This window comes from Halomicrobium sp. HArcht3-1 (genome assembly GCF_058933345.1).
This window is the reverse complement of sequence record NZ_JBZYDM010000004.1, coordinates 1-54524: the sequence shown is the minus strand read 5'-3', so window position 1 is coordinate 54524 and position 54524 is coordinate 1. Positions and strand designations below refer to the sequence as shown.

Genomic DNA, 54524 nt, shown 5'->3' with positions numbered 1-54524 from the left:
GGAGCGCTATCCCCGGATACTGGCGTGGGTTCTTTCGGCCGGTGTTCTTTCGATCCTGTTTAATCTCGTGTTGATGGCCGTGATCGGCGTCGGCTCGCTCGGTCTCTTCGTCGGCTGGATCCGCTGGGCACTCGCTGTCGGTCTCGGGCTGGGTCTCGCTGTCGGACTCTCCGAGGCGCGTGCTATCCAGCGCTCGCTCGAAGCGGAGCGAGCGAAGGTCCGCGCGACATCGCTGGCGGAGCAACGCGACCTCCTCAATTATCTCAACGCGTTCCTCCGCCACAAGATCCTCAACACGAACCAGGTGATCTTCGGTCAGTCGGCCCTGTTGATGGACGAACAGGACCCCGACAGCGACCGCTACGACTACAGCCAGACGATCCACCGCCGGAGCGAGGAGATAACTGCTGTGATCGAGGAGATCACGCTGTTGATACGGGCGGTTCGCAGGGACCCTCCCCTCCACGCAGTGAATGTCACGTCGGTACTCACGAGCAACATCGAGAACGCCGACCAGCGGTACGACGAGGCGGAGATCGTGGCTGATCTCCCCGAGCGGACGTACGTGATGGCGAATTCGATGCTCGGTCAGGTGTTCGAAAACTTGCTCCAGAACGGGATCGAACACAACCCCAGTGCGGCACCGACAGTCGAGATATCGACGACGGTGACCGACGACGCGGTCGTCGTCGAGATCAGTGACAACGGTGACGGGATGCCTGACAGGCTTCGGTCCGACCCGTTCACACGACCGGACTCGTTCGAAGCCAAGCCCGGTCTGGGTCTGTTTCTCGTCGACGAACTGGTGACCCAGTACGGTGGCACGGTCGAACTGGTCGACAGCGGGGACGATGGGTGTACGTTCCGTGTCGAACTCCAGCGAACCACTCCGTCGTCGACCGGTTCTTCGGGTGTCGATACGCCGGACCAGTTAGTGACATCTCCGTCGGGCGTCGCCGACAGACAGGAGTGATAAATCGGTTCGAGGACGCGTCTGTCAGTACCGGCTGGACCGTCACGTCGGAGTGTGGGCCGAGAAGCGACACTTTCATGCGCGCCAGTGCGATATGAGCGTGTATGGATCTGCGCGTCATCGAGAAGGAGGATACGATGCTCTCCATCGAGGTTGCCGGCGAGGACCACACGTTCATGAACGTCCTGAAAGGGGCACTGCTCGAAACCGACGGCGTCACGGCGGCGACCTACGACGTGAACCCCGAACAGTCCGGTGGCCAGACCGACCCGGTGTTGACGATCAAGACCGAGGTCGACGTGGACGCACTCGACGCCATGGAAGCCGGTGCCGAGCGCGTCATCGAGAAGGCCGACGACTTCGAAGCCGCCTTCGACGCCGCCGCGTAAACGCGTTTTTGCGGTCGCTTTCCTAACAGACAGCGACAGTGACGAAGATGCGGCCGTTGGGCGCGATGTGAACGTCGACGCCGACCTGCGTCTGCGCTTGTACGAGGGCGTCGTCTCGTCCGTCCCAGCTTTCGAGCAGCGTCGCCGCCAGCGCCGTCTCGTTTTCGAACCCCTCGACCGGACCGGTCGAGAAGACGGTGTAGCGCGCCACTGTCGGCCGGCGCTGGCAGTACTCGGTCACCCGAGAGAACTCCTCGCGTGAGAGGGCGGCCCCGTCGCCGGTCACGTTCGCTGCGGTGCGCTTGTTGACGTAGGCGGTGTACCACGCCAGATCCGTGTCGTTGTCCAGCGGGGCGACGCCAGCCTCGTCGCGCTGGTCGTTCAACTGCTCGATGTAGGCCGACTCGACTTCCGCGAGCGAGAGGTCGCCGACCTGTTCGGCCTCGCCCGGTGCATCGGGAATCGGCGGTCGCCCCGTTCCCGGGAGCGTAATGACGCCGGTGTAGGCGAGTATCAGGGTGAGTCCGAGGACGGCCGCAAGCAGGTAGCCGGCGACGTAGCGCGGTTCGAGCACGTCTCGGTAGGTGGTGCCGCCGATGTCCTCGAACTCCTCCCAGTCGGGCTGGCGCTGTTCCAGATGGACGTTGCCACAGCGCTTGCACGGCGGCGAGTTCTTGGTGTGCTGGCGGCCACACTCCGGACAGACCCAGACGGGTTCGGTCGGCCCGTCGGTCGTCTCGGGAGCCATCTGTTCGACGGCCCGCTCGAAGGTACTGTGGCCGCAGTTGTCACACGGTGGATCGTTCTCTTCGTGGGGCTTGCCACACCACGCACACCGCCACTCCATTACGTGAAATTCAGTGCGTCGCCCGCAAAAGGGTAGCGGTCAGCGCCTTCCGAACGTTCTCAGAGCCGCACCGGGACGCCGAGTTCGTCGAGTCGTTCCTTGGTCTCGGCGATGGAATACTCGTCGAAGTGGAAGATCGAGGCCGCCAGCGCGGCGTCGGCACCGGCGTCGTCGAACACCTCGGCCATGTCTTCGGGACTCCCACACCCGGAGGAGGCGATGACGGGCGTCGAGACGGTGTCACAGACCGCCGCCGTCAGCGGGATGTCGTAGCCGTCCTTGGTACCGTCGGCGTCGATGGAGTTGACGAACAGTTCGCCTGCACCCCGCTCCTCGGCTTCTCTGGCCCATGCAACCACGTCGAGGTCGGTCCCCTCGCGGCCGCCCTTGACGGTACACTCGAACCAGCAGGACTCGCCATCGACCTCGGCGTAGTACTCGCCCTGCTCGTCGAACCGGCGGCGCGCATCGACGGAGATGACGATACACTGACTGCCAAAGGCCGCTGCACCCTCCTCGATCAGTTCCGGCCGGGCGATGGCCCCGGAGTTGATCGATACCTTGTCTGCGCCCGCCCGCAGCGTCTCTTTGATGTCCTCGCGAGTGCGGATCCCCCCGCCGACCGTGAGGGGAATGAAGACTTCGTCGGCCACGGCGGAGACGGTGTCGAGCATCGTCTCGCGGCCCTCGGCGCTGGCGGTGATGTCGAGAAAGACGAACTCGTCTGCGCCCGATTCGTTGTACTTTTTCGCCATCTCGACCGGGTCGCCGGTGTAGGCCAGGTCCTCGAAGTTGACGCCGGTGTAGACTGCAGCGTTGCCGTCCTCGTCCAGATCCACGTCGATACAGGGGATGATCCGCTTCGTGAGGGTCATTTACTAGTTCCTGCTTGGGTACGGGACTATCTAAAGGCATCCGACTCCGGCGAGTGTCGCGCCACCGCCGGTTCGTCGACCGCTCGTCACTGATCAGTTCCGAGCGAGCGCGTAGAGACCGTGGCTCGTCGGGGCGTAGACGCGCTGGTCGTCGAAGACGGGGGCGGTGTTGCTGTAGCCGACCGGGACCGACCAGCGGACGCTGCCGTCGGTCGTGTCGACGGCGTAGAGTCGGTCGTCGTTGCTACCAGAGTAGCACGTCTCGGCGTCGGCGTCGACTGCGGGCTGGGTGACGAGCCAGTCCTCGGCGTCGAAGCCCCAGCGCCGTGTCCCGTCGCTGCGGGCGTGGGCGGCCAGCGTCCCGCTAGCGCTACCCAGATAGATCGAATCCTCGGTGACGACTGGGGCCGACTCGGCGAGGGTCTGTGTGGTCTCGACGCGCCACGTTCTGGTGCCGTCGGTGTCGAGCGCCAGTAGCGCACCGCTGTCGGTCTCGGGATCGCTCGTGCCGACGTAGACCGTCCCGTCTACCACGGTCGGGACGTGTGCGCGGTCTGATTCCGTGTCGTGTGTCCAGCGGACTCGCCCGCTGCCGTCACCGGCGTCGACGGCACGGACGCTGCCGCCGTTCGAGCCGATGTACGCGACCCCGTCTGCAACGGCCGGGCGCGTCGGCTCCGCTTCGCTCGGTAGGGTGACCGACCACTGTTCGCTCCCGTCGCTGGTCGCGAGTGCCGTCACGCCATCGTAGGCACTGCAGTAGAGTCGCTCCGCCGAGACGGCCGGCGACTTCATGGTCGAGACGGCGCTGGTCGACCACTGCTCGTCCCCACTCTCGACGGCGAGTGCCTGCACGCCGTCACACCCGGTAGCGTAAACGAGTCCGCCCCCGACGGCCAGTCCACCGTCGTGACAGATCGCGTCGCTGGGTTCCGCCAGCGTGTGAGTCCAGTCGGCACTGCCGTCGTCGGGTGCCCGGCGGCGCACGTTCCAGTAGCCGCCGGTGTAGAGACGCCCATCGCGAAGGACGAGACCGGCGACCCTGTCGCCGGTGGTGGCCCACTGAATCCGTTCGTGTTCGAACTCGGTGCGTGTCCCATCGTCGGTCGCTGACGGCTCCTGTCCTGTCGCCGGGCGCTCGCTCCGGGTGTCGGTCGCGGGTCCGGCCGTGGTCGAGTCGACCGGTTCCTGCTCGGTCGGCAAGTCTCCATCGTCGCTCGTGCACCCGGCCAGTCCGCCCAGCGTGAGCGCACTCGCACGGAGCCAATCGCGGCGCGAGAGCTGTCTGTCCATACCACTTGCTCCGATCGCCCCGGAAAAGTGTCTTCAGGTCGGTGAAACGCCGTTTTGAACGTCCGACCGACTGCGACGATTCCGACAGGGATACGTACCATCGCACAGAACGCGCAGCTATGAGCGACGACCACGACGATCACGGTCACGGCGACTCGGACCGTCCCGACTACGATCCACACAGCGTCGAACTGCCCGAACGCGAACCGCCGCTTCGCGAGACCGCACCCCAGAGCGACTTCACCATGGGGCAGGTCGGACAGGGGGCACTCGTCGCTGCCGTTGGCCTGCTGGTGACCTTCGGACTGGCGCTGGTGCTGGTCCCGTTCTGATACGGACGGTTGTAACGATGTTCCGGTGAGCGTCTCCCCCGTGGCGATGCTCACCGGTACGCAACGACAACGTTCCGTATGAAACCGTCGAAGCACCGCGAAAAACGCCCTCTTACTCCAGTTCGTTCGTGATCGTCGAGCGCAGCGCGGCGATCTCGTCGGCGTCGTACGCGAGCGATTCGCCGTTGACCGTCAGGTCAAGCGCCCCCGAGTCGTCTGCCGCTCCGAGGTCGTAGACCGGAGCGACGCCGTCGAAGGCCTCACGTACTGCACTCGCGTCGGTCGTCTCGATCACGACGCGACCGGCCTGTTCGCCAAAGAGGAGTTCTGCAGGAGTGCCCTTGCTCGGCGCGTCGATGTCGACGCTGGCACCGGTCTCGTCGGTGACCATCTCGGCCAGTCCGACGGCGAGACCGCCGTGGCTCAGGTCGTGGGTCGCGAGCGTCGTCTCGTCGTTCGCCACGTCGGCGAGCGTCTCGACGAAGGCGTCCGGATTCGCCAGCAGCGTCGGGAACCGATCCTCCCCGCCGAAGGTGGCGAGGTACTCCGAGCCGCCGAGTCGGGGTTCGGCGTCGCCTTCGAGTGCGCGAGCGCCCACGAGCAGGAGGTCGCCCTCGCCCGACAGCGACAGCGGTGGTGCATCGTACCCCTGCTTCGTCCCGACTGCGGCCAGCGTCGGCGTCGGCGGAATCGGACCGGAGACGGAGTCGTTGTACAGCGAGACGTTCCCGCCGACGACGGGGATGTCGAGCGTCGAGCACATGTCCGCGAGACCGTCGACGATGCCCTTGAAGCCGCCGTACACGTCGGGCTTCTCGGGGTTGCCGCCGTTGAGGCAGTCGACGGCGGCCAGCGGTGTCGTTCCCTTGGCCGCGAGGTTGGTCGCGTTCTCCAGTGCGACCGCGCGTGCACCCTCGTAGGGGGCCGTGTCCGTCCAGTTGGGATCTGCTCCGGCGGAGAACGCAAGCCCGGTCTCTGTCTCCCGAATCGCCAGCAGCGCCGAATCGTCGCCGGGGCGCATCGCGGTGCGGACCTGCACTTCGTGGTCGTACTGTCGGTACACCCAGCGCTTCGAGGCGGTGTTGGGACTGGAAACGACGGCTTCGAACGCTTCGTCGAGGGCGATGCCGTCGGGCAGGTCACGATCCGGCTGGGTCGGCTCCTCGGCCGGCAGGTCGTTCATCGGTGCGCCTTCCCCGAGGAACTCGGCGTCGCAGTCGACGACCGTCTCGCCGTCGAACGTGCAGACGTAGTTGCCGTCGGTGACCTCGCCGATAACGGAGGCTCCCAGATCGAAGCGGTCGGCGATTTCTTTCACGCGGTCGACGTTCTCGGGCGCGACCTCGTAGCACATGCGCTCCTGGCTCTCGGCGAGCAGGTACTCCATGGCGTTCATGTTCGGCTCGCGCTCGTGGACGTTCGTGAGTTCGATCTCCGCACCCAGCCCACCCTTGGCGACGAGTTCGGAGGACGCTCCGCCAAGTCCCGCCGCGCCGAGGTCACGGGCCGACTCGATCAGGCCCTCGTCGATCAGTTGCTCGTTGGCCTCGATCAGGAGCTTCTCGGTGTAGGGGTCACCGACCTGTACGGCTGGACGGTCCTCTGTTTCGGCGTCCTCGTCCAGGTCCTCGCTGGCGAAGGAGGCGCCACCGAGACCGTCGCGGCCGGTGGTGTTCCCGACCAGGACGAGCTTGTTGCCCGGTTCCTGTGCGACGGCGGTGATCATCCGCTCTTCGTCGACCAGTCCGATACAGGAGACGTTGACCAGCGGATTGCCCTCGTAGTCCTCGTGGAAGGCGACGCTGCCGGTCACCGTGGGGACGCCGATACAGTTCCCGTAGTGGCTGATCCCCTCGACGACGCCCTCCAGCAGGTAGCGAGAGTGCTCCCGATCGAAGTCGCCGAAGTACAGCGAATCGGCGAGTGCGATGGGGTACGCACCCATCGAGAGGGTGTCCCGGACGATGCCGCCGACACCCGTCGCCGCGCCGTCGAACGGGTCGACGTAGGAGGGGTGGTTGTGACTCTCGATCCCCATCGTGATGTAGGTCTCGCCGTCGCCGGCCGGGAGGGCGACGACTGCGGCGTCGTCGCCGGGGCCGATGACGACGTTCTCGCTCTCGGAGTCGAAGGCACCGAGCAACGGCCGCGAGGATCGATACGCACAGTGCTCGCTCCAGAGGTTCTCGAAGAGGGCCGACTCCGCCTGGGTCGGCTCTCGATCGAGTTCCTCGACCACGAGGTCGTGGTCAGCGTCGGACAGGCTCATTACCTCCCCGTCGCTCCCGGCCGGCTAAATCGCTTTCCATGCGCGCTGGTGTGTCGCCGGTATCAACGCCGGCCCGCAGTATTCGGGTACGTTTTCACCCGCTGGGAATCCCCTCGACGGGCTATAAGCTGGGACTTCCAACGACAAACTGTACATGACCGACCGCATCGGTGCCCCCGGAACGAGTATGAGTCGTCGAGAGTTCGTCGCGGCAACGGGCCTGACTGGATCGCTGGCGCTGGCTGGCTGTCAGGCACCCACGTCGTCGTCGAAGGTGACGACGACGGGCGAAGCGGCGACGGAAACGTCGATGGCGAGCCAGTCCGAGTCGCTGCCGACGACTTCGCCCCCGGAGATCGTCAACGTCGACGAGCAGGGCGGCGAGGTCACCATCTCCACTGTCGCATCGAAACACATGGTCCACCCCGAGCAGACGATGGGTGGTCCCGTCGAGTTACCGAAGGTGTGGGCGTTCCAGGCCGACGACGGTGAGCCGAGCGTCCCAGGTCCGATCTTGCGGACGACCGAGGGCGAGGACATGAAGGTGACCCTCGACAACACCGACGCGAAGATGCCCCACACGCTGCACTTCCACGGCGTCAGGAAGACCTGGGAGAACGACGGCGTCCCGACGACGACGGGCATCACGGTCAAGCCGGGCGAGAAACACACCTACGAGATTCCGGCGAACGTCCCCGGAACGCACCTCTATCACTGTCACTACCAGACCCAGCGCCACATCGACATGGGGATGTACGGTATCTTCCGGGTCGATCCGAAGGGGTACGAGGAGGCCGACCAGGAGCTGTTCATGACGCTGAAAGACTGGGACTCGACCCTGAACAAGCAGATGGCTGGCATGGACGCCAGCTACAGCCCACGGGACCGCGACCCCGACGTGTTCACCATCAACGGCAAGAGCGCCCCACGCACGCTCCATCCCGAAGACGGCTCGCCGGTCATCGTCTCGAAGGGTGACACGGTCCGTATCCACCTCACTAACAACGGGTACATGAGCCACCCGATGCACACCCACAACCACCGCTTCCGCGTGGTCGAGAAGGACGGCTCACAGGTCCCCGAAGCGGCACAGTACGAACAGGACATCGTCAACGTCGCGCCCGCAGAGCGCAAGACCATCGAGTTCGACGCCGACGCCGATCCCGGCATCTACCTCATGCACTGCCACAAGGTCAGTCACGCGATGAACGGCAACACCTACCCCGGCGGGATGGTCGGTGGCATCGTCTACGAAGAGGTAATGGACTCGGACATCTTCGCGGAACTGATGGAGTACGCGGGCTACGAGGGGTAGCCACTCGGTCGCAGCGGACGAGTGTCAGCCGCCCGGTCCGAGTGCGGCGATGTCCGCACCGACCGTCGCGAGCGCGTCGGCGGGGTTCGGGTCGCTGTCGGCGAGGTGCGTCCAGTCGTGGTTCGGCACCTCGTCCAGTACGTCGACCACGGCTGCCCGGTACTCACGGAAGGCTTCGCCGGGGTCGGCTCGGTCCTGCCAGACGCTTCGAATGACCGTCATCGAGTCGATGCGGACCTCGACGGTCTCGGGATCGAAGCGGGCGAGAAGCTGTGTGAGGCCCATGTAGAGTGCGACGTACTCCGCGGTGTTGTTGTCCGTCCGCGAGCCGACCGGATAGCCGAGTTCGACCAGCGTCTCGCCATCGCTGTTCTGAATCACTGCACCAGCCCCGGCCGGGCCGGGATTGCCGCGCGAACTCCCGTCGACGTAGAGGATCGCTTCCCCATCGGGGAGCGTTCGCTGCTGGCCGCTCGGTTCTGTGTCGGACAGGTCCGACAGCGCCGTCCGAATCGTCGACGCGTCCGTCTCGGGTCCGAACAGCCCGCCAATGCCGGGCACCGCGTCGTCGATGGCGGTGATCGCCGCGTCGACCTCGTAGTGGTGACTCGCCAGCACGTCCCGAACGTCGTCGGCTAGCGGCGCGAGGTGTTCGGACGGGGGCTCGGTGTCGGGCCGCGGTCGGTCCATAGCTCGTCGTTGTCGCCGGAGCCGCGTAGCCCTGTCGGTGGTTCGACAGTGTCACCCGGCGTCCCGGTCGCGAATCGTCCGTCGAGCACGCTCGATCAGTACCGCCGGCCGTGGCTCGGTTTCTGAGCCTGAAACTGTGAATTGCGATTATAGTAGTCGCCGGCACAAACGACAGCTATGACTCGATCTGACCGGGCCGTCGACGATGGCACGACCCCTCGACGAACCGCTACTCGCAGACAGCTCCTCGGTACGGCCGGGATTGCCCTGGCTGCACTCGGCGGTTGCGTCTCTGTCGGTGAGATCGACCGCCGTACGACGAGCGTCCAGTACGATGTGAGTGACGTAACATCGCTTTCTGTGGACGGCGACGACGGCGAGACGACCGTCGAGCCTTGGGACGGCAGCGCCGTTCGGATACAGGCGACGAAGTACGCGGTCGGTCAGACCGACCTCGAAGACGTGACGGTGACCCGTGAGGTGAGCGACGGTCTCCTCTCGGTGGGTGCCGAGCGCGCCAACGATTTCACCATCGGTGCGGCTGGCGGTGGCCTGGAATCACTCACGGTCAAGGTTCCGGATGGCGTCGACGTGACGGCTGTCACGATCGACGACGGCGAAGCAGCGGTCGACGGGGTCGCCGGCGACCTGTCGCTCTCGATCGACGACGGGACCGCCGAAGTCGGCTCATTCGACGGACCACTCCAGATCGACGGTGACGACGGCGAAGTCACCGTCGGCGAGGCCGACCGCGTCAATGCTGGGCTCGACGACGGTCGACTCACCGTCACGGAGGCGACGACGCTCGGCGATATCGACATAGACGACGGCGAACTCGATCTCGCCGTCGACGATATCCGGGACGGGGCGACCGTGCGGGCAGACGACGCCGACGTGACGGTACGACTCTCGTCGTCGCTCTCGCTCGACCTGACCGCTCGCACCGACGACGGGCGGGTGTCGGTCGCCGACGGCGTCCTGGATACGATCGAGACCGACGGCGACGAGATGCGTGGCCGGATCGGCGACGGTGGTCCGGAACTCGTGATCGAGGTCGACGACGGGATTATCACGATCGAATCGCTCTGATACGGTGTGTTGGAGCGATGTGTGGATGGGGGGACGATCTCCGGTACGCAACGACAACAAGCCGTCTTAGACGACGTAAGACTGTAACTCACCGCGGGACTGCACGTCGACGAAGCGATAGCGCCGCCCGTCGTCGAGGTCGCCGGCGAAGTCCGGGCCGCTGACGCCGCTCATCTCGTACACCTCGTCGGCCCCGAGACAGTCCCGGTCCGCCAGTTCCCGTTCGACGGCGTCGGGCAGTTCCTCGCCCGCGGGGACTTCGACCACGAACAGCCGATCGGTGAAACTCTTTGCCGTCCAGGCGTCCTGAACGCCGTCACGTTCAGCGATCTCCTCGGCGAGGGTGCACAGTTCGGCGGCGCGGTCGCTCATACGTGTTCGTCGCACTGCGGGGGCAAGCGTTCGGTGGCGAAGGTGTTCGGGCGGCCCGTCGGCGCGTTCAGTCGCTTCGCGTCGGCGATTCCTCCTCGCCGCCGTCGGCTACTGCTGGCAGCTTCTCCGTCTTGAACCACTCGAACTCGCGGGCGAACATCCCGTCGCGGTCGAGGTTCCATGGATCGTCACTGGTGACGACTGGTCCTTCGAGCCACGAGGTGACGAGGTTCCAGACGAACAGGAGCTGGCCGACGACGAGGATGACGACCCCAAGCGTCGCGATCTGATGGAGGAGCGTGAAGAGATCGACCGGGCCGACGCCGACGTTGTAAGTCGCATAGCGCCGTGGCATCCTCGCGTAGCCCAGCAGGATCATCGGGAAGAAGGTGACGTTGGTGCCGATCATGGTGAGCCAGAAGTGGGCCTTCGCGAGCGTGCGCTGGTACCACCGGCCGGTGTAGATCGGGAACCAGTAGTAGATGCCGGCGAACACCGCGAAGGCGATCCCGCCCATGATGACGTAGTGGAAGTGCGCGACGACCTGGTAGGTGTCGTGCAGCAGGAGGTCGACCGGAATTGCGGCTTCGAAGACGCCGGTGACGCCGCCAATGACGAAGTTCGCGATGAAGCCGACGCAAAAGAGGAAGGGTGCAGTCAGGCGAAGACGGCCGTTCCACATCGTCGCCATCCAGTTGAAGGTCTTGACCGCGCTGGGGATGGCGATGGAGATGGTGACGGCCATGAAGGCCCCGCGAAGCCGGGGGTCCATTCCGGTGGCGAACATGTGGTGGGCCCAGACGCCAAAGGAGAGCACTCCAAGCGCCAGCGTCGAGTAGACGACGAACTTGAACCCGAACAGCTTCCGGCCGCAGAACTTCGGGAGGATGTAGCTGACCAGTCCCATCGGCGGGAGCACGAGGATGTACACCTCGGGGTGGCCGAAGAACCAGAACAGGTGCTGCCAGAGCATCGTCCCGCCGCCGTCACCGACGGCGAAGAAGGCGGTGCCCAGATTCCGATCCAGCAGCAACATGACGAGCGCACTCCCCAGCAGCGGGAAGGCGAAGAGGATCTGCCCGGACTGGACTAGCACGGTCCAGCTAAAGATGTCGAGGGTCGCCCACGTCACGTCCTCGCCCCGTTCGGTGAAGATGGTCGCGATGAAGTTGATCGCGCCCATCGTCGCCGAGACCCCCGTCAGATGCAGACCCAGTAGCATCAGGTCGATGGCCGAACTGGGCTGATCCAGCGACAGCGGCGTGTACATCGTCCACGAGGTCTGTGCGGGCGCGATGCCGGGGATGAAAAAGCCCGCCCAGATCAGGACTGCACCGAAGGGAAGCAGCCAGAACGCGATGGCGTTGATCCGCGGGAACGCCATGTCGTCGGCCCCGATCAAGATGGGGACGAAGTAGTTCGAGAACGCCGCCAGCATCGGCGTTCCGAAGAGGAACAGCATCGTGATCCCGTGGCTGGTCATGAGGGCGTTGTACGTCGAGGGCGTCAGGAAGTCCGCCACCGGTGCGAACAGTTCGAAGCGCATCAGGACGACGGCGACACCGCCCCACGCGAACGATAGCACGGCGAAGGTGCCGTAGAGGATGCCGATGTCCTTGTGATCGACTGTCGTCAGCCAGCGTATGATCCCCGTGGGCTTCTCGCGGTGGCCGTGGGCCGGTTCAACGGTAGTCGTCCCACCACCCCCACCTCCGCCGACGGACGGCGTGTAGGATCGCCAGTTCTCCAGTCGCGCTACTGTTGCCGCCGCGCCCGCGAGGAGCACGGCCATCACTGCCGTCAGTATCAACTGTGTCGCTGCCATTGCCGGCCGGTTTCAGTCACGGTCCCTTCGGGATTGTTCCGAACACGTTCGCGCTTCCCTTGCCGTGCGTTGGCACGCCATGGACAGTGGTCGCGTCTCACCAGCGACGAAACCCGCCCTTAGAATGGCGTGTCGAATCCGCTCTCGTCGGGTGCCTCGTCGACCTCGCTATCGGTCACAGTCTCGCCGGACGGGACCGTACCGGTCTCTCGGAACTGCTCCTCAAGCTGCTGGAGCTTTGCGTTGATCGACGTGCTCTGTTGGTGCATCGTGTCGACGCGCACCCGAACGAGGTCGTACTCGTGGCGCTCTGCCAGTCCGTTCCAGGCCCGGAACGCTCCCAGCGTCAGCGTGTCGCTCTGGGGACAGAACTCCGTGGTCGGCGTGAACTCGGCGCGCAACACGCGTTCGCCGTTGCCTTCCTCACGTGCATACCGAAAGCCCGAGTCGGGATGGCGTCGGTCGAGGTTCAGGCGCGCGAGGTTGTAGCCGAAGGTCATGTCGATGACGCCCCGTTCCTCGAACAGGTCTCTGGTCACCCGGTGGAAGGCGGCGTGTTCGGTACCGGCCAGGACCTCGGCGTCGAGGAACGGCCCCGGTTCTGGGATGTGGTCGGGGACGAACGCGTCGTAGTTGTCGTACTCGGGACCGTCACCGCCGCGGGCGAACCCGGAGAGGAAGCTCATGAGTATCGATTGATGCGCAAACACGCTGGGACTACTGGCGAACACGTTCGGCACAACCCCGACCGCTTTGCTCGCCCTCTCGTTGGACGTGCCCGAGACAACCGTCGACGCGGAGCGCAGGTACGACGACGCACAGTTCACCGCGCGGACGATCCACGAGACCGAGCGCCAGAAGGTCGTTCTCGGCTACTTCCAGCCGGGACAGTTCATCCCCGTCCACGCGCCCGACAGCGACGTGGCGATCACCGTGCTGTCGGGGACTGGTGTAGTCCGTGACGGCGACGACGAGCATGCGGTCGAACCCGGCAGCGTCGTGGTCGTCCCGGCGGGTACTGACCGCGGTATCAGGGCGAGCGACGACGAGCGACTCGAAGCGACGCTCGTGACCGCACCCCCTCCGACCGACGCCGAGCACGACCCGGTCCGCCGCGGGCTTCGTCGTGGTCAGTTCGACCCCGAGTGATCGACAGCGTTCGAAGACCTCCAGTCCGCCGAACCGTGATCACGTGGGCCGACGACGGAGTAGTCGACTCGGGCACTAGTCCGAGCGAGAGATCGGTCCCGCTGGTCGGCGGGCGACCGCTACTCCACGTACAGTGAGTAGAGAATGACGGCGAAGGCCACTGTCGTCAGCAGGCTCTGGACGAACACGCTGACGACGAGCCAGTCCTGGATGCCGCTCGCGGGGAGCCAGCTTACTCGGGCCAATATCTCGGGGACGAACAGATCGATGATCCCTCCGAGGAACGCGCCAAATGTCATGATCCCGAACCCCCACGACAGCGCCTGTAACTCTCTGGCCTGCGTCCGCTGGAAGGCCTGATACGAGTAGTAGGTGATCAGCCCACCGAGGATGAGCGTGAGTGTCTTCGTCGCGACGATACCGACCTGTGAACTGATAACGTGGGGACTCATGTTTCCTTTCGGACCTCCGACCAGAGGTTTGCGAGGCGCTCGTCGGGCGTCTGTGGCCGATGTTCGATCTCGACCTCGAACGTCCGTTGTTCGTCCAGCGAGATAACGACATCTTCGAAGTTGACCGTATATCGGCTGGCGTGCTGTCCATCGGCGCGCACCTCGACACCCTCGTGGAGCAGGGACGCCTCCGTCAGTAATTCGAGCTTTCGGTAGGTCGTCGATAGCGGAACGCCGCTTGCCTCCGCGATGTCACTTGCCGTCATCGGCCCGTCCAGGGCGGTGACGATAGCACGACAGTCTTCATCGTCCAGCGCGTCCAGTACGTCTTCGAGCGCCGGCGACATCTCGTCCGCAAACGGGTCCCGGGCCATCCGTACCTGACTCTCACCCGTCGAGGGTTAAAACGCCACCGACACACGTGAGCGTATCCGTCCCCAGAATTCTGGGGGTGCAACGGGCGGTATCGACGGCTCCGCGTCTCGACTGGGCTGGTTCGCCTCCGACTGCTCGGTGCACGCTCTATTTCACAGCCAGTAACGGATATCTAACCTTTTTCCGGCGAGGACATTCGTTCGTCCGTTTTCGACCCTCGTCGCGCGGTATGTTCGGCTGACGACGACATAGGGAAGGATTAAATGATCCGGAACCATAGCGTTGCTAACTATTCGATGACTTCCGACGATGCCGGGGCGGTTCCCAACTCGCCCACGGCGCTGCTCGACGATCCTCGCATCCGCTCTGCACACCTTCGACTGCTCGTCGATGGCGACTCGTCCGCCCTCCTGACCGGCGTCGTCCACGATCATCCGGCCAGCGTCTATCGCGTCGAACGACTCGTCAGCGTCCTCGATCCCGGGACGGTCGCGGTGGAACTCCCGCCGCTGGCGCTGCCGCTGTTCGAACAGGAGACGACCGGTGAGATGAGCGCTGCGTTGCGCGCAACCGAGGCGGCGGGCGTGGCGATCGACGCCCACGGGCCGCGCTTTCTCGCGACACTTGCCGGGGAGATCCGTCGGCGCTCGCCCGCCCGCGAGACGATCGCTCGGATCGCCTCGAACGCGGTTACGGTCGGCAGGCACGCCCTCTCCTGTCGTCTCGCCGCCGTCTTCGGTCGAGACCGGTTCCCGACACCGCTTGCTGGCGACGACATCGATCTCGGGATCGAGACGACGGCCGATCCCGAGACCGTCGCCGAGCACGAACGACGTCACCTCTCACGAAGCTTCTCTGTCTTGCGGGCGTTCGAACGTCCCGCTGCCGACGAGATCGTCGACGCCGCCCGTGAGCGGACGATGGCCCGGTCGCTAGCGGGGATCGACGGGACCGTGGTCGCCGTCGTCGGCTTCGAGCACCTCGACGGGATCACGGCAGCACTGGAAGCCGGCGGTGCCACGTCGCTTCCGGTCGACGCGTCACGACTCGAAACGCTCGCAGAACGGTGAGACTGTCGGCTGAAATCTGTGACCGACTTCACCACACTGGGGTGGCGAATCCGTTCACGAACACCAGCCGGCAGTGTCCCGGAACACGACCGGGACGATGGTAACCGAGCCACCGGTTGCCTTCGGTATGGGGTCTACTGGTGATCGGCGCGAGGTCAGGGGTTCTGTTCGAGACGCACCTCGATGTCCGTAATCTCCGACACTGCCGAGTGATCGAGTTCGTAGACGGTTTCGTCCTCCGATGTCCAGCCGAGTTTGCTCCGAACGCTCTGTTCGAGTGCGTCGTCGGGCTTGACGTGCGCCGTGTTCTCTTTGATGTCGTCGATCGTCCCGACCGTCTCTCCATCGGCCGTGACGACGTTCTTCCCTCTGTCTTGCGCCATGAAGTCGCGTGGCATGATACAGTACCGTCTCGGAGTGGCCGGACGGCACACGGAGAGTGGCCGTAGCCGACATTAAGTATACATCCGTTATTTCCTCGCTGTTTTGCGGTCGAACGCGATCGGTTGGATTACTCTGCGGGTCGTTCGCCATTGGTGGCGTTACCGACGGGACAGTCGGCGGTGGCGGTCACCGCCCCGGACCACGGGAGTTCCGTTCTCAGCGACTGGGAACGCGGTCCCCCGGTTTTGTGGGGCTGGTCGTAAGTGGTAGCTATGCCCGACGAATCGCTGAGCGTCACCGTCGACGAGCCACGCGACGCCGTCACGCGCGAGTGGGAACTGTTCGTCCGTGAATCGGCCGACGATCCGCTGACTCACGCCGGCAGCGTCAGCGCGCCCTCGGCCGAGGTCGCCCGCGAACAGGCACGCAGGCTGTTCGAGTGGAGCGCCACGGCGCTGTGGCTCTGTCCCGCAGACGAGGTCGACCGCGTCCAGACCGAGCAAGCGGCCGCCGTCGCCAGCGCGGGTGAGGACGCATGATCTCGGTCAGTAAACTCCTCTGTGATCTGGACGCAGAGGGTGATGGCCTGCGCTACGACGCCGCCAAAGAGTCCCGCAAAGAGCAGATCCGCGACCGCAAGCAGCGCCGTCCGGTCGTCGTCTGGAACGTCACCAAGCAGTGCAACCTCTACTGTGAGCACTGCTACGCCGCGGCCGACACCGAGGTCGCAGACGGCGAACTCTCGACCGCCGAGGGGAAAGCATTGCTCGACGATCTGGCCGACTACGGCGTCCCGGTGGTGCTGTTCTCCGGGGGCGAACCGCTCGTGCGGGACGACCTCGAAGAACTGGTCGCCTACGCCAACACGGTCGGTGTCCGCCCGGTCCTCTCGACGAACGGCACGCTCATCACCGAGGAGCGGGCCCGATCGCTGCGCGACGCCGGTCTCAAGTACGCTGGCGTCTCCGTCGACGGCCTGCCAGAGCGTAACGACGCCTTCCGCGGCGAGGAGGGGGCCTTCGACGCCGCCGTCCGGGGCATCCGAAACTGTCTCGACGTGGGTCTCAAGACGGGGCTGCGATACACGATCACCGAGCGCAACGCCCCGGACCTGACCGGCGTCGTCGACCTGCTGACCGACGAGGGGCTGGATCGCTTCTGCTTCTATCATCTCGACTACGGCGGGCGCGGCACCGAGATTCTCGACGCCGACCTGACGCCCGAGCAGCGCCGTGAGGCCGTCCAGACAGTCTGTGACATGACCCGTCGGTACCACGACCGGGGCGAGGAGATCGAGACGCTGCTCGTGGGCAACTACGCCGACGCCGCCTACATCGTCGAGTACGCCCGCGAACACTACGGCGAGGCCAAGGCCCGCACCGTCTACGAGTATCTGCGAACCAACGGCGGCGATCCGGCGGGCGAGCGCGTCGCCGACGTGGACTATCAGGGCAACGTCCACCTCACGCAGTTCTGGCAGAACTACTCGCTGGGCAACGTCCGCGACCGGTCGTTCGGCGCGATCTGGGACGACGACTCGAACCCCGTCCTCGCCGCGCTCCGGAACCGCGAACAGCGGCTCACGGGCAAGTGTGCCGACTGCGCCTACAGCGAGGTCTGTCGCGGTGGCTCTCGACTCCGGGCACTCACCGTCGAGGACGACCTCTTTGCCCCGGACCCGCAGTGCTATCTCTCCGAGTCGGAGATCAGTGCTTCGCCACCGGCTCCCGACATCGGGACCGCCGATTAGCCGTCCTACCTTCCCCTGACAAGTGTCTCGTCCCGGACCGAGTCTCTTTTGCCGACCGGACCGAAACGTTCGACCGTGCTAACGGTCGAGCTTCACACCCATTCGGCGCTGTCCTACGACGGCCGTGATCCGGTCGAACTCCTGCTCGAACAGGCCCAGGCCGTCGGACTGGACGCGCTTGCAGTCACCGACCACGACGAGATCGACGCGAGTCTGGAGGCCGCGCGTCTCGCGCCGGAGTACGGTCTCGTCGGCATCCCGGGTGTGGAGATCACCAGCGAAGCAGGCCACGTGCTGGGGCTGGGCATCGAGACCCTGATTCCCTCGGGACTCACCTTTCAGGAGACGATCGATCGCATCCATGCTCAGGGTGGTGTCGCCGTCGTCCCCCATCCGTTTCAGGAGTCCCGCAGTGGCGTCCTCGCCAACATCTCGCGGGACGAACTGACGGCGGCCGACGCCATCGAGGTGTACAACTCCCGGCTGTTGACCGGGCGCTCGAACCGACAGGCCCACCAGTTCGCGAGCCGCCGGGGGATGCCGATGACCGCCGGTAGCGACGCCCACATCAGCGAGATGGTCGGGCAAGCGGTCACCCACGTCGACACGGACGAACGCAGTCTCGACGCGATTCTCGACGCCATCCGCGAGGGTCGGACGACGGTCGAGGGCAAGCGCACGCCGTGGCACATCAGCTTTCGGCAGGCCGCCGGGGGCGCGAAACGTCGCGTGAAGAACCGCTTTGCCCAGTTGATGCGATGATCCGCGGGACCGATGCGGGCGTCGTTCGCCACGCGATGGAGACACGCGATCCGCTGCCCGGCACCGCCGGGTTCGCGGGGCGGGTGGTCGTCGACGACGAGCCAGCGCTCGTGCGCGACGTTCTCGGTCGCGTCCCGCTGTTCGTCGAGCGCGAGGCCGCGGACCCGACGGCAGACGGTGCGTGGGCGTTTGACCGCGCCGCCCTCGACGATCCCGTCTCGCTGCCGGCCGGCCACCGACGGACGGCGACCGACGACGAGCGCCTGTGGACGCTCCCCGAGCACGACCTGCTCGGTGACGACGAAACTGCCGTGGCGCGCCTTCGCGAGACCATCACGGCGGCGACCGACCCCATCGACACGAGCGACGCCGCCATCGCTTTCTCCGGTGGCGTCGACTCGGCGCTGCTTGCCGCTCGCCTCGACTGCCCACTCTACGTCGCCGGTTTCGAGGGAAGCCACGACATCGAAGCGGCCCGCTCGGCCGCGGCGCTGCTGGATCGTGAGCTGACCGTCGTCGAGTTCGACCATGCAGACCTCGAACGCGCCGTGCCCCGGATCGCTCGCGCGACCGGGCGGACCAACGCGATGGACGTACAGATCGCGCTCCCGCTCTTCTTGACCGCCGAGCGCGTCGCCGACGACGGCTACGACCGCCTGCTCGTCGGCCAGGGCGCGGACGAACTGTTCGGCGGCTACGCCAAGGTCGCCAACGCCCCCGATGACCACCGAATCGAGGCCGACACCGTCCGTGGCGCACAGCGTGAGGTGATCGCGACGCTGCCCGATCAGCTCGAACGGGACGTGCTGACGCTCGAAGCCGCCGGTGTCGACCCGGTCGCACCGCTGCTCGACGACCGCGTCGTCGACGTGGCGCTCGGTCTCTCTGGCGACCAGCTTGTCAGGGGCGACGATGAGCGCAAGTGGGCGCTCAGGCGGGCCGCGAGCACGTGGCTGCCCGACGGGATCGCACGCCGGGATAAGAAAGCCGTCCAGTACGGCACCTACGCCGCTCGCGAACTCGACCGACTGGCCCGGCAGGACGGCTTCAAGCGCCGGATGGACGACCACGTCACGAAGTACGTCGAGTCGTTGCTGTAGCGTCACGCACCCAGCAACGTCACGACGTTGACGACGACTGTCGCCACGGTGACCGCGGCGAACAGACCCAGAAAGATCGCCGCGTTACGATCCGACAGCAACGCCCAGCCACCGACGAGCCACACCATCGCGCCGAACTTCACGAGCCACAGGCCCGGCAGCCCCAGCGTCTCGAACAGGGTCCGGACGACGATGTTGCCCTCCTGTAGGCCCCGTTCCAGCCCGATGATTGTCGTCAGGATGTCCAGCACAGTGGCGACGAGGATCACGCTCCAGAGGACGGTGTGGGTACGAGTCATCCGCCGTTCGACCCGCAGTGATGCTCGGGACACGACTGTCTGTATGTACGGCGCTGGCACAAAAAGGACGACGCCAACCGACCGCTCGCTCAGTCCGACAGGACGCTGTAGCTCAAGCCGAGGACGATACCGTAGAGTGCGTGACCCCCGAGGCTCGTCGTCGAGATGTTGGGGACGGCCGGGGCGTCCGGGACGCCGACAGCACCGAGCCAGATCGGCATGAGGACGACGGCGAGCGCCGCCCACAGTACCAGCCCGTAGATCAGGCCCGCGAAGGCGTTGTCCATGTTCGTCGCCAGTCCCTGATCGATCCCGTCGGCGTCGGCGATAGCCGCGAAGACAACACCGAGCACTGCGCCGTGGCTCATGTGGATCGCCCAGCCAGCGACGCCCGCTGGCGTGCCCAGGCCGTACAGCGCCGGGATGGCGTTCTCGATCACACCGGGTGCGACGAGCGACAGGAGAACGCCGAAGACGAGCGCGCCCAGGAGGCCGCCCGCGATACCGCCCTGCCACGGTTCGAAGTTCGTTCGTGCGCCGATCGACCGTTGTGCGCTGGTGGTGGTGCTCATAGGTCGTGTCTAACGACGCGATAGGCCGACATTGTTATGTACAGCCCATCGGCGATAAGCTGTGACAACTCGGGTGGTGGACGACCGAGACGGCGAGCGGGTCGCTTCAGGTCTCGTCGATATCGGCGTACGCCCGCACTAATCCACACTCGGGACAGAGTCGCCCTTCGACGCTGTGGTTCTCGGTCATGCCAAGCGAGCCCAGCAGTCCCTCGCGGCGCTCGTCGGTGTTGATCTGCAGTTTGAATCCTTCACCCGTTCGGAGTTTGACCGGTTCCATCCTCACGCCACAGTCGGGACAGCGTCGGTCCATACGCTCGGTTCGACGACCGTGCCGTTAGGCGTTGTGCTCGCTCTCGACCGTCTGGATCGCGCGCTGGCCGATGTCGATCACGTCCTCGGCGAGGCGGTCCGTCGCGGCCGCGAGGTCGTCGGCGTCGAACCACTTCCAGTCCGCTGGGGGTGCTTCCCCGGCCGCCGGATCGATCTCTCGGTGGGGGGCGCGAGCGTAGTAGACCATATCGATGTGCTGGTGGCCCACGCCCTGCTCGGTGATGTTCACGTCCGCAAGCTGGAAGTGCTGTGGTTCGGGCAGCGGTTCGACGGTGTCACTCTCGATGTCGCCGGTCTCGGCGAGCAGTTCCACGTCCATGCCCAGTTCCTCGCGGATCTCACGCAGCGCCGCCTCGTGGGGGAGTTCGTCGCGGTCGACGTGGCCGCCGGGCGGGAGCCACATCCCGAGCCTGTCGTGTTCGTGGAGCGCGACGGCACCGCTCTCGACGACGTAGGTGGTCGCGGTAAAATGCCGTGTCGTTTCCATACCGTCAGGCGGGACGTGGCAACACCAAGAGATTTCGATCTACAGTTGCTGCATCTCCTCTTCGGCTTCCAGCAGTTCGTGGTAGCGGTTTCGGATCGTCACCTCGGAGATGTTCGCCACTTCCGAGACCTCGCTCTGGGTGACTTTCTCGTTTGTCAGCAGCGAGGCGGCGTACACTGCCGCCGCCGCGAGTCCGACCGGCGACTTCCCGGAGTGGACGCCCTGCTGTTTGGCGTTCTGCAGGAGCTGTCGTGCCCGTCGCTCGACCTCGTCGGGCAGTTCCAGATCGGAGGCAAAGCGGGGGACGTAGCTCTCGGGGTCTGCGGGCTGGATCTCCAGTCCGAGCTCGCGGACGACGTAGCGATAGGTGCGTGCGATCTCGTCTTTCTCGACCCGGGAGACTGCGGTGATCTCGTCGAGACTGCGGGGCGTGCCTGCCTGCCGGGCAGCGGCGTACAGCGACGACGTGGCGACCCCCTCGATGGAACGGCCGGGCAGGAGGTCCTCGTCCAGCGCGCGCCGATAGATGACGCTCGCGGTCTCGCGGACGTTCTCGGGCAGGCCAAGCGCCGAGGCCATGCGGTCGATCTCGCCAAGCGCCTGCTTGAGGTTGCGCTCCTTGGAGTCTCGGGTGCGGAACCGCTCGTTCCACGTGCGCAGGCGCTGCATCTTCTCTCGCTGGCGCGAGGACAGGGAGTTCCCGTAGGCGTCCTTGTCCTGCCAGCCGATGTTCGTCGACAGTCCCTTGTCGTGCATCATGTTCGTCGTCGGTGCGCCGACGCGGGACTTCTCGTCTTTCTCTTTGGCGTCGAACGCTCGCCACTCGGGACCGGGGTCGATTTCGTCCTCGTCGACGACCAGCCCACACTCTTCACAGACCGTCTCGCCGCGCTCGCCGTCCGTGACCAGATCGCCGCTGCACTCTGGACAGACCTGCTCGTTCTCGTCCTCGGCTTCGTCCTCGGTCTCCGCTGTGTGCTCGCGTTCGTCCGTATATCGTCGGATGGTGGTGTCGGTCATTGGTTAGGGGAACAGCCGGGTCTGTGACCCGAAAAACCTTCTAGCGAATAATGTATTGTACCCACAGTGACTTAAACTTTTTGTCTATCTGTGAAGCCTGTTTGGCAAAATCGAAAAGGATAGTTTGTCGTTTCGAAGCGCCCCTGCCCGAAAAGAGCGACACGGCCCGCGTGGTCGTGGTGCTGGATCGCCACCGAACGCCGGTCTGGGGTATCGAAACGCTTACCGCTGGGCCGCTGTTCCGGTGGGATATGAGCGAATCCGTCGTCGACCCGGAGGAGGTCCGCCACGTCGCGGATCTCGCCCGTGTCGACCTCGACGACGACGAGGTCGAGCGGTTCACCGAGCAGTTCGCCGACATCCTCGCCGCTTTCGAGACGCTGGACGAGGTGCCGGAAACCGAGCGCGATGCCCCGCTGGCGAACGTCATGCGCCCCGACGAAAGCCACGAGTGTCTGAGTCAGAAGGCGGCACTCCAGAACGCACCCGACAGCGAAGACGGCCACTTCAAGGGACCGAAGGTGTCGTAAGATGGTGACAGAGCACAACGCCTACGTCACGACCGAACGGATCGAGAGCGATGCAGACGGGCCACTGGCCGGCCGGACCGTCGCCGTCAAGGACAACATCTCCACCGAGGGCGTCCAGACGACCTGTGGCTCGGCCATGCTCGACGGGTACGTCCCGCCCTACGACGCGACGGTCGTCCAGCGACTGAAGGACGCGGGCGCGACCATCCCCGGCAAGACCAACATGGACGAGTTCGGGATGGGGACGACTACGGAAACGTCGACCTACGGACCGACCGAGAACCCGGCGGCACCGGGACACGTCCCCGGTGGCTCCTCCGGTGGCTCCGCCGCGGTCGTCGCGGCCGGCGACGCCGACATGGCGCTTGGCACCGACACCGGTGGTTCGATCCGCTGTCCTGCCGCGTTCTGTGGTGTCGTCGGCATCAAGCCCACCTACGGGCTGGTCTCGCGGTACGGGCTGGTCGCCTACGCCAACAGCTTAGAACAGATCGGCCCGATCGCCCCCTCCGTCGAGGAGGCAGCCGAACTGCTCGAAGTGATCGCCGGTCCCGACGAGCACGACGCGACCACTCGCGACAACGAGGGCGCGGCCGAAGGGCTGGCCGACGCCGCCGATGGCGATGTGGACGGTCTCTCCATCGGCGTCCCGACGGAACTCGTCGAAGGGGCTGACGAGGCAGTCGTCGAGACGTTCTGGGACGCCATCGCGGAACTGGAAGCACAGGGTGCGAGCTATCACGAGGTCGACCTCCCGAGCGTCGAGCACGCCGTCGAGGCGTACTACGTCATCGCGATGTCGGAAGCCTCCTCGAATCTGGCGCGCTTCGACGGCGTCCGCTACGGCCAGAGCGGCGGGTACGAGGGCAACTGGAACGAGAGCTTCGCCAACGCTCGCGAGGAAGGCTTCGGTGAGGAGGTCAAACGACGGGTCCTGTTGGGCACCTACGCCCTCTCTGCGGGCTATCACGACAAGTACTACAAGAAGGCACAGGACGCCCGCGCGTGGGTCAAACAGGACTTCGACGCGGCACTTGCCGACGCGGACGTGCTGGCCTCGCCGACGATGCCGGTCCCGCCGATGGAGATGGGCGAGAGTCTCGACGACCCCCTCACGATGTATCTGGCCGACGCGAACACGACGCCGGTCAACCTCGCCAATTTGCCCGCCATCTCCGTCCCAGCGGGCGAGACCGACGACGATCTCCCGGTTGGCCTACAGCTAATCGGTCCTGCGTTCGGCGAAAAACAAATCATCCGGGCCGGGAGCGCGCTGGCGTAGGTGGCAGGCATACGACGAGCGTCGCGAGTCGTTTCACCGGATCGAACGTAGTGAGATCCGGCCTTTTTCACCCACGTTTTTCAAGGAGCGGATCGGGAGTGGAACGAGCGATCCCGACGCCGAAAAAGGTGGAAGCCAGATCATCCGGGCCGGCAGCGCGCTGGCCTGACGCTGGCGGCGGCTTCTTCTCGCTGACCGATACTTTTTCGACGCTCCCTCGACAATCTCCGAACGATGCCCTCCATTCGATCACTCGGGCTCCGGCTTCGACTGGTCGCGCTCGTCGCGTTGCTGGTCGCGTTCGACGCCGTCTTCGTCGTCGTCGCGTACTGGCTCGGGCACCTCGCAGTCGGCCTGTTCTCGTGGTTCATCACCTACGAGTCCATCGGGCTGGTCGCCGACGCGCTGCGATTCCAGACGTTGCCCTCCCCCCTCGTCGTCGCGGTCGGGACCGTGGCGACGCTGGCGATACAGTCCGTGTTTGGCTACCGGATGAGCGTTCAGACGCTGCCCGGTGAGGAACAACGCCTCCGTGAGTTACTTGCACCGGTGACCGACCGCCTCCGGGACCCTTCGGCCGACCCGGAAGGCGGCCGATTTCGTGACTTTGGCGGTGTACTCGCCGACCGCTCCCACGCGATGCCGGACGAGCCACAGGACGATACGGACGACCTCGACGATCGGGTCCTCCCGACGTTCGACTACAGCGACGTGCGCGACGCCGTCAGCGCCCGACTCACCAGTCTGGCACAGCTTTCGAACACGCCTGTCCCGGGCGTCAACGTCGTCGACAGCGACACGCCAAACAGCTACGTCGCCGGCCGCCCCGGCCAGCAGACGCTGGTCGTGACGACCGGACTGCTCGAACGGCTCGATGGCGACGCACTCGACGCGGTGCTGGCCCACGAACTCGCCCACCTCAAACACGGCGACGCCTTCGTCATGACCGCCGCCGGCTTCCTGCCGACGATCACGGCCCGTGTCAACGAGGGGACGATCGAGTTCCTTCGGCGATCCGTGCTCGGCTACCTTCCCGGCGTCGAGAAATCCGAGGACAGCGACAGCGCCGCGTTCGGCCAGTTCCACATCGCGATGCTCCTGCTCTCGCCGGTCGTGCTCGTCCTCTCGTCGACGCTGTGGCTCGCCAGCACAGCCTGTTACCGTGCGCTCTCGCGGGTCCGTGAGTTCCACGCTGACGCCGGTGCGTCGGCGATCTCGGGATCGCCGGCGGCACTCGCCGGTGCGCTGGAGACCCTCGACGACCTGCGCCCGTCCGAGGACCTGCGCACTGCACAGACCGGCGTGCGAGAACTCTGTGTCCTCCCCGACGCGATCGGCGACGAGGACGGGATCGAGGGCGACGATGCCATCGCGCGGACTCGACGGCGGTGGCGCTCGCTGAGTGCGCGCGTCCTGCCATCCTCCCATCCCGCGATCGAGAGCCGCGTCGACGCACTCCGTGAACAGGAACGGGCCGAGTAGCCCTCGGTCGTTTCACGAGACGGTGTTCGATCACCGGGGCGTAAAGTGCTGGCCGGGCCGTCGTGACGGACACGACCTGCTCGTACTGTTTGCCGTCCCTTCGTGAAGACCTTCGCCACCCGGCGTGACGAAATGGTTCACAGACGTATCGCCAACGGTATCAGTCGCTCGTCGATGACTGGCGGTCACGCACGTCGAACGTCCCGAGTAGCGCCTGGAGCCGTTCCGCGCGTTCGACCAGCGACGTGACGTTCTCGCTGACCTGCGACACCGACGTGGCCTGTTGTTGGGCGGTTTCGGCGGCGCGTTCGGTCTCTGCCGCCGTCGACTGACTGATCTCGGCGACCTCTTCGATCATCGAGACTGCTTCCTCGGTACTTGCCGCCTGTTCGTCGGTCGTGTCGCGGATCTCCTGAATCCCGCTGTCGGTCTCCTCTGCGTTCTCTGCGACACGGTTGAACGACTCGACGGCCGCCTGCACGGCGGTGGCTCCCTGCTCCATCGCCCGTTCGGCTTCTTTCGCTTCTGCGACGGTCCGTTCGGTCTGTTCCTGTGTCTCCTGAATACGCTGCTCGATCTCCGTCGCCGACGACCGGGTCTCCTCTGCGAGCTGTTTGACCTCCTCTGCGACCACGGCGAAGCCGTCGCCGTCGGCCCCGGTCGTCCCGCCACTCGCACGAGCAGCCTCGATGTTGGCGTTGAGCGCCAGCATGTTGGTCTGCTCGGCAACGTCGGTGATGAGTTCGACGATCTCGCCGATCTCGTCCATCTGCACGTCGAGCGTTTCGACGTGTGTGACGGTCTCGTCGATCGCACGCTGGACCGTGCGAGCGTCGTCGAGTGCCTCTTCTGCGGTCGACTCACCGCTGTCCGCGATTTCGGCCGTCTCGCGGGCAGTCTCGGCGACCGTCTCGGCGGAGGCAGCCACTTCTTCGACCGTCGCCGACAGTTCCGTCATCTCGTCGCTTGCCGTCCCGAGCATCTCACGCTGCTGGTTCGCATCGGCAGCGATCTCCCGAAGCGATTCGTTCATTTCCTCGCTTGCTTCACGGACCGTCCCCGTCCCCGCCTCTGCGTCACTGCTCGCGGTAGCGACCTCGTCGGCGAAGTCCTGAATCTCTCGCATCGCAGCCTCCGTTTCGTCCATCATCTCGTTGAACGCCTCGCCGATCTGGACCATCGCGTCGCTCTCGCTGTCCGTGTCCAGACGGATGCTCAGGTCGCCGTCGGCCGCGCGCTGCATTGCCGCGCTGTACGCGTCCGCTGTCGCTTCGAAACTTTGGTTCAACTGCTCGACTTCGCGCTGTCTCGCCTCCGCTTCGGCTTTGGTCTCCTCGGCTTCGGCTTTCGCCTGCTCGATTTCGGCTTTCTTCCGTTCGAGATCGGTGACTTGCTCGGTCTTCGCTTCGGCTTCTTCGAGTCGCTGCCTCGCCTCCTCACGGGAGCGTTCGGTCGAGTACCAGTGTGACATCAGTGCAACAGCGAGTGCTAGCACGAAGATGCCGTGGATGAGACCCCACGCCCACGGATTGTCGATCGCTGCGGTGTGGTTGTACACCCGGCTCGGATTGATCATGCCGAACACGCCGTGCGTGACGACGACGTACCCGATACCGAGGGCAAAGGGAACCCAGTCCTCGTAGATCGCGACCACGGCCATGGCGACGAAAAAGTGGAAGTGTGCTTCGATGAACCCACCCGAGAAGTGGACGAGGACGACCGACGACGATAGCAGTCCGAGGGTCGCCAGCCCTGTCCGAACGCGTCGCGGAAGGCGCGAGAGTGTCGCGAGGCCGGCCAGCCCCGCCACGACGCCAAGTTCGAAGAGGATCTCGACCAGCGGAATCGACGGGATAGTCGCACCCGTGATCGCCGTCTCCGTCCCCTCGTACAGCCCCAACAACAGCAGGAACGGCACGTGTGCGAGCACCAGCCCGATGATCTTCCGATGTCGGCTTCGCCACGTCGACCGAGGGATCGATTTCCCATTCGGTGTGTGTTCGATGAACGTTCGCACCATGCTACTCCAGTGGCTGGCCGAAAGCACCCCCATCCCGGACCTGGGTTGCTCGTCTGTCATACCTGTTCAGAGGAAGCAACCATTGAAAATGAACCCCTCCAAATATCATCGGCGATACCGGGCGATGTCACACACCGTGGATGCCCGTGAGCGATCCGGGTCTGCAAGCAATTCGAATCGAAAGAACGTGAGTCAGAAGAAAAAGAGCCGTTCTTTGGCTTCCTCGGTCAGGGGTGCGCCGTATTCGGAGATCTCGACGGCCTCGGCGTGTTCGGCGGCAGCGCCCTGTTCCTCGCCGTAGCGGGCCTTCAGTTCCTCCCGGAAGCGATCGGAGACGTCCATCTCGGTGTTGGCTTCGAGGTGACCGATTCCTTCGGTGGCGAGCCATTCGCGGCGGGCGTCCTCGTCCTCGGGGACGCTGTCGAGTTCGCCGAAGGTGAGCGGAAGCCACTCGTACATCTGGGACTCGTGGCAGTCGAGGGCAGCGATCTTTTGATCGACCACGTCGGTCACGTCGAGGACGACATCGGGTTCGAAGGGGGCCGGCTTCTGGAAGTGGTCGGCGACGTAGCCAAAGACGGGGTTCGAGTCCAGTGCCGGCGCGTCCGGGACGATGTTGGGGACGATCAGCGAGTAGGCGGCGTCACGCACCAACTGGGCCGTGTAGCGGTGGTCGGGGTGGTAGTCGTTGTTGCGCGGGCCAAGCACTAGATCGGGGTCGACATCGCGGATGTAGCGAATGAGCTTCTTCCGGTTTGCAAGCGTCGGTTCGAGCAGCCCGTCCTTGATGTCGAACACGTCGTAGTCGATGCCGAGCGTCTCGGCGACGGCTTCGGTCTCACGCTTGCGTCGTGCGGCGAGCTTCTTGCGCCCCATCGACTGGTGGCCCGCGCTCCCGTCGGTCACCGACAGGAATGTCACGTCGTGTCCCGCCTCGACGTACTTGGCAGCGATCCCACCCGCTTTGATCGAGCAGTCGTCAGGATGTGCGCCGATGACGAGGAGATGCTGTGTCTCACTCATACCACTACTCTCTATGGGGGTCGTTGAAACGTTTTTGGGAACGCGAAATATTATTCGCCACTCTTCCGTGCGAAACGTTTCGTCTGGCGACATCGAGCCAGTAACGATTGTTATCGCGACAGATCCGCCACTCGGGAGACAGTATTAGTCGGTGGCGCCACAACTGGAGGGTGTGACAGACACCGCGATTCTGTGGCACCGGGCAGACCTCCGAACGGTCGACAATCCGGCGCTTGCTGCCGCTGTCGACGAGGTCGATGCCGTCGCGCCCGTGTTCGTGGTCGACCCGCGATACTACGGGGAGCGCGGTCTCGCCTGCGATGCTCGCTTACAGTTTCTCCACGAGTGTCTGACGGATCTGCAAGCGCAGTATCGTGATCTCGGGAGTGACCTGGCGCTCCTCGTCGGCGACCCACGCGAGCGACTGCGGGCGTGTCTCGATGGGGCTGCCGACGCGCTGTACTACAATCGTCATCCGACGGCGCGCTACGGCGAGCGCGTCGGGAACACCGTCCGGAGGTGGGACGAGACCACTGCCGTCGCCGACGACGGTCTCCGATACGCCGACGACCGATACCGGGATGGGACCGTGGCGGTCGACACCCGCGAGGGGTGGCGCGAGCAGTGCGAACGGTACTTCGAGGCACCGCTGGCCGAGCGCCCCGATTCCCTCGATACGAATCCGATCGACAGCGAGACGGCGGTCGACGCCGTCGCCTCGCGGTGGTCGGTCGACCCCGAGAAGCGCGACGTTCCACGCGGTGGGACGATGGCCGGCAACGAACGGCTCGATGCCTTCTGCGACCGGATCGCCGAGTACCCCGGGAGCATCTCACCGCCGGCCGCCGCCGAGACCGGTGGGTCACGACTGTCACCGTATCTCGCCTTCGGCGCACTCTCGCCCCGGCAGGTGTACCAGCGGATCACGGCCCTGCCCGAGGGCCGTGGCGTCTCGATGATGATCTCGCGACTCTACTGGAATCGCCACTATCACCAGAAACTGGCCGACTGGCCGGGCTGGACCGAGCGCTCGGTCAATCCGGTGTTTCGGGGCCTGTTTCGGGACGAACACGACCCCGACCTCGTGGCGGCCTGGCAACGCGGCCAGACCGGCTTTCCGATGGTCGACGCGGCGATGCGGGCGCTCGTCGAGACCGGCTTCATCAACTTCAGGATGCGCGCGATGGTCGCCTCGTTTTTCGTCTACGTCCTTCGGGAGTGGTGGAAACGCGGTGCCGACTTCATGTACCATCATCTGATCGACGCCGACGCCGCGATCAACTACACGCAGTGGCAGTCTCAGACGAACCTCACCGGCGTCCATCCGGTCCGGGTCTACGACCCAGCCAAGCAGTGTCGCGAGTACGACCCGGACGGCGAGTTCGTTCGCGAGTACGTGCCCGAACTGGCCCCGCTGCCGGACGCACACCTTCCGTGTCCCGAAAAGACACCCCTCTCGGTGCAGGACGAGTGTAGTACTCACATCGGTGAGGACTACCCACGCCCCGTCGTCGACTTCGAGGCGCGCGCTGACGCCGCCCGGACGCTGTACGCTCGTCTCGACGACCGTGCGAACGAGGCGCTCACCGACCGAGTCCGTCGACGCGGGTCGTTCTCGAACCGCGAGCGACACAGCGACGGTGCGGAGACGAGCACACAGGGACAAACGAGCCTCGACGACTTCTGATCGGTCAGAGCACGCGGTCGTAGATGTCTGCCAGCCGATTGACCGAGTGTTCGACGCTGGTCTCTTCGCGTCGGGCCAGACACGTCTCCCGGAGGCGGTCGTTTTCGTCGAGGGCGCGCTGGATCTGCGCGCGGAACGCCGCGACATCCCCTTCCGGGTACCTGAAGCCGGTCTCCCCGTGATCGACCGTCCCGCTCAATGCCCCGCTGTCGACGCCCACGACGGGCGTCCCGCAGGCGTTGGCTTCCAGCGCGACGAGTCCCTGCGTCTCGACGGGGCTGGGGAACGCGAACACGTCCAGTGTGGCGTACAGTTCGGGCAACTCCTCGCGGTCGAGGAAGCCGAGGAAGTGGGCGTCCACGTCGGCGTCTGCCGCGGTCGCTTCCAGAGCCTCGCGTGCCGGCCCGTCGCCACCGAACACGAGCGTCACGTCGAGTCCTTCGGCGGCGGCGACGATGTCGTCCAGACACTTCTCGAAGCCGTGACGCCCGGTGTAGCCCACGAGCGGTCCGTCGGGGAGGTCGTGTCGCTCACGGAAGCCAGCCGTCTCGGTGGGTGTGAAGAAATCGGTGTCGACGCCGTTCGCCAGCACTTCGATCGGTGTCTCGACGTCGACGGTCGCACGGAGATGCTCGGCCGTGCGTTCGCTTGGCGTAATCACCACGTCGGCCTGGTTCAGGAACCACCGCTCGTAGCGCTCGGCCGCGCCGCCGATGAGGCGCTCGAAGTGCTCGCTGACCGAGACGTACTCCGCGTACTCGCTGGTCGGCGTGTGGTAGGAGGCGACGAGCGGGCAGTCGCTGCTGCGGGCGAAGCGCTTTGCTGCGATGCCGAGGCTGAACGGCGTGTGCGCGTGGACCACGTCGGCGCGTTCGATCTCGGCCGGAATCGTGGGTGCTGCGACGCGAAAACCCTCGTAGAAGGGAAACGGGAGGCTCGACACGGGATGTTCTCCGAGCGTCGCCTCGTGGTCGCTCCGGGGGTAGACCACGTCCATCTGGCTGTCACGGCGTGCCCACTGTTCGCGCCAGGTCTTGACGGTGTAAGTGACGCCGTTGACGGTCGGGAGGTAGGTGTCGGTGAACGCGGCGACCCGGGGCAGTGCCATCGCCGACGCTTGACCCACCACGCCTAAACCCGTTGCTATCTCCACTCGGCCGTCGCCGGCACGTCGCCGGCCGCCAGCCCCTCGTAAATGTCCGAGAGACGGTCGCCGACTCGGTCGAGTCCGTGTTCGCGGGCCGTCTCTCTGGCGTTTTCACCGAGTCGCTCCCGGAGGTCGGGGTTCGCTTCGAGGCGCTCCAGTGCGTCGACGAACTCCTGTTCGGTCGAGCAAATCAGGCAGTCGTGGCCGTCCTCGTAGTACTCCTCGAAGGCGGGGATGTCGGAGATCACGCAGGCCTTCCCGCAGGCCATCGCCTCCAGCACGACGATGCCCTGATTCTCGACCTTCGCGGGGAACATGAACACGTCACCCGCGCCGTAGGCCCCGCGGATGTCGTCGACCCACCCCGAGAAGGTGACGTTCGCTGGGGGATTTTTCGTCCACCGACGGACCGCGCCGGAGGCGCTTGGCCCGGTCTCGTAGGTCCCGAACCACGTGAAATCGTAATCGGTCCGCTGTGCGACCCGACAGAAGGTCGAGAGGCCCTTGCGCTCGAAGACGTTGCCGACAGCGAAGACGCTGAGTCCGTCGATGTCGTAGCGTTCGCGGTACTCCTCGCGAAAGCCCTCGTACCCCTCCAGCCGTTCGAGGTCGATGCCGTTCGTGATCGGCTGGATCGGGGCGTCGATGGGGTACGACTGGAGGACGCCCTTCGTGTACTCGCTGGGACACAGTACGAGGTCGGCCTGTGAGTAGAACCACTTCAGGTATTTCCCGAGTGCCGGCGCGACGACGTTCGCCCCCCGGAAGCTATCCCGGAAGTCCTCGCGCGTGACGTGGGAGTGGAGGACGACGGGGGTGTCGGTCCGCTTTGCGTGTCGCACCGTCGCGGCGGTCCCCGGCCCGATCATGTTACAGTGGACCAGATCCACGTCGGTGAACGCACGGCCGCCGGTGAGCTTCGACCCGATGGCGCTCGCGGGGTCGTCGCCGACCCACGGCGACGTGACGACCTCGACGCCGGTGTCTTCGAGTGCCGCCCGCTGGTGTTTGACCGACGTGCCGATACCACTGCGGTCCAGCCACCCCGCGACCTCGAGATAGTTGAGCGCGCGCACAGGAATCTGTCCTACAGACGAGGACAAAGGGCTGTCGGATCGGATGCGAAACGTATTCCCGTCGGGTCGGCGCAGTTGCTGGCGATGACTGGGGAGACCGAAATCGCTCGCGAGCGCATCGCGCGCCTCCACGATCTCGCTTGCGAGGCCGCCACGGACGGTCGCCACGAGCGCGCTCGTGAGTACGTTCGCCGCGCCCGTCGCGTCGCCGAGCGCCATCGTCTCGCTCTCCCCCGACAGTTCAAGCGCTTTACCTGCGACGCCTGTGACGCGTATCTGCGACCCGGAGTCAACGCCCGCGTCAGGACTCGGGACGGTCACGTGGTGGTGACCTGTGACTGTGGCACGCAGGCGCGCTACCCGTACGACTGAGTTCCGTTATTGGATAAGGGTTTAAGGATGCGAGCCCGCAATCAGGTCACTATATGAGCAACAAGGACCGTCGCCAACGAATTCACGACCTCGACGCCACCCTGCGCGTGGGCAAGCACGGCGTCGAATCAGTCGCAGACGAACTCTCGAACCAACTCGACGACCGCGACTTCGTGAAGGTGAAATTCCTCCGGTCGTCACTGGGCGGGACGACCACCGAAGACGAAGCCGAGAAGCTTGCTGACCTCGCCAGTGCATCCGTCGCACAGACGCGAGGGCACACGGCGGTGTTCGAGCGATGATGCAGGGAGATCTGACGCCGATCGCACGGATCCTGGACGGCATCGGACTCCCGTACGCCCAGTCGATCGGCGCGGCGCTCACGTTCGTCCTCACGTTCGTCCTCATCTACGTGGCCGGCCGTGTCGTCGTACTCCCGATCGTCAATCGGGCACTCCGATCGCGGAACCTCGACGAGCACGCCCGTAAACCACTGAAGAAGCTCGTCAGTCTCGTCATCGTCTTCGTCGCCATCGCTGTCGCTTTCGGCACTGCCGACTACGGTGATTTCCTGCAGTCGCTGGCGACTATCGCCGCCGCGGCGACCCTCGCCATCGGCTTCGCGATGCAGGACGTGCTCTCGAACTTCGCCGCCGGCATCTTCATCTTCACCGACCGCCCCTTCCGCATCGGTGACTGGATCGAGTGGGACGGTAACGCCGGCGTCGTCGAAGACATCTCCCTGCGTGTCACTCGCGTGCGGACCTTCGACAACGAACTCCTGACGGTCCCGAACTCACAGCTGACCGACGGCGTGATCAAGAACCCGGTCGCCAAAGACCAGCTCCGTCTGAAGTTCGACTTCGGGATCGGCTACGGCGACGACATCGACAAAGCGACCGAGATTATCGTCGAAGAGGCTACGAACCACGCACAGATTCTCGACGACCCCGCTCCCTCCGTCCGACTGGTGGAGCTGGGCGACTCCTCGGTCGGTCTCCAGTCTCGGATCTGGATCGCCGACCCCTCGCGTGCGGACTTCGTGAAGATCCGCGGCGAGTACGTCCAAGCGGTCAAGGAACGCTTCGACGAGGAAGGCATCGACATCCCGTACCCGAACCGCACCATCGGCGGCGGACTGGAACTGTCTAACGTCGACGGTCTCGTCGAACCTGCTGCCGACGATTAGGTCGTCTCGACCTTCTGTTTTCGTCTCTCCGTTGAATCGTCTCTATTCGTCACTGAGTAGCCGCCGGAGCGCGCTCGCCGCGTCCTCGAACGCTGCCACGTCCATGCTGTCAGCGGTAAAGAGGACGCCAGCCTCGTCCTGAATCACCCTGACGACGAACCCGTCCTCGTGGAATCGCACGGTGAAATTGTACGGCCCGATGTCCGAGCCGGACGGCCGCTCGGCGATTGCAGTCCGTACCGGGACTTCACCGAACCCGACCTGTTCGAACTTCACGAGCTGGCCCTTCGCCTCCCGCATGTCCTCCTCTGACCGGTAGAGGTCGGAACGGACGTAGAGCACGTCGAAATCCGTCGGCGTAAAGTACACGATGCTGCGCATGGTGTCGCCCAGACTCGTCCGCGTGGCGCTCACGACACTCTCTCGCATGTCGTCGTCGATGATCTGTTGTTCGGATTCCTTCACAATCACTAACAAGTCGGCGACGGTATCAAAGCTTTCTGTCGTCGCACGTCCGATGACCCTGAACACACGAACTCACAGCTCAGGGTATTCGGAATCGAAGACGAAGTTGGTGCGTTCGCCAGACCAATAGGTGGTGTTCGTTCGGCTTCGGTTGAGCGCATCCAGCATTCGAATCGACCAGTCTCGGACCGAGTTCGATCCGCTAAATATAAACCGTCTCTATATGGTCAAATAGTAAATGAGATTTCAAAGGGGTGATCTTGCAGTCTCTGGTTTTTTCGCCCTCTTTTTCACGTCTCCAATACTCTCGTCGACACTCCCGTTTGAACAGGGGATGGTGATCGTCGGTGTTCTCGTCGGTGCTGTCGGTATCTCACTTGCGTTCTTCTCTATTGCCTTTGGAGACGGGCACGAGCTTTCACAGGAGCTAGCAACGATTCAATACAATCCATCGAAGGACCCCGCCTTGGAGACTGGCATTGCCGAAGCGAGGAAGACCGTTGACGCCCAAGTGGAAACCCTAAATGATATCGACACGAAAGCGGTTCGGATTTTGCGGGTGAACGTGCTACTGGTCGGTCTGTATATCTCTGCGCTCACCTTCTCTACACGAACAGACACTCTCAATCTCGATTCATTTCTCAATATCTACCTCGGCACTGGTGTTCTTCTTCTTATCCTTTCGACTGTCGCTGCCGGTCTCACTTACACGGCGTCCGATTTTCGACCAGGCATCAGTCATCAAAACATAATCACGACTCTAGAGGAGGATTTGACTGAAGAGGAACTCAACCGAGTTCTCATCAAGAGCTACGCGAAATGGATAAATAATAACGAGGCGACACAAACGCTCAATGCGTTCTACTCGACTTCCATGTTGCTTCTATTGATGTACGCCTTGACGTATCTCGCACTTGGAACATATTCGGCACTCGTAACTGCAGTGCCTCTCGTACTGGATGCCGTAGCGGTTCTCGCTCTGTTCGCAATCACGCTTGCCTCTGGCTATTTATCACAGATCGTAGACGTATTCGACCAACTGGAGTTGACTCTGGAGTGATTATCAACCCAACCTATATACACCACTAAGCAGTATGGGTAAACAAGATGCCACGAGAATATAGCGACGATGACGACGAAGAACGCCGTGAGCGAGTCTCACGGATAATCTTCGATGGTCAGAAAGTCTCGAAAGGCAGCTAATCACTCGGCCGACGGCGTTCTCGTTCTCTCTGTTCTGCCTGATCGTCAGTCTGTTCACCGTCTCGTGTTCAGCAAAGCAACAGGTCGGCGGCTTTTTCCACCTATGCGCTTGGGTGCTTGCATAGCCCAGCAGCCTTCGATTTCTAGGGGCGCTTTCGAGCTGTCGTTCCTCGAAGCGGCCGTCGACTCACGTTCAGCCGCTTTCGAAGTGTCAGAGCAAGGGCTGCCAAGCCTACTTCACTTCGCTCGACAGAACCACGTTTTTCCGCAAGTAGTGCGGGACTTCTGGTCCGCAACCATGCGAACGGGCGATGCGCGGCGCATAGCCCACCCGCTGTCGAAAACGGTGGTAGCGGTATGAATGAGGTGGACACCGAGTTTGCCCGGCGTTCGGGCGCGGGTAGTCCCGTTTGCCTCCTCCACCCCGCGATCCGACGAGCGACAGGTGTTCGAGGGTCCGCTGCTCACTTCCGTGCCTGGCGGCATGCCCTCGTCTAACCACCGACGAACGCCCCTGCAGGCGCAGCCGAGTGGACCGCTGTCCCCGTTGGACGAGGCTTCGACGTTAGCTCACGGGGCCCGCGTCCGGCATACCGGACGCCCCCGAGTTCGGTCCCCGCTCAAGACCATATCGCGGGCGAGGAGAGGGGCCTAACCCCTCGACCTAGTCCACTTCGAAGTCCGCCACGACCACTTAAGGACCTTTCGGAAGGCACGGACGGCGCGGCCGCGTCGACCGAGTCGTCAGAAGATTCGCAGGGCGCGGGCGTACCAGAGAGCGGCGGCGGGCACGCCAAGCGAGACGACGACGAGCGCGCCGCGGTGGTACTGGAGGACGGTCGCCGTCGAGAGCTGTGTGACGACACTCTGTGGGACGCTGACGGCCCAAAACAGTGCCAGCGCAGTCATGAAGATCCCGAGGACGAGCGTCGCGCCGGCGACCAGATCCGGCGGTGAGCGCCCCTGACGGCCGGCGGCGAAGACGATGATCGCGACCGCTGCGAACAGCCCGACGACCATGGGGTTGATCGCCCCGGCGGCGAAGTAGGTGCCGACGCCGCTGCCGCCCTCGACGATGGCGTAAGGTGCTGCCAACACAGCGATGACGGCCAGTGCGGCGACGATTCCGACGGTCGGCGCGAGTCGCACCTGATTCATACCCGATACTCGTCGGCCCGTCGGTCTTATACTGTCGGTTCCGTTCCACTCTTGCTTGGCTCGGGAGTCGAAAGGGCCACAAAGGGGACACGCCTTGCCCCGGCCATGGGACTCGGAAGCACGGCCAAGAAGGTCCAGAAACTCGCCGATCTGGCCGAAAAGATGTACAAGCGGATCAACCACATGATCGAGCAGATGCAGGAACTCCGGGAGACCGTCGACGAGACGGGCGAGCGGGTCTCGGAGATCGAGCGGGAACTCGAACAACACCGGACGCTGCTCGAAGCAATCGCCGAGGAGCACGACATCGACGTCGACAGCGCCGTCGCAGACGCGGTCATTCAGGACGCCGAGGGCGAGACCGTGATCGGCGATGCCGAGGCCGGAACGAACACTGACGAGGCGGCAAGCGACGACTCTGCCGACGGACAGTAGCCGTTCGGGGATGAGTGCACCTGCCGGCGTGCGCTCACACTATCAGCACAGTCGGCCGTGTTCGACCTTCAGACACCTGTCCTGTACGACCTGTCGGCCCGCTTCTTCCGCACGCGCCGCGGCGTCGTCGTCTCGGATCCCGAGTTGCGTCCAGAGGACTGCCACGTCGTCACGTTCGAGGACGGCGTCGACGATCCCGCTCACCTCCTCGCTCGGCCGGAACACGTCGACGATGTCGATCTGGGCTTCGACGTCGGCCAGCGAGTCGTGAGCCGTTTCGCCGAGGATCTCCTCGGCGAAGGGGTTGACCGGGATGATCCGGTAGCCGTGGCGTTGCATGTACGCCGGGATGTCGTGGGCGGCCTTTCCCGGCGTCGTCGAGCAGCCCACGACAGCGATGGTGTCGTGTTCGAGGATCGCTCTGAGTTCGTCGTCGGATTCGACCGGCATACTCGACGCTACCAGTGGTGCGGCCAAAAACGTGCCGTCGATCAGGGGTTCGTCGGCCCGGCGTCGTTCGGCAGGTCGACGGCGACGACACCGGTTTCGTCCACCTCGATTCGCCCGTCGAACAACTGTCCGATGGTGTGCAGCGTTTGCTCGTCGTGGGCCGTCGACTCGATGACGTGAACGCCGAGTGCGTCGACATCGTCGACCCGACTCGTGATCGCGTGCATGAACTCGAACACGGTCTGGAGGGTCGCGTACATCAACAACGTCGACAGCGAGTCGACCATCACTCGGTTTCGCTCACGCCCGAGTTCGCCATAGAAATACTCGATGAAGTTCGAGAAACCGATCCCGATCCCCGTCATGTCGACTGGTGAAGACGCGTACTTCACGGTGAGCGTATCGGTCGTCGACCGGCCCATGTGCTCGGTCACGCAGTCGACGACGCCGATCGGACGCTCCCCCTCTTCCTGACCGCCGCCGAACTGTGAGAGTGCCCGCTCGGCGCTGTCGCGGGTCGTGATCACGATGGCACCCTCCTCGCTGTCGAGACCATGGCGGAGGATCTCGTACGCGATCTGTCGCTTGCCGGTCAATGGCGGCCCAGTCACGAGTATGTTCGTCCCTTCCGTGACTGTCTCCCCCTCGAATTGTTCCCCCAGATCGTACATCAGTAGTGCTCCATGTGGCCTGTACCTGATCGACACCGCCGTCGGCTATCCAGTCCTTTTCGATTCAACATTTATTTCTTTTCGGGATTTGCCGCCGATCGTGGGATGGAAACACATGGGGCGGTGCCGTCGAATCGGGGGGTTTAAATCAAGACCCCTGCATAGCATTGGTTACAGGGCCCTTAGCTCAGCCTGGACAGAGTGCGTGGCTTCGGACCACGTTGCCGGGGGTTCAAATCCCTCAGGGCTCGCTTGCTGTCGCGAACAAATTCGTGAGCGACAGCCCCGCGAACGGCTGTGGATTTGAACCCTGCCAGTCGCGCGCAACGAAGTGAGCACGTCTGGCTCCGGTTCAAATCCCTCAGGGCTCGTGATTTTGTGACGAGCGGACGCGAGGAACAAATCACGCACAGCCGAGGGTGTTGTGCAGACCACGAGCGACCACCGGGAGCGAAGTGGGCGTGGTTCAAATCCCTCAGGGCTCGCTCATCCTGCGGCTCGCAAACACGCGAGCCGCTGGTGTGTAAACCACTGAGGGATCTGCATCAGGGAGTGGAGCGACCGAAGTGGAGTAGTTCAAATCCCTCAGAGCTCGCTCATTCCGTGAGTTTTGGACGAACCATGTACGCGAGGCTGCTGGTCCTCGATGGCTGACCACTTCGGTCACTCACTGCTTCTCACGCTGTGGTGATAGGGGGCGCGATTTATACGGGTCCCGTGAGTCGAAACGACTAGACGGATGTACGACACCATTCTCGTTCCCACCGACGGCAGTCCGCACGCGGAACACGCGGCGGCCCATGTCCAGTATCTCGCGACCGTGTTCGATGCGACGGTCCACGTCGTCTCCGTCGTCGACGTGCAGGCCGCGGCCGGCCCGTTCGATGCCGGTGGCGTCGACGAGGAGTTCATCGACAATCTCGAAGCGGAGGGCAGGCGTGCGGTCGAAGCGATCGAAGCCACGTTCGACGGAAGCGCTATCCAGACAGCAGTCGTGAAGGGGACACCGGACGATGCGATCCTCGCGTACGCCGACGAGAACGATGTCGACGTGATCGCGATGGGGACCCACGGTCGCACTGGACTCGGGCGGTACATCTCCGGCAGCGTCACTGAGAGCGTCGTGCGGCAGGCCGACGTGCCGGTGTTGACCGTCCGCCAATCGGAAGCCAGTACCGTCGAGACGTACGACGACATCATGATCCCGACCGACGGGAGCGAAGCGGCCGGTGTGGCGTTCGACCACGGTCTCGCGGTCGCAGAGCGAACCGACGCGCGCGTCCACGCCGTCAACGTCGTCAACGTCAGCGATCTGTCGACCGGTGCCAACTACACGTTACCGACGGAACTGCTGGAGTCGTTCAGAGAGCGCGGCGAGCGAGCCACCGAGGAAGTCGCGACTGCCGCCCGCGAGCGGGGTCTCGACGCCGTCACCGCGGTCCGTGAGGGGTTCCCGGCACGAGACCTGCTCGACTACGCCGAGACCGAGGGCATCGACCTGATCGCGATGGGGACGGCCGGCCGGACCGGGATGAGTCGATTCCTCATCGGTAGCACGGCCGAGCGGGTCATCCGACACGCCGATGCGCCGGTCCTCGCAGTCAACGCGCGCGATCAGGAGTAGTCGGAATCGGGCCTCTCGGACTTGCGACGAGGCGGTCAGTCGCTCGACTTCCTCGACCGCCCGAGTCCGGCAGAGCGGTCGACGACTGGAAAAGCGTTCTATAGAATTGCACGATTAGTGCACAATATTTTGGCGAGAAACTCACTCATCTCCGGGGAGGGAACCCAGCGGGACTCGATGGGCCGACAGATTCGGCGTATCTTCCATAGATGGGGTATCGGGGTGTTTCACGGCACGAGAGTGCTTGCAGGCAGTGCTTCGAAGCGACCGTAACCACGTAGAACTCTGTAAATCTCTATTCGGTCGGTAAAACATCTTTCACCGACTCTAGCGGTGATCTGGGCCGATCGAATCGAGCGTTCGGGCGGACATGACGACGCACGCCACGCCCCGGTCCGACGGGGTCAGATTGCTGCCTCGACACTCCTCGGTATTGTCTATTGTGGGCAAAACTCTTAACACCAGTCGGTCCCTCTCTTCGACGATGACAACCGAGACAGAGACGAACGAGTCGATCGCGACCGACGAACCAGTCCACGTGGGGAGTCCAGCGGATCTCGACGCACTCGTGGCGAACCACGATGTCGTCCTGACAGATTTCTATGCCGACTGGTGTGGGCCGTGTCAGATGCTCGAACCGGTCGTCGAACGCCTCGCTGCCGAGACCGACGCGGTCGTCGCGAAGGTCGACGTCGACGCCAATCAGCGTCTGGCGAGTACCTACGGCGTCCGTGGCGTGCCGACGCTCGTCCTCTTTGCCGATGGCGAACAGGCCGAGGAGATCGTCGGGGCCCAGCCCGAAGATCAGCTTCGGTCGATGATCGAGCAGTACACGGCCTGAACCGTCGCTTCGATCTCCTTTCTCCGCCGGTCATCCCACGCCGAGCCACCACCACGCACCCGTCGTGGTCGCTGCGATCAGAACCATCGCCGCGACCGGGGGTAGCGGCGAGCGCTGCCGTGTGAGCGTCTGCCAGCCCCACACGAGGAATGGGGCGGCGGGGAGGTGCGCCAGCGCGACCAGAGTGGGCACGATTTCAGTCGTCCACAGCACGAGAACGGTCAGCCCGGCCGCGACGGCGAGCGTGGCGTAGAGTCGTCGCAGCCCCTGCGGTGACCACCGGACTGCCAGCGTTCGCTTCCCGACCTGTGCATCGGCTTCGCGGTCGGGCCAGTGTGTCGCACAGAGGTTACAGCCCACGAGCAGGGCAAAGGGGAGGACGGCCAGGGCCGCACCCGGTCTCGGCGTCGCGACGACACTGACGCCGTACAGCGGGAGCAAGAGACCACCGAGGACGGCGTTGACGAGTTCGCCGACGCCGCGTCGGATCAGCGCCACCGGCGGGAGCGAGTAGGCGAGTCCGAGACCGAGGATGGTCGCGAGGATGGCCGCCGGCGTGTGGTTACCGGCCGCGACGAGGCCGCCGATGGCGAGGACGCTGGCGGCCGACGTGACGACGGTCGCACGCCCGAGATAGCGTCGGGGTAGTCCCGTCCGGTCGAGCGCGCCGCTGCCCCCGGAGAACGGCGTCCGGTCGGTCAGCCGGTCGGTGTCGGCGTCGGCGTACTCGTTGGCGTAGTGGATCGCAACCGTGACGGTCACGAGCGCGAGCAAGCCCGAGAGCAGTGACGACCCGTCAGCTTCGAGACCGTCCCACCCCGGACCGGTCAGTGGCGGCCCGCTCGTCGCGATTCCGGCGCCCAGTGCGTACACCAGAACGACCAGCGACAGCTGACTGGGTCGGGCGGCCGCCCACAGCGCCCAGAGTCGCGGCGCGCTGTCGGGTAGCTTCGGCGGCGACAGTTCAGGCATCGTTCGCACAGGCGTGTCTCTGTCTGCCGGAGGCTATAGCTGTCGGGATCGTGTGTTGCGGGCGGTCGACCGCCCACGACCATGGCCGTCGGACGGTCACTGTGCGTAGACGAGCCGTTCGCCCACGTCCAGCCCGTTACGAAGGGCTGCGTGAACGCGCGCTTCGCCCGCGACCCAGTCACCGACGCAGTACAGGCCGTGTTCGCGGGCCGATTCGACCGGACCGCTGGCGACGGCGTCGTCGGGCAGGGCGTAGCGCCACCCCTGATGGTCGGACCAGTCCGGGTCCCCGAGACGGTCGTCGCCGACGATATCGGCCGTCGCTGCGGCCAGTTCGGCGACGTTCTCTGCCGGTGGGTCGTCGTAGTGCGTTCGCGACCAGTCGGGGCTGGCCTGTACGACCAGCAGGGTCTCGCCGTCGGGGACGTGGCCGGCCTTGCACTCCTCACGAGCGATCCAGCCCACGTCGTGGGCGTCGTCGGTGTTTATCAGCGCGTAGTAGGACCGATCGATCTCGAAGGGGTAGTGCAGGACGGCCGTCCAGATCGTCCGGTAGTCGACGGCGTCGGCGGCGCTCGCGAGCGTCCCGCGCAGGTCGTGCTCCCAGTCGGCCTCGGCAAGCAGCGCCGCGGTCTGTGGGGCCGGGGGATTGAGGACGAGCACGTCGAACGCCCAGCGGCCGCCATCGGTGTCGGTGAGGTGCCAGCGATCCGCCGACCGCCGGATCGTCTCGACGCGCGTGCGCCGATGGATCGTCGCGTCGGTCTCGGCGAACAGGCGCTTTGCGATCTGTGTCAGGCCGGTCTCGTAGCTCCACTTGTGGTCGTCGCTGTCCCGGCCCGGCGAGACGGTGCCGTCCGCGTCGAAGGTGTGGATCGGTTCGGTCACGTCGACGAGACCGTCGGTCCCCAGCACGTCCTCGACGAGGTCGTTCACCCGCCTGTCGTCCGATTTCAGGTAGTTCGCGCCGTAGTCGTAGGTCAGGTCCCCGTGGCGACGGGTCGCCGCTCGCCCACAGAGACCGCCCGACTTCTCCAGTACCGTCACGTCGGCGGTCGGCAGTGTCCCGTCGACCACGTAACTGAGTGCCGCTGCGCCTACGCCCGCTCCGACGACGCCAACCTCGACCATACCAGACAGTCGGGCGGGAACGGCATAAATCGACGACCAACACTGTTCGCATCCAGTAGTGTCGTGACTGTGTCCCAACAGGAGCGGCCCGCTTATTCCCGAACGAACAGGCGCTGGATCGCCGTGGCGAGTCTCGACGCGGGGCTGCCCCGTGGGTCGCTGGCGGCAGCACTCGTCACCTGCCCGACCGCGTTGCGCAGGTCCCGAACGAACGGTCCGGGGTCGTCGCGACTGAGATAGTCGAAGCGTCGGTCGCTGAGCACCGAGCCAGCCACTGCCAGCGAGCGTCCGAGGAAGGACGGTCGTTCGACCAGTGGGTACTCCTCGGTGAGGATGCTGTAGAGGTGGAGGGCCTCGCCGTGGAGCAGGTGGCCGGCGATCCCGACCTCGTATTCCGGTGGCCTTTCGATCTCGCGACCGGTGGCCTGCGCCCAGTACAGCAGCGGGAAGTCGACGCCAGCCTGAACGGTAAAGGGCAGCGACGACCAGAACCGTGGGTTGATCTCCATGAGTTTGAACTCGCCGTTCCGTGGGTCCCGAAGGAACTCGACCATGGCGACGCCGTGCCAGTCGAGTTCGTCGAGCAGCGCGCGCCCGGACCGTTCGAGCGCGGGGATGTCGACGGATTCGCGGTAGGCGCTCGGCCCGCCGGCGTACTTCCAGCCCCGGCGCTGGCGATGCTGGAAGGTCGCGACCGGCGTCCCGTGATCGTACAGCGCGAAGAAGCCGTACTCGTCACCGGTCGGGACGTAGTCCTGAACGAGGGGGACGTGACCCATCTCCCCGACGGTCGCCTCGCGGTCGGGGCGCTCGCCCGGTTCGACGTACTCCGTCGAACTCCACTGGGTCTCCGGTGTGTCGAAGCGGTCGGCGTACTCCGGTGCGCGGAACGTGTAGCGTGGCTTGACGATACACTCCTCGTCCCAGTCGTCCCACTCGTCGAAGGTCCGGGTGCGCGGGGTCGCGACGCCCGCCCGATCCGCGGCGGCGAATAGCTCCATGCGATCCTGCACTTGCTGGAGCGTCTCCAGTGTCGACCACGGCGTCCCGACGTGCTCGGCGAGGGTTTCCCGATTCCGGGCCAGCGCGTAGATGTCTGGCTCTCTGAAGGGGAGAATCGTCGCCACGTCCTCGCGTTCGGCGAGCGACAGGAGCGCCGATTCGTAGCCCGAAAAGTCGGCGGTCGGGTCCGGCACCGCCACGGACTCGTCACAGTATCGCGAGTCGAACGCGGGTGGCCGTTCGTGCTCCGAGACGGTGACCGTCGGGATCGACCGTCGCCCGAGCGACCGGACTGCGGCCGTACTACTCGCCGTATCGATCGCCGGCACCACCACTCCCTGTCGTGGCGAACCTCGCTGACCAGCCATACCTCGGGCATCGACGGACTGCGGTTTTGTTACGAACCGCCTGCGTAATGCGCCTCGGCCGTCACGGCACTGGGTCGATGCTCTTCTCTCCCGGTGTGGCATCTCTTCGGGCGGTAACTGTATCCTACGGCCTTGGTAAGGTGCTCTTAGGACCCGTTCGCAAGTGACCGTGGCCGACCTGCACACTCCCCGCGCCCCGTCACTTACCCGGCAGTAATCACCCCTATCCGCAACAAAGCAGTACGCAAACTACGGTATGGTGGTCGTATTCTACGAGTAACGCACGCCCATTCCGTCAGAACTCTTAGGTGTATAATCGCGTGCTACTCGAACATGGCTGATGAACAGTCTGACCATACCGGCAGTAAGACACCACTACTCAACCGGCGCGGCGCGCTCAAAGTCCTCGGTGGGACCGCACTCGCCTCGCTGACGATGGGTACCGCTTCTGCACAGACCGACAGCGAGACCTTCGTCGTGGACGGTTCGAACGCGACGTGGAGCTACGTTATCGAGACGACGGGCACGGTGAGCCGACTGTCGACCGACGCCGATGTCGACGACACGATCTCCGATGGAACGGTCGAGGGGACGGTTTCGAACGGTCTCGCGGGCTACGAACTCACGGGTGACGTAACCGCGCTCACGCTCGATGGCCCCTCGACGTTCTCTTTTGGCCCGGACGCAGGCGGCCAACTGCAGGAGCGGCACGAAATCGTCCTCTCGTCGCCGACGGAGATCACGTACGAACTCACGACGACGGGCGAGATCACCAAGGTCACCGACGCCGGCAGCATGTCGGCCGAGACGCTCAACGACCGCGTTACCCAGAACGACGACGGCACCTGGACCGTCACTGGCTACACCGGCAACGGTTACGGTGACTCCTACGAGTTCCTCGGCAGCGTCGTCGACTTCACGCCCAAAGACGGCGACGTATCGATCACGCTCGATGGCTCCGAGATCGGCCCCTACGAACTCGTCGGTGAGAGTCAGCCGACTCGGACGCTCGCGGTCGTCTCGCAGGATGAGGTCTCCTACGAGTTCACCGTCGACGGGGCGGTCGAGAAAGTGCTCGACGCCGGCCGGCGCTCTGCCGAAACCGAGAACGACGTGATCGCCGACAACGGGGACGGTACGTTCACAGTGTCGGGCTACACCGGTAACGGCTACGGCGACTCCTTCGCCATCACGGGCGACGTGACCGACTTCAGTCCGATGGACGGCGACTACTCGCTGTACCTCGATGGCGACGAGATCACGGCCTACGATCTGACGGGCGAGGAGCCGCCGGACGATTCGACGACCACGACCGACACCAGCACGGGCGGCGCACCGTCCTCGGCAGTGATCGGCGGCGGCGACGGCTACGACAACCTCGTCCAGCCGAGTGCAGCGGACCACTCGGTCAGCTCGGTCTCGGAACTGGTCGACGCACTCGGGCGCGCGAGCAGCGGCGACGTGGTCTACGTCGACGGCAGCGCCGAGCTAAACCTCGGCTCTCGCGAACTCACCGTCCCAAGCGGCGTCACGCTCGCGAGTGACCGCGGGATCAACGGGGCCGCTGGGGGACACCTCTACACGACCTCGATCATGTGGCCGCTGTTCTGGATCGAAGGCGGCGCGCGCGTCACGGGCCTGCGCGTCAGCGGTCCGAGCTACTCCTACCGCGAGTACAACGCCGACGCCGTCGACATGGGCCTGCGCGTCAGCGGCAGTAACGTCGAGATCGACAACAACGAGATCTACGGCTTCACCCACGCTTCGGTCCGCCCCGCGGGCGACACGCACGTCCACCACAACCACATCCACCACAACCCGATGGACGGACTGGGCTACGGTGTCAGCACGACTTCGGGCCACCCGATCATCGAGTACAACTACTTCAACTACAACCGCCACAGCATCGCCAGCGGCGGCGGTAACGGCTACACCGCCCGCTACAACCACTTCGGGCCGGACGCCGTCGACCACGTGATGGACATGCACCGCCCCGGCGGGACGACCATCGACATCCACCACAACACCGTCGAGGCCGTCACCCACGTGCAGGACAACGGCCGCACGGAGTGTGTCGCCATCCGCGGTACTCCGAGCGACGTGGCCGACATCCACGGCAACTGGTTCTACAACCCCAACGAACCGAAATCGTCGCCCGAGGGCTGGGACGGCAGTGCGATCACGCAGGTCCACACCAGTAGCTGGCAGAACGTCACCTTCGACGGGAACCACTACGGCAGCGACGAACCGGCGCTCGATATCGGCGCGCCGCGGTGAGAGCGAGGAGCGTCGCGAGCACGGCGAGCGACGGTCCTCGACAAGGCGAGCGGGAGCGACGACAGGAGCGACACGCGAGCAACGAGACGCTCGACGAGCGAAGCGAGGGGTATCGGGAAGACGAATTGACATAAGCCCGAGGGCGACCCGGCGTAAGCCGGTCCTACCGGCGGTATCACTCTCATTACAATACCGTCGGACCCCTCATCCCCGCACGTGTCACGAGATCCGTCCAGTCGCCGGTCTCGCCGTGCCTTCCTCGCACTCGCGGCCACAGCCGCCGGCTCGCTCGCCGGCTGTCCGGGTCGCGATCCAGAGACGGAGACGGCCTCGACCGGGACGGAGACGCCACCAGACGAGACTCGCACTTCCGGGGGGACAGCGACGCAGACGCCGGCACAGACGACCACGGACGCCCAGTCACGTTTCGACGAGGTGATCGACATCACGTCGGTGGGCGGGGCATCGGACGGGTCACAGCCGGTCACGAAACTGATCGAAGAACACGCCGCAGACGACACAGTCATCGAGTTCCCGGCGGGGATCTACGCCGTCGATCACCTCTCGCTGACGAACCTCCACAACGTCGGACTGCGGGCGGTCGATGGTGCGGACGTGTCGTTCGTCCCGTCCGCGCCGGCTCGCGAACTCGGGACGACGCTGCTTCGGCTGGTCGACCTCAAGCGGTTCCTGTTCGAGGGGATCGATCTCGACTACCGAAAAGAGGGGTACGGCGGGATGGTGTACGTGCTGGGGACCGACGACTTCGAATTCCGCAACGTCACCGTCCGGGGGCAGTACCCGTCCGACGTGTCGGGCTTCCGTTTCGAGGTCGTCGACCCGGAGAGTTCGGCCATCGTCGAGAACATCCGTCTGACCGGCGGGTCGATCGACGGGTCGGACTCCGTCGGCATCTACGTCGGCCACACTCACGCCGGCACGCTCACCTTCCGTGACTGTGTCGTCGAGAACTTCCCGAACAACGGCATCTACGCCTCCTCGCCCGGCCGAATCGACGGCCTCTCTGGCTCGAACGGCCCGGTCCACGTGCTGGGCGGGCGGTACAAGAACAACAACATCGCCAACGTCAGGCTCGGCTCGACTGACTCCAGCGTCCAGAACGCGACCGTGATCGTCGACGAGGTCCCGCCGCGCCACCACAACGGGCTCGACCCCCGCGGGATCAGGATGCGGGCGCGACAGGGACAGCTCGTCGAGAACTGCGAGGTACAGATCAGCGGACGCGTCCCGAGTAGCTCAGGTGGGATCGTGCTCCACTCCGAGGCTGGACAGGCGACGATTCGGAACACGACAGTCTCCGTCGACACCGACGGGGTACCGGCCATCCACGCGCTCAAGCCGGCCGACAGCCAGCGCGGTCCGATCATCGAGCGCGTCACCGTCGGCGGCAACGCCGCGACCGAGCACGCCATCGACATCAAGCACCGCAACGGCACGCGCATCCGCCACTCACGGATCGAGCAGCCGGGATCGAATCGGTCGGGCGCTCGCTTCGAACAGTCCAACGACTGCCTGATCGCCGACACGTCGTTCGACGTGACCGGCGAGCCGATCACGATGGTCGATTCCAACGTCGTCCGTCAGAACGTCTCGATCGGGCAGTCGGACGGGTCGAAGCAGTAGCGGTCGCTGTCAGCGCTTTCTCGTGTGGTCTCTCGCGGCGCTCGAAGACGTCGAGCAACAGTACGTGATCGAAAAGGAGCGGGCGCTCGGTCACCCGATCTGGACGCGCAGCCATCGGACGGCGCTGTCACGCCTCGGATCGGTGGGCGGTTCGTCCTCGTACAGCAGGTAGACGAGCACGAGCGGACGTTCGCCCCGTTCGAGGTCGAGGTCGTACGTCGTCCGCGCCGTCCCGTTGGCGTCGAGCGTCACCGTCGTCTGGCCGAGCGTCCGTCGGTCGGTGACGCCCTCGGTCGTGATGTGTCCCGTCCGTGCGACGATGGTGTAGCTCGTTCGTGACTCGCCGGCGTCGTGAACGACGAGGCGGTGGACGGATTCGTTGCCGATCGTCTCGTTGGTCGCAAGCACTTGCTCGCCGCCCGGTCCCTCGGTCGTGAGGTAGAACTCCGTGGCACTCTCTCCGTCGCCGCTCGTCGCGACGACGCCACTGGCACCGACCGCGACGACACTTACCAGTACCGCCGCGACGAGGAACAGCTGTGTCTTCGGCCGGGTCCGCGCGCCGGTGAAGGCCGTTCTGATCGCCGCCGTCGCACGGAACCGCTGGCTGACCGGCAGGCGCGTCCGCCGGACGAGTCCGACGACACCCGCTGCGATGGTGACCGCTGCGACACCGTCGAGTACTGGCACGAGTGTCAGCGACCAGACGGCGTCGACGACGATGCCGACGACCGGGACGATAGCGATCGACAGTCCGACCGCGAGGCCCAGCCGTTCGGCCAGCGTCGGCTCTATCACACCGGCAGCCGTGGCTTCGTGGGCTGCGGGGTACAGCGCCGCGACGACGGCATATCCCGGGACGACGAGCAACAGCGGGAGGACGAGCGCGCCCCGGAGTACCAGTGGCAGCCCCGGCTGGATGGTGAGCACGACGGCCCCGATCAGCGCGAGACCGACCACTGCGCCGATGTCCAGTGCACCGCCCAGTGTCGGTGCCCCCACCGACGACGCGTGAACCGTTCCGTCTGACATTGACCGGGATTGTGAGTCGCCAGCCATTGTTATGCTCCGTCTATGCCGTCGATGCCAGTACAGACGATCACGTCGCCGTTGGTGTACAGTCGGTGCATCGTCGGCCGACACACCTCCGCTGGCGAGAGCTGTCGCGTCGCGGAGGCGTTCCCGACCATGACCACCGGCGCACCGCGTGACTGGTACCCGCGGTAGACGACGGTGTCGTGGACGATCGCACCGTCCTCGACCGCGAGCATGTTGGCCGGGGCCGCGCCGGTCCGCTCGAACACCGTCCGGTAGGGGTGGTCGGTGTAGAGCGGGTCCGAACTGTCCGCGCGTGTCGCCCTGACGGTCTCGACGGCTGCAAGCTCCGATTCGCCGTACGCGTAGGTGACGTACTCCTCGTCGAAGACGGGGTTGTCGGGTGTCCCCTTGTGGTTCAACGCCATCGCGCCCGGGAGGACGAGCGCGAACAGGAGCAGGCCCGCCATCGCCGTCCGGGGCGAGAGCCGTCTGACCGCGAACCGACAGCCCGCCGCAGCGACGACCGCCATCGGGACGTACATAAAGGCGTACCAGCGTCCCGGCAGGAAGGTGTTGAATCCGAACAGGGGCAAGCCGAAGGTAAAGAAGGCGAGCACGCCGGCTGCGATGGCATACATCGCCGTCGACGGGGCGGCGTTCCGGGCGTGGAACACGGCAACCGACCCCAACACGACGACGAAAAAGAGCGTGAAGAAGCCCAGCGCATCGGCGAAGGCGATGGTAATTGGCGTGCCCGCACTGGCTGTGGCTCCGGCCCCATCTGCCCCCGACGACGATCCGACGAGGTTCAGAAAGCCGACCGAGGTAGCGAGTGCCCGGTCGACCGTCGCCAGCAGTTCCGTGACGAACACGCTGTCGCGGTACGGCGTGATCGACCAGAGACCGACGACGACCCCCGTTTCGAGGACGAATAGCGGCCAGAGTGACCCACCGTCTCGATCCGCCCCCGGCAACACCGGGGCGGCGAGCTGGACGACCGAACCGACGCCAAGCACCACGAGCAGAATAAAGGCCGAGATCTGGTGTGTGAGTGCGGTTGCAATGCCGAATCCGGCGACCAGCAGCGACGACGACAGGCGCGTGTCGCCCCCGAGGAGGCGCGTCGCCGCGGCCAGCGCACCGACGAAGAACACCAGTCCCATGCTCGTCGGGATGATGTGGACGCCCCATCTGACGACGTGGTCGCTCATCGCGAAGACGGCGGCCGAAACCAGTGCCCAGCGCTCCTCGAACAGGAGATGCGCCGTCGCGTAGCACAGTAGCGTCGCCAGCGGGAGCGCCAGTCCGAGCGAGGCGTAGGTGGCCGTGCGCAGCCCCACGTCGAGCGCGTCGGCAGCGACCACCACGAGCACGTGGAACAGCGGCGCTGTGCGGTACTTCACGTCGGAAATGGCGGCCAGCGAGTCCTCGGCTCGGATCGCTGCGGCGTAGTCGGTCAGGTGCGTCCAGCTATCGACGCCGACCAGCCCCGGCGTCGTCAACAGCGCGGTGTACCTGACGACGAGCGCCAGCCCGATGATCTGGGCGAGCAGGAGACCGGGACTGAGGGCGTCGTCGTCGAGAACGAGAATCTGTGCGAGGATCGCGCTCCCGACGATGCCGCTGGCGGCGAGGAACGTGACCGTCCGGCCGCCCTGCACTGCGCCCAGCAGTGCGAGCGCACCGATCCCGAGGACGGTCAGCCCGCCAGCGACCCGCCCGTCGGTACCCAGACGCAACCGTTCGAACGCACGTCCGTCGTCGGCGTCACGATATCGCCCGAGCAGGTAGACGACACAGGCGATTCCGACCAGCGGCGGGAGCACCTGGATGAACAGCTGTCCAGAGAGGAAGCGAAGCGGGAACAACACGATGGCCGCGAGCAGGCCAAGCGACACGACGAACACGTCCGGCTCGACCGGGAGTCGGCCGGTCGTCGCCTCAGCCATCGATCTGTACCCCCGTCGCACCGGCCTCCTGATACACGGAGACGATGTTTTTCGCCATCTCGTTCAGCCCGAGACCGACCACCTGTTCGCGTCCTTCCGAGACCGGGGCGGCCCGGAGCGTCGCGAGCAGTCGTTCGACGAGTTCGTCGTCGTCGGCACACACCCCGGAGTAGTCGAGATCGGCGACGTACTCGGCGACGTCACCGACATCCGTCGAGACGACGGGACAGTTACACGCCAGTGCCTCTTTGACCGTGTTCGGTGACCCCTCACGGCGAGAGGTCAGCAACATCACGTCTGCTGCGTTCATGTATCGTGGTACCTCCTCGTGTTCGACGCCGGTGACGGTCCGCAGCTCGACGCGGTCGTCGAGTCGTTGGGCGACCGTGTCGACGACGGACCGCGCCCGCGCGAAGTTCTTGATCGGGCGATTCGGATCGTACGGAAAGAGAACGATTCGGGCGTCGGGATCCCAGTTCAGTTTCTCGCGAGCGCTCGCCTGTGGGGACGGGCTGAACGTCGTCGTGTCCACGCCGTGGGGGATGATGTGGGCATCTCGGTCGAGTTCGCGTGCCATCTGCTCGGACATGACGATGACCTCGTCACACCGATTGGCACACCACGTCGAGAGCTGGCTGTACGAGCCGAGCAGGTCAGACCCCCACAGCGAAAGGACGACCGGGCGGCGACGCTGAGCCAGTGCCGCGGGCGCGGTGAGACCGTAGTTTGCGTGGACTACGTCGTACTCCGAGAGCGACTGTCGCAGCGTCGCACCGTAGAATCGTGCGTAGTGACTGAGCGGCCGCGCTCCCTCTTCGGAGTTCGGGACGGCGATCGTATCGCAGTTGAGACCGAGCGCCTCCAGCGCGTCGATCTGGTGGCGATAGAACGTCGCCTTCTCGTTGGTGACGAGCATGAGCACGTCATTCATCAGCCAACACCCCCACGATGCGCTCGGCGGCGTTGCCGTCGCCGTAGGGCTGGGGGTGGGTCGCGGCGTCGACGGGCGTCGCCAGCGCGTCGTGGATCGCTTCCAGATCCGCTCCGACCAGTCGATTCCAGCCGTGAGCGACCGTCTCGTTCCACTCGGTCTCCTCGCGCAGCGTCACGCAGGGCGTTTCGAGGAAGAACGCCTCTTTCTGGACGCCACCCGAGTCGGTGACGACGCGGTCGGCCCCCGAAAGCAGGCGGACGAAATCGAGGTAGCCAACGGGGTCGATACAGCACAACGACGACTGGACTACGTCGTACAGGCCCTGATCGCGTAGCGCGGCTTCCGTCCGGGGATGGACGGGAAAGACGACTGGGTCGGAAATCTCCCGGAGTGCCCGGACGATCGCAGCGAGACGCTCGTCGTCGTCGGTGTTTCGCGGTCGGTGGACCGTCGCGAGGACGAACCCGTCGTCGACGCCGAGGCGCTCGACGATCGACGACTCGCGGTGGGCGATCTGCTTTGCCCACAGGATCGCGTCGTACATCACGTCGCCAGTCTGGACGACGCGATCCTCGATCCCCTCGGTTGCGAGGGTTTCGGTGGCCCCATCGCAGGGCGTACACAGCACGTCTGCGACGTGGTCGGTGACGATCCGGTTGGTCTCCTCGGGCATCGAACGCTTTCCGCTTCGCAGTCCGGCCTCCACGTGGACGACTCGCAGGTCGCGGTTCGCGCCGACGAGCGCCCCGGCGACCGTCGAGTTCGTATCCCCGTACAGCAAGAGCGCGTCGGGGTCCTCTCTGGCGACGATCGGATCGAGTCGACGCATCATCTCGCCGGTCTGGACGGCGTGGGTGTTCGAGCCGACCCCGAGGTTGTACGCGGGCGCGTCGAGATCGAAGTCCTCGAAGAACACGTCCGATAGCTCCTGATCGTAGTGCTGGCCGGTGTGGACCAGTACCTCCTCGTGGTCCGGTTCGAGCGCACGCGAGACCGGGAAGGACTTGACGAACTGCGGGCGCGCACCGACGACGGTGAGGACCTTCATGCTCCCACCGCCACCAGCACGTCACGGACGAACGACGCCACGTCGATGGTCTCCTCGACGAACGCCTCGCGACGGCGTTGCCACGCATGCCCGTCGCTCTCCGTCAGGAGGTCCTCGACCCGTTCGCGAGCGCGTCCCTCGTCGTCGGTCGAGTACACCAGCCCGTACTCCGAGAGCAATCTGAAGTTCGCCATGTCGTCGTCGCCGGCAAAGGAGTTGCATCGGATCGCGGGCGTCCCCAGCAGGCCTGCTTCGGTCGCCATCGTCTGTGAGTCGCCGACGTACGCCTGTGCGAACGCGAGCAGGTGATGCATATGCTCGGGATCGACTGGCAGACGGTACTGATCGAGCGGCGGGTCGAGTGGCTCCTCGGACGTGATGTACACGTCACCGGCAGTGGCGAGCGTCTCGACGATCGCTTCCTTGCCGGCCCGCGAGAGTCCGCCCTCGCCCACGTCGTGCTGGGCACCCCACGAGACGAACCGCACGACCGAGTACGGTGTGGTGGGGTCGACGCCAGCACTGCGAACGACCTCGGGGTCCGGTTCGAACCGATCCGGGTGGAGATACGCGAGTTCGTGAAGTCCCTCGTACCGGACGTGCTGACCCTCGATCTCGCCGTCGTACCACGCCGGCGTACAGATCACGTCGGCGAAGGGGAAGGCGAGTCGATTGGTCAGCGTCGCGGGTTCGCTGTCGGTCAGGACGACGCTCTTTGACCCCACTGCTTTCGCGACGTGTGCGGCAGCGACCCCGCCGATCGCAGTGACGACATCGGGCTGGTAGCGTCGCGCCAGCGCGAGCATCCGCAGTTCGTATTTCGCCTGGACACCGATCCGACTCACCGTCGAGGTCCCCGATCCCGCGAGCACCTCGTGTTCGATGTCGAACGCGTCCAGCAGATCGGTCGCGATGTCTTTGTCCCGCGTACAGACACGCACGTCGTGACCGTCGGCCCGAAGCTCGGCGATGACGGGCCGGTAGAAGTGGACGTGTGCGGGGTGCTGGATCGTGACGAGGACCCGGAGTGGCGCCACTTGCTCCCGTGGTGGCGTCGCGACCGCGCCCCGATCCGGCGGGACGGCGGCGTCCTGTGGCGTGTTCGTCGCTGTCGCAGTCAAGGCGTGTCTCCGACGCATCACTCGGTGGTGAGCCAGTGAGTGTTTTGTTATGACCGTCCTACAGCTAATCAGACGACGACTGCCGATCTCTCGGTGACGTATCGGTCCGATCCGTCGCGTTCGACGGGAGACTCGCTGGTCGCCGGCGACGCTGACGCTGTCGGATCGAGAGTGAATGCAGCCGAAAAATGTGGAACGGGGAAAGGGGAGTGGGGTGGGGGTGGGTGGGGGTGGGGCTCGGTGGTGCCGGGTCGTCGACGTCCGGTCCGCCGCCCGACGGAGGTTCGTCCGGCGGGATCTCCGGTGGCAGGTCGTCGGCCGACGCGTCGCCGGCCCCCATCACGTCGGCCGCGTCGACCGCTG

Annotated in this window: 56 protein-coding genes, 1 tRNA gene, 1 other RNA gene and 1 pseudogene (1 of these 59 running past the window's edge); 25 read left to right on the top strand and 34 right to left on the bottom strand. The window is 65.0% G+C overall.

Going from position 1 to position 54524, the window contains the following annotated elements:
- Window positions 1-973 carry the 3' portion of a sensor histidine kinase gene (locus AC5FRW_RS07810; protein WP_493567878.1) on the top strand. 239 nt of this gene lie to the left of the window's left edge, so only the last 973 of its 1212 coding nucleotides appear in the window; the start codon falls outside the window, past its left edge; it ends in the stop codon at window positions 971-973.
- Between the two features lie 104 nt (window positions 974-1077).
- The gene (locus AC5FRW_RS07805; protein WP_493567877.1) at window positions 1078-1362 is read left to right on the top strand and encodes a DNA-directed RNA polymerase subunit L; all 285 of its coding nucleotides are present in this window, start codon (window positions 1078-1080) and stop codon (window positions 1360-1362) included.
- Window positions 1363-1384: 22 nt separating this feature from the next.
- Here the strand turns inward: AC5FRW_RS07805 and AC5FRW_RS07800 are convergent, their stop codons facing one another.
- The 3 genes from AC5FRW_RS07800 to AC5FRW_RS07790 form a co-directional block, all read right to left on the bottom strand.
- The gene (locus AC5FRW_RS07800) at window positions 1385-2209 is read right to left on the bottom strand and encodes a hypothetical protein (RefSeq protein ID WP_493567876.1); all 825 of its coding nucleotides are present in this window, start codon (window positions 2207-2209) and stop codon (window positions 1385-1387) included.
- Window positions 2210-2268: 59 nt separating this feature from the next.
- Complete coding sequence (hisF, locus tag AC5FRW_RS07795) at window positions 2269-3084, bottom strand: imidazole glycerol phosphate synthase subunit HisF (RefSeq protein WP_493567875.1); 816 nt, start codon at window positions 3082-3084, stop codon at window positions 2269-2271.
- A 93-nt stretch (window positions 3085-3177) separates the two neighbouring features.
- Window positions 3178-4377: an outer membrane protein assembly factor BamB family protein gene (locus AC5FRW_RS07790; RefSeq protein WP_493567874.1), complete on the bottom strand. Its 1200-nt coding sequence runs from the start codon at window positions 4375-4377 to the stop codon at window positions 3178-3180.
- Between the two features lie 119 nt (window positions 4378-4496).
- Here AC5FRW_RS07790 and AC5FRW_RS07785 point away from each other — a divergent pair, with 119 nt between their 5' ends.
- Window positions 4497-4709 carry a DUF7550 family protein gene (locus AC5FRW_RS07785; RefSeq protein WP_493567873.1) on the top strand — a complete coding sequence of 71 codons (213 nt, stop codon included), beginning with the start codon at window positions 4497-4499 and terminating at the stop codon, window positions 4707-4709.
- A gap of 112 nt (window positions 4710-4821) precedes the next feature.
- Here AC5FRW_RS07785 and purL read toward each other — a convergent pair whose 3' ends face one another.
- Window positions 4822-6978, bottom strand: a complete 2157-nt coding sequence (gene purL, locus AC5FRW_RS07780; protein WP_493567872.1) for a phosphoribosylformylglycinamidine synthase subunit PurL — start codon at window positions 6976-6978, stop codon at window positions 4822-4824.
- A gap of 154 nt (window positions 6979-7132) precedes the next feature.
- Here purL and AC5FRW_RS07775 point away from each other — a divergent pair, with 154 nt between their 5' ends.
- Window positions 7133-8293: a multicopper oxidase domain-containing protein gene (locus AC5FRW_RS07775; protein ID WP_493567871.1), complete on the top strand. Its 1161-nt coding sequence runs from the start codon at window positions 7133-7135 to the stop codon at window positions 8291-8293.
- Window positions 8294-8317: 24 nt separating this feature from the next.
- On the opposite strand, the gene AC5FRW_RS07770 is transcribed toward AC5FRW_RS07775, so the two are convergent.
- A complete protein-coding gene (locus AC5FRW_RS07770; protein ID WP_493567870.1) occupies window positions 8318-8983 on the bottom strand; it encodes a ribonuclease HI family protein in 666 nt (221 codons plus the stop codon).
- A gap of 177 nt (window positions 8984-9160) precedes the next feature.
- On the opposite strand from AC5FRW_RS07770, the gene AC5FRW_RS07765 reads away from it, so the two are divergent.
- On the top strand, window positions 9161-10072 hold the full coding sequence (locus tag AC5FRW_RS07765; protein WP_493567869.1) for a DUF4097 family beta strand repeat-containing protein: 912 nt from the start codon (window positions 9161-9163) through the stop codon (window positions 10070-10072).
- A gap of 66 nt (window positions 10073-10138) precedes the next feature.
- Here the strand turns inward: AC5FRW_RS07765 and AC5FRW_RS07760 are convergent, their stop codons facing one another.
- From AC5FRW_RS07760 to AC5FRW_RS07750, 3 genes are all read right to left on the bottom strand, one after another.
- Window positions 10139-10444 (bottom strand): hypothetical protein, encoded by a 306-nt coding sequence (locus AC5FRW_RS07760; RefSeq protein ID WP_493567868.1) that lies wholly within the window; start codon window positions 10442-10444, stop codon window positions 10139-10141.
- Window positions 10445-10511: 67 nt separating this feature from the next.
- Window positions 10512-12269, bottom strand: a complete 1758-nt coding sequence (locus AC5FRW_RS07755) for a cbb3-type cytochrome c oxidase subunit I (protein ID WP_493567867.1) — start codon at window positions 12267-12269, stop codon at window positions 10512-10514.
- A 119-nt stretch (window positions 12270-12388) separates the two neighbouring features.
- Window positions 12389-12955, bottom strand: a complete 567-nt coding sequence (locus AC5FRW_RS07750) for a DUF7998 family protein (RefSeq protein ID WP_493567866.1) — start codon at window positions 12953-12955, stop codon at window positions 12389-12391.
- A gap of 88 nt (window positions 12956-13043) precedes the next feature.
- On the opposite strand from AC5FRW_RS07750, the gene AC5FRW_RS07745 reads away from it, so the two are divergent.
- Complete coding sequence (locus tag AC5FRW_RS07745; RefSeq protein WP_493567865.1) at window positions 13044-13418, top strand: cupin domain-containing protein; 375 nt, start codon at window positions 13044-13046, stop codon at window positions 13416-13418.
- A gap of 119 nt (window positions 13419-13537) precedes the next feature.
- Here AC5FRW_RS07745 and AC5FRW_RS07740 read toward each other — a convergent pair whose 3' ends face one another.
- The gene (locus AC5FRW_RS07740) at window positions 13538-13870 is read right to left on the bottom strand and encodes a DUF7521 family protein (protein WP_493567864.1); all 333 of its coding nucleotides are present in this window, start codon (window positions 13868-13870) and stop codon (window positions 13538-13540) included.
- Complete coding sequence (locus AC5FRW_RS07735) at window positions 13867-14244, bottom strand: helix-turn-helix domain-containing protein (protein WP_493567863.1); 378 nt, start codon at window positions 14242-14244, stop codon at window positions 13867-13869. Before AC5FRW_RS07735 ends, AC5FRW_RS07740 begins: the two co-directional genes overlap by 4 nt.
- Window positions 14245-14541: 297 nt before the next feature.
- Between AC5FRW_RS07735 and AC5FRW_RS07730 the strand changes: the two genes are divergently transcribed.
- On the top strand, window positions 14542-15315 hold the full coding sequence (locus tag AC5FRW_RS07730; protein WP_493567862.1) for a hypothetical protein: 774 nt from the start codon (window positions 14542-14544) through the stop codon (window positions 15313-15315).
- A 155-nt stretch (window positions 15316-15470) separates the two neighbouring features.
- Here the strand turns inward: AC5FRW_RS07730 and AC5FRW_RS07725 are convergent, their stop codons facing one another.
- Complete coding sequence (locus AC5FRW_RS07725; protein ID WP_493567861.1) at window positions 15471-15713, bottom strand: DUF8593 domain-containing protein; 243 nt, start codon at window positions 15711-15713, stop codon at window positions 15471-15473.
- Between the two features lie 258 nt (window positions 15714-15971).
- Between AC5FRW_RS07725 and AC5FRW_RS07720 the strand changes: the two genes are divergently transcribed.
- The 4 genes from AC5FRW_RS07720 to AC5FRW_RS07705 all read left to right on the top strand — a co-directional run bounded on the left by AC5FRW_RS07720 (window position 15972) and on the right by AC5FRW_RS07705 (window position 19311).
- Window positions 15972-16238 (top strand): Htur_1727 family rSAM-partnered candidate RiPP, encoded by a 267-nt coding sequence (locus tag AC5FRW_RS07720; RefSeq protein ID WP_493567860.1) that lies wholly within the window; start codon window positions 15972-15974, stop codon window positions 16236-16238.
- Window positions 16235-17449, top strand: a complete 1215-nt coding sequence (locus tag AC5FRW_RS07715; protein ID WP_493567859.1) for a TIGR04347 family pseudo-SAM/SPASM protein — start codon at window positions 16235-16237, stop codon at window positions 17447-17449. Before AC5FRW_RS07720 ends, AC5FRW_RS07715 begins: the two co-directional genes overlap by 4 nt.
- A 75-nt stretch (window positions 17450-17524) precedes the next feature.
- A complete protein-coding gene (locus AC5FRW_RS07710; RefSeq protein ID WP_493567858.1) occupies window positions 17525-18211 on the top strand; it encodes a PHP domain-containing protein in 687 nt (228 codons plus the stop codon).
- Window positions 18211-19311 carry an asparagine synthase C-terminal domain-containing protein gene (locus AC5FRW_RS07705; RefSeq protein ID WP_493568243.1) on the top strand — a complete coding sequence of 367 codons (1101 nt, stop codon included), beginning with the start codon at window positions 18211-18213 and terminating at the stop codon, window positions 19309-19311. Before AC5FRW_RS07710 ends, AC5FRW_RS07705 begins: the two co-directional genes overlap by 1 nt.
- 2 nt (window positions 19312-19313) lie before the next feature.
- On the opposite strand, the gene AC5FRW_RS07700 is transcribed toward AC5FRW_RS07705, so the two are convergent.
- From AC5FRW_RS07700 to AC5FRW_RS07680, 5 genes are all read right to left on the bottom strand, one after another.
- Entirely contained in the window at window positions 19314-19610 is a 297-nt protein-coding gene (locus AC5FRW_RS07700) for a DUF5658 family protein (protein ID WP_493567857.1), read from the bottom strand.
- Window positions 19611-19699: 89 nt separating this feature from the next.
- On the bottom strand, window positions 19700-20182 hold the full coding sequence (locus tag AC5FRW_RS07695; RefSeq protein ID WP_493567856.1) for a DUF6789 family protein: 483 nt from the start codon (window positions 20180-20182) through the stop codon (window positions 19700-19702).
- Between the two features lie 106 nt (window positions 20183-20288).
- Complete coding sequence (locus AC5FRW_RS07690) at window positions 20289-20495, bottom strand: hypothetical protein (protein ID WP_493567855.1); 207 nt, start codon at window positions 20493-20495, stop codon at window positions 20289-20291.
- 24 nt (window positions 20496-20519) lie between these two features.
- Window positions 20520-21002, bottom strand: coding sequence for an NUDIX hydrolase (locus AC5FRW_RS07685; RefSeq protein ID WP_493567854.1), 483 nt, complete (start codon window positions 21000-21002; stop codon window positions 20520-20522).
- A 39-nt stretch (window positions 21003-21041) separates the two neighbouring features.
- Window positions 21042-22022 (bottom strand): transcription initiation factor IIB, encoded by a 981-nt coding sequence (locus AC5FRW_RS07680; protein ID WP_493567853.1) that lies wholly within the window; start codon window positions 22020-22022, stop codon window positions 21042-21044.
- A 251-nt stretch (window positions 22023-22273) separates the two neighbouring features.
- Between AC5FRW_RS07680 and gatC the strand changes: the two genes are divergently transcribed.
- From gatC to AC5FRW_RS07665, 3 genes are all read left to right on the top strand, one after another.
- Entirely contained in the window at window positions 22274-22552 is a 279-nt protein-coding gene (gene gatC / locus AC5FRW_RS07675) for an Asp-tRNA(Asn)/Glu-tRNA(Gln) amidotransferase subunit GatC (protein ID WP_493567852.1), read from the top strand.
- Window positions 22553-22556: 4 nt separating this feature from the next.
- A complete protein-coding gene (gene gatA / locus AC5FRW_RS07670) occupies window positions 22557-23834 on the top strand; it encodes an Asp-tRNA(Asn)/Glu-tRNA(Gln) amidotransferase subunit GatA (protein ID WP_493568242.1) in 1278 nt (425 codons plus the stop codon).
- A gap of 234 nt (window positions 23835-24068) precedes the next feature.
- Window positions 24069-25316: a M48 family metallopeptidase gene (locus AC5FRW_RS07665; RefSeq protein WP_493567851.1), complete on the top strand. Its 1248-nt coding sequence runs from the start codon at window positions 24069-24071 to the stop codon at window positions 25314-25316.
- Window positions 25317-25476: 160 nt separating this feature from the next.
- Here AC5FRW_RS07665 and AC5FRW_RS07660 read toward each other — a convergent pair whose 3' ends face one another.
- Both AC5FRW_RS07660 and AC5FRW_RS07655 read right to left on the bottom strand, forming a co-directional pair.
- Window positions 25477-27336: a methyl-accepting chemotaxis protein gene (locus tag AC5FRW_RS07660; RefSeq protein ID WP_493567850.1), complete on the bottom strand. Its 1860-nt coding sequence runs from the start codon at window positions 27334-27336 to the stop codon at window positions 25477-25479.
- A 192-nt stretch (window positions 27337-27528) separates the two neighbouring features.
- Window positions 27529-28359, bottom strand: coding sequence for a PIG-L deacetylase family protein (locus AC5FRW_RS07655; RefSeq protein WP_493567849.1), 831 nt, complete (start codon window positions 28357-28359; stop codon window positions 27529-27531).
- Window positions 28360-28531: 172 nt separating this feature from the next.
- Between AC5FRW_RS07655 and AC5FRW_RS07650 the strand changes: the two genes are divergently transcribed.
- Window positions 28532-30046: an FAD-binding domain-containing protein gene (locus AC5FRW_RS07650; protein ID WP_493567848.1), complete on the top strand. Its 1515-nt coding sequence runs from the start codon at window positions 28532-28534 to the stop codon at window positions 30044-30046.
- Window positions 30047-30050: 4 nt separating this feature from the next.
- Here the strand turns inward: AC5FRW_RS07650 and AC5FRW_RS07645 are convergent, their stop codons facing one another.
- Together AC5FRW_RS07645 and AC5FRW_RS07640 are read right to left on the bottom strand one after the other, a co-directional pair.
- On the bottom strand, window positions 30051-31154 hold the full coding sequence (locus AC5FRW_RS07645; protein ID WP_493567847.1) for a glycosyltransferase: 1104 nt from the start codon (window positions 31152-31154) through the stop codon (window positions 30051-30053).
- 35 nt (window positions 31155-31189) lie between these two features.
- Window positions 31190-32269, bottom strand: a complete 1080-nt coding sequence (locus AC5FRW_RS07640; RefSeq protein ID WP_493567846.1) for a glycosyltransferase family 4 protein — start codon at window positions 32267-32269, stop codon at window positions 31190-31192.
- An 84-nt stretch (window positions 32270-32353) separates the two neighbouring features.
- On the opposite strand from AC5FRW_RS07640, the gene AC5FRW_RS07635 reads away from it, so the two are divergent.
- The 3 genes from AC5FRW_RS07635 to AC5FRW_RS07625 are packed head-to-tail and all read left to right on the top strand — an operon-like array spanning window position 32354 to window position 33830.
- Complete coding sequence (locus AC5FRW_RS07635; protein ID WP_493567845.1) at window positions 32354-32641, top strand: ribonuclease P protein component 4; 288 nt, start codon at window positions 32354-32356, stop codon at window positions 32639-32641.
- 53 nt (window positions 32642-32694) lie between these two features.
- On the top strand, window positions 32695-32943 hold the full coding sequence (locus tag AC5FRW_RS07630) for a YhbY family RNA-binding protein (protein ID WP_493567844.1): 249 nt from the start codon (window positions 32695-32697) through the stop codon (window positions 32941-32943).
- Complete coding sequence (locus AC5FRW_RS07625; RefSeq protein ID WP_493567843.1) at window positions 32940-33830, top strand: mechanosensitive ion channel family protein; 891 nt, start codon at window positions 32940-32942, stop codon at window positions 33828-33830. The genes AC5FRW_RS07630 and AC5FRW_RS07625 overlap by 4 nt, the downstream gene beginning before the upstream one ends.
- A gap of 42 nt (window positions 33831-33872) precedes the next feature.
- On the opposite strand, the gene AC5FRW_RS07620 is transcribed toward AC5FRW_RS07625, so the two are convergent.
- Window positions 33873-34298 carry a DUF7522 family protein gene (locus AC5FRW_RS07620; protein WP_493568241.1) on the bottom strand — a complete coding sequence of 142 codons (426 nt, stop codon included), beginning with the start codon at window positions 34296-34298 and terminating at the stop codon, window positions 33873-33875.
- A gap of 235 nt (window positions 34299-34533) precedes the next feature.
- Between AC5FRW_RS07620 and AC5FRW_RS07615 the strand changes: the two genes are divergently transcribed.
- On the top strand, window positions 34534-35355 hold the full coding sequence (locus AC5FRW_RS07615) for a hypothetical protein (RefSeq protein ID WP_493567842.1): 822 nt from the start codon (window positions 34534-34536) through the stop codon (window positions 35353-35355).
- A 507-nt stretch (window positions 35356-35862) separates the two neighbouring features.
- On the opposite strand, the gene ffs is transcribed toward AC5FRW_RS07615, so the two are convergent.
- Both ffs and AC5FRW_RS07605 read right to left on the bottom strand, forming a co-directional pair.
- An RNA gene (gene ffs, locus AC5FRW_RS07610) (signal recognition particle sRNA) lies at window positions 35863-36173 on the bottom strand.
- 69 nt (window positions 36174-36242) lie between these two features.
- Window positions 36243-36656 (bottom strand): DUF7548 family protein, encoded by a 414-nt coding sequence (locus AC5FRW_RS07605; protein WP_493567841.1) that lies wholly within the window; start codon window positions 36654-36656, stop codon window positions 36243-36245.
- A gap of 105 nt (window positions 36657-36761) precedes the next feature.
- On the opposite strand from AC5FRW_RS07605, the gene AC5FRW_RS07600 reads away from it, so the two are divergent.
- Window positions 36762-37091, top strand: coding sequence for a DUF5798 family protein (locus AC5FRW_RS07600; protein WP_493567840.1), 330 nt, complete (start codon window positions 36762-36764; stop codon window positions 37089-37091).
- A 42-nt stretch (window positions 37092-37133) separates the two neighbouring features.
- On the opposite strand, the gene AC5FRW_RS07595 is transcribed toward AC5FRW_RS07600, so the two are convergent.
- On the bottom strand, window positions 37134-37541 hold the full coding sequence (locus AC5FRW_RS07595; protein ID WP_493567839.1) for a CoA-binding protein: 408 nt from the start codon (window positions 37539-37541) through the stop codon (window positions 37134-37136).
- A gap of 41 nt (window positions 37542-37582) precedes the next feature.
- Window positions 37583-38212, bottom strand: a complete 630-nt coding sequence (locus tag AC5FRW_RS07590) for an RAD55 family ATPase (protein WP_493567838.1) — start codon at window positions 38210-38212, stop codon at window positions 37583-37585.
- Window positions 38213-38388: 176 nt separating this feature from the next.
- On the opposite strand from AC5FRW_RS07590, the gene AC5FRW_RS07585 reads away from it, so the two are divergent.
- From AC5FRW_RS07585 to trxA, 3 genes are all read left to right on the top strand, one after another.
- Window positions 38389-38463, top strand: a tRNA-Arg gene (locus AC5FRW_RS07585).
- A 488-nt stretch (window positions 38464-38951) separates the two neighbouring features.
- Window positions 38952-39836 (top strand): universal stress protein, encoded by an 885-nt coding sequence (locus AC5FRW_RS07580; RefSeq protein ID WP_493567837.1) that lies wholly within the window; start codon window positions 38952-38954, stop codon window positions 39834-39836.
- 484 nt (window positions 39837-40320) lie between these two features.
- A complete protein-coding gene (trxA, locus tag AC5FRW_RS07575; protein WP_493567836.1) occupies window positions 40321-40677 on the top strand; it encodes a thioredoxin in 357 nt (118 codons plus the stop codon).
- A 30-nt stretch (window positions 40678-40707) separates the two neighbouring features.
- On the opposite strand, the gene AC5FRW_RS07570 is transcribed toward trxA, so the two are convergent.
- From AC5FRW_RS07570 to AC5FRW_RS07560, 3 genes are all read right to left on the bottom strand, one after another.
- Window positions 40708-41649: a prenyltransferase gene (locus AC5FRW_RS07570; RefSeq protein WP_493568240.1), complete on the bottom strand. Its 942-nt coding sequence runs from the start codon at window positions 41647-41649 to the stop codon at window positions 40708-40710.
- Between the two features lie 96 nt (window positions 41650-41745).
- Window positions 41746-42780, bottom strand: coding sequence for an NAD(P)/FAD-dependent oxidoreductase (locus AC5FRW_RS07565; protein ID WP_493567835.1), 1035 nt, complete (start codon window positions 42778-42780; stop codon window positions 41746-41748).
- A 92-nt stretch (window positions 42781-42872) separates the two neighbouring features.
- Window positions 42873-44150 carry a carboxylate--amine ligase gene (locus tag AC5FRW_RS07560; protein WP_493567834.1) on the bottom strand — a complete coding sequence of 426 codons (1278 nt, stop codon included), beginning with the start codon at window positions 44148-44150 and terminating at the stop codon, window positions 42873-42875.
- A gap of 333 nt (window positions 44151-44483) precedes the next feature.
- Between AC5FRW_RS07560 and AC5FRW_RS07555 the strand changes: the two genes are divergently transcribed.
- Together AC5FRW_RS07555 and AC5FRW_RS07550 are read left to right on the top strand one after the other, a co-directional pair.
- The gene (locus AC5FRW_RS07555) at window positions 44484-46427 is read left to right on the top strand and encodes a hypothetical protein (RefSeq protein ID WP_493567833.1); all 1944 of its coding nucleotides are present in this window, start codon (window positions 44484-44486) and stop codon (window positions 46425-46427) included.
- Window positions 46428-46643: 216 nt separating this feature from the next.
- Window positions 46644-48071 carry a hypothetical protein gene (locus AC5FRW_RS07550; protein WP_493567832.1) on the top strand — a complete coding sequence of 476 codons (1428 nt, stop codon included), beginning with the start codon at window positions 46644-46646 and terminating at the stop codon, window positions 48069-48071.
- 90 nt (window positions 48072-48161) lie between these two features.
- On the opposite strand, the gene AC5FRW_RS07545 is transcribed toward AC5FRW_RS07550, so the two are convergent.
- The 6 genes and pseudogenes from AC5FRW_RS07545 to AC5FRW_RS07520 form a co-directional block, all read right to left on the bottom strand.
- Window positions 48162-49103 carry a DUF8471 domain-containing protein gene (locus AC5FRW_RS07545; RefSeq protein ID WP_493567831.1) on the bottom strand — a complete coding sequence of 314 codons (942 nt, stop codon included), beginning with the start codon at window positions 49101-49103 and terminating at the stop codon, window positions 48162-48164.
- A 29-nt stretch (window positions 49104-49132) separates the two neighbouring features.
- On the bottom strand, window positions 49133-51058 hold the full coding sequence (locus tag AC5FRW_RS07540) for a hypothetical protein (protein ID WP_493567830.1): 1926 nt from the start codon (window positions 51056-51058) through the stop codon (window positions 49133-49135).
- The gene (locus AC5FRW_RS07535; protein ID WP_493567829.1) at window positions 51051-51989 is read right to left on the bottom strand and encodes a glycosyltransferase; all 939 of its coding nucleotides are present in this window, start codon (window positions 51987-51989) and stop codon (window positions 51051-51053) included. Before AC5FRW_RS07535 ends, AC5FRW_RS07540 begins: the two co-directional genes overlap by 8 nt.
- Entirely contained in the window at window positions 51982-53040 is a 1059-nt protein-coding gene (wecB, locus tag AC5FRW_RS07530; protein ID WP_493567828.1) for a non-hydrolyzing UDP-N-acetylglucosamine 2-epimerase, read from the bottom strand. Before wecB ends, AC5FRW_RS07535 begins: the two co-directional genes overlap by 8 nt.
- Window positions 53037-54161: a DUF354 domain-containing protein gene (locus tag AC5FRW_RS07525; protein ID WP_493567827.1), complete on the bottom strand. Its 1125-nt coding sequence runs from the start codon at window positions 54159-54161 to the stop codon at window positions 53037-53039. The genes wecB and AC5FRW_RS07525 overlap by 4 nt, the downstream gene beginning before the upstream one ends.
- A gap of 64 nt (window positions 54162-54225) precedes the next feature.
- Window positions 54226-54524, bottom strand: a pseudogene (locus tag AC5FRW_RS07520) (hypothetical protein); the annotation flags it as partial.

Bases quoted from the DNA above. Each gene is read 5' to 3' on its own strand.
- AC5FRW_RS07805 (WP_493567877.1), top strand. From the start codon at position 1,078: ATGGATCTGCGCGTCATCGAGAAGGAGGATACGATGCTCTCCATCGAG.
- AC5FRW_RS07800 (WP_493567876.1), bottom strand. From the start codon at position 2,209: ATGGAGTGGCGGTGTGCGTGGTGTGGCAAGCCCCACGAAGAGAACGAT.
- hisF (WP_493567875.1), bottom strand. From the start codon at position 3,084: ATGACCCTCACGAAGCGGATCATCCCCTGTATCGACGTGGATCTGGAC.
- AC5FRW_RS07790 (WP_493567874.1), bottom strand. From the start codon at position 4,377: ATGGACAGACAGCTCTCGCGCCGCGATTGGCTCCGTGCGAGTGCGCTC.
- AC5FRW_RS07785 (WP_493567873.1), top strand. From the start codon at position 4,497: ATGAGCGACGACCACGACGATCACGGTCACGGCGACTCGGACCGTCCC.
- purL (WP_493567872.1), bottom strand. From the start codon at position 6,978: ATGAGCCTGTCCGACGCTGACCACGACCTCGTGGTCGAGGAACTCGAT.
- AC5FRW_RS07775 (WP_493567871.1), top strand. From the start codon at position 7,133: ATGACCGACCGCATCGGTGCCCCCGGAACGAGTATGAGTCGTCGAGAG.
- AC5FRW_RS07770 (WP_493567870.1), bottom strand. From the start codon at position 8,983: ATGGACCGACCGCGGCCCGACACCGAGCCCCCGTCCGAACACCTCGCG.
- AC5FRW_RS07765 (WP_493567869.1), top strand. From the start codon at position 9,161: ATGACTCGATCTGACCGGGCCGTCGACGATGGCACGACCCCTCGACGA.
- AC5FRW_RS07760 (WP_493567868.1), bottom strand. From the start codon at position 10,444: ATGAGCGACCGCGCCGCCGAACTGTGCACCCTCGCCGAGGAGATCGCT.
- AC5FRW_RS07755 (WP_493567867.1), bottom strand. From the start codon at position 12,269: ATGGCAGCGACACAGTTGATACTGACGGCAGTGATGGCCGTGCTCCTC.
- AC5FRW_RS07750 (WP_493567866.1), bottom strand. From the start codon at position 12,955: ATGAGCTTCCTCTCCGGGTTCGCCCGCGGCGGTGACGGTCCCGAGTAC.
- AC5FRW_RS07740 (WP_493567864.1), bottom strand. From the start codon at position 13,870: ATGAGTCCCCACGTTATCAGTTCACAGGTCGGTATCGTCGCGACGAAG.
- AC5FRW_RS07735 (WP_493567863.1), bottom strand. From the start codon at position 14,244: ATGGCCCGGGACCCGTTTGCGGACGAGATGTCGCCGGCGCTCGAAGAC.
- AC5FRW_RS07730 (WP_493567862.1), top strand. From the start codon at position 14,542: ATGACTTCCGACGATGCCGGGGCGGTTCCCAACTCGCCCACGGCGCTG.
- AC5FRW_RS07725 (WP_493567861.1), bottom strand. From the start codon at position 15,713: ATGCCACGCGACTTCATGGCGCAAGACAGAGGGAAGAACGTCGTCACG.
- AC5FRW_RS07720 (WP_493567860.1), top strand. From the start codon at position 15,972: ATGCCCGACGAATCGCTGAGCGTCACCGTCGACGAGCCACGCGACGCC.
- AC5FRW_RS07715 (WP_493567859.1), top strand. From the start codon at position 16,235: ATGATCTCGGTCAGTAAACTCCTCTGTGATCTGGACGCAGAGGGTGAT.
- AC5FRW_RS07700 (WP_493567857.1), bottom strand. From the start codon at position 19,610: ATGACTCGTACCCACACCGTCCTCTGGAGCGTGATCCTCGTCGCCACT.
- AC5FRW_RS07695 (WP_493567856.1), bottom strand. From the start codon at position 20,182: ATGAGCACCACCACCAGCGCACAACGGTCGATCGGCGCACGAACGAAC.
- AC5FRW_RS07690 (WP_493567855.1), bottom strand. From the start codon at position 20,495: ATGGACCGACGCTGTCCCGACTGTGGCGTGAGGATGGAACCGGTCAAA.
- AC5FRW_RS07685 (WP_493567854.1), bottom strand. From the start codon at position 21,002: ATGGAAACGACACGGCATTTTACCGCGACCACCTACGTCGTCGAGAGC.
- AC5FRW_RS07680 (WP_493567853.1), bottom strand. From the start codon at position 22,022: ATGACCGACACCACCATCCGACGATATACGGACGAACGCGAGCACACA.
- gatC (WP_493567852.1), top strand. From the start codon at position 22,274: ATGAGCGAATCCGTCGTCGACCCGGAGGAGGTCCGCCACGTCGCGGAT.
- AC5FRW_RS07665 (WP_493567851.1), top strand. From the start codon at position 24,069: ATGCCCTCCATTCGATCACTCGGGCTCCGGCTTCGACTGGTCGCGCTC.
- AC5FRW_RS07660 (WP_493567850.1), bottom strand. From the start codon at position 27,336: ATGGTGCGAACGTTCATCGAACACACACCGAATGGGAAATCGATCCCT.
- AC5FRW_RS07655 (WP_493567849.1), bottom strand. From the start codon at position 28,359: ATGAGTGAGACACAGCATCTCCTCGTCATCGGCGCACATCCTGACGAC.
- AC5FRW_RS07645 (WP_493567847.1), bottom strand. From the start codon at position 31,154: ATGGCACTGCCCCGGGTCGCCGCGTTCACCGACACCTACCTCCCGACC.
- AC5FRW_RS07635 (WP_493567845.1), top strand. From the start codon at position 32,354: ATGACTGGGGAGACCGAAATCGCTCGCGAGCGCATCGCGCGCCTCCAC.
- AC5FRW_RS07630 (WP_493567844.1), top strand. From the start codon at position 32,695: ATGAGCAACAAGGACCGTCGCCAACGAATTCACGACCTCGACGCCACC.
- AC5FRW_RS07625 (WP_493567843.1), top strand. From the start codon at position 32,940: ATGATGCAGGGAGATCTGACGCCGATCGCACGGATCCTGGACGGCATC.
- AC5FRW_RS07615 (WP_493567842.1), top strand. From the start codon at position 34,534: ATGAGATTTCAAAGGGGTGATCTTGCAGTCTCTGGTTTTTTCGCCCTC.
- AC5FRW_RS07605 (WP_493567841.1), bottom strand. From the start codon at position 36,656: ATGAATCAGGTGCGACTCGCGCCGACCGTCGGAATCGTCGCCGCACTG.
- AC5FRW_RS07600 (WP_493567840.1), top strand. From the start codon at position 36,762: ATGGGACTCGGAAGCACGGCCAAGAAGGTCCAGAAACTCGCCGATCTG.
- AC5FRW_RS07595 (WP_493567839.1), bottom strand. From the start codon at position 37,541: ATGCCGGTCGAATCCGACGACGAACTCAGAGCGATCCTCGAACACGAC.
- AC5FRW_RS07590 (WP_493567838.1), bottom strand. From the start codon at position 38,212: ATGTACGATCTGGGGGAACAATTCGAGGGGGAGACAGTCACGGAAGGG.
- AC5FRW_RS07580 (WP_493567837.1), top strand. From the start codon at position 38,952: ATGTACGACACCATTCTCGTTCCCACCGACGGCAGTCCGCACGCGGAA.
- trxA (WP_493567836.1), top strand. From the start codon at position 40,321: ATGACAACCGAGACAGAGACGAACGAGTCGATCGCGACCGACGAACCA.
- AC5FRW_RS07570 (WP_493568240.1), bottom strand. From the start codon at position 41,649: ATGCCTGAACTGTCGCCGCCGAAGCTACCCGACAGCGCGCCGCGACTC.
- AC5FRW_RS07565 (WP_493567835.1), bottom strand. From the start codon at position 42,780: ATGGTCGAGGTTGGCGTCGTCGGAGCGGGCGTAGGCGCAGCGGCACTC.
- AC5FRW_RS07560 (WP_493567834.1), bottom strand. From the start codon at position 44,150: ATGGCTGGTCAGCGAGGTTCGCCACGACAGGGAGTGGTGGTGCCGGCG.
- AC5FRW_RS07555 (WP_493567833.1), top strand. From the start codon at position 44,484: ATGGCTGATGAACAGTCTGACCATACCGGCAGTAAGACACCACTACTC.
- AC5FRW_RS07545 (WP_493567831.1), bottom strand. From the start codon at position 49,103: ATGTCAGACGGAACGGTTCACGCGTCGTCGGTGGGGGCACCGACACTG.
- AC5FRW_RS07540 (WP_493567830.1), bottom strand. From the start codon at position 51,058: ATGGCTGAGGCGACGACCGGCCGACTCCCGGTCGAGCCGGACGTGTTC.
- AC5FRW_RS07535 (WP_493567829.1), bottom strand. From the start codon at position 51,989: ATGAATGACGTGCTCATGCTCGTCACCAACGAGAAGGCGACGTTCTAT.
- wecB (WP_493567828.1), bottom strand. From the start codon at position 53,040: ATGAAGGTCCTCACCGTCGTCGGTGCGCGCCCGCAGTTCGTCAAGTCC.